Genomic DNA, 45916 nt, shown 5'->3' with positions numbered 1-45916 from the left:
GCTTCGCCGTCTTCCTGCCGAAATCCGTTGGCGGAGCGGTCGAGATTGCGACCATCACGAAGCATGAGGGCTTCCGCTGGGTGCAGCGGAAGAGCTTCCACCTGCCCGATGAGCCGCGGGAGCGCTGACGCCGCTTCAGGGACCTTGATCCGCCGGCGCCGGTCGGCGTTGTTGTCTCAAGCCATATCCGCCGCTTCCCTTGATTGCGTCTGCTCAAGCTGCGGCCCGAACCATCGCCCCCAGATGTGCCCTGCCCGCGATGTCTGCGGGAGACCGTGCAATCTGACCAGCCCATCGCCATATCTGAAGATCAGGCTGCCGGCCTTGCCCCCACGTCTCTTCCAGCGACAGGTCGATCGCCATGCCTCGCCGGCGGCCTCGATGGCCGTCGTCAACCCGCGCCTCCTCGGCGCCAATGACAACAACCTCGGAGACATCGGTCATGGACAAGGACAGGATCATCGGATCGGCGAAGCAGGTCGAGGGCTCCGTCAAGGAAGCCGTCGGCAAGGCCATCGGCGACGCTAAACTGCAGGTGGACGGCAGGGCGGAGAAGGCGGAGGGCAAGGCCCAGAACCTTCTGGGGGCCCTTAAGGACACCCTGAAGCCGTAGCGCGGCGCGGCTCCGCTCATGTGACGTGGCGGAGCCAACCTCCGCCCGCAAGCGGATGAAACCAAGCCGCCCGGAAAGGAAGTGCGTGAAGCGGCTGCTGGAAGCAGCTGGCAATCGCGCCGTGGCATTCAGGATCAGCGTCCGTAACCCTCTCGCAGTCGATCGATCACGCTGAGCGGCCTGGGTCGCGGCAGCTTCGCCGCCTGGCGGCGCGCATAGACCTCGTTGAGCAGGATCTCGCCGTCGGCTGCACGCTCCAGTGTCAGCCGCCGGTTGAAGATGCCCGCCGATCCCGGGTGCCGCCCGATCAGGACGATGCCGGCCAGCGGCAGCAGGTCCACTATCAAGTGCAGCATCACATCGGCTGAGGCCGGGTCGAGCGCATCCGTCGCATCGCCCAGCACGATCCAGCGTGGACGCAACAGGATGATCCGCGCGAAGGACAGCCGCTGCACTTCCGCCGCGGTCAGCATGCGAACCCAGTCTCCCGCTTCGTCCAGCCGCGACGAGAGATGCGCGAGGCCAACGCTGGCGAGGGCGGCTTGCAGCGCCGCATCATCGTGACATTCCGCCGCCTCCGGGAAGGCAAGCGCCTGGCGCAATGAACCTTGCGGCAGGAACGGCCACGGGCCGACGGCGATCATCCCGTCATCGGCCGGCAGGTCCACGCGGCCGCGCCCCCAGGGCCAGATGCCGGCCAGCACGCGGAATAGCGCACTCGCCGCCTCGGGGTCGCCATCCACCAGCACATGCTCGCCCGGTTCCACCTTCAGGCTGAGGTCGGACAGCATGGCGGTGCCGTCGGGTGACGCGACCCACAGATCCCGGACACCGAGCTGCGACGTCGGCACGCGGTCCAGGTTGATCGCGGTCTCCCCCCTGCGCGCGGCTTCCAGGGCGACGATGCGGACCGCCTCGTCGAGCATCAGCACGCGCTCCACCGAGGCGCGCCATCCGGCGATCAGGGCCAGGTTGTCGACCGGCCAGGACAAGGCCGCCGTGACCTGCTGGAACGCCTGCCCCGACTGCATCAGGCGACCGAGGGAGAGCGCGCCCTCAAGGAAGCGCGGCGTGCCGACGAGGATGGGAAGCACGCCCGCGAGGGCCACATAGCCGGAGGAGAAGGCCAGCAGCCTCGCCAGGCCGACGGATTGGTCGCGCCAGGATTGCGCGATGGTCTCGAAGACGGTCTCGAGCCGTTCGCGCTCCAGGGGTTCGCCGCGTGCGACGGCGATGGGCTCGCCGCTCTCATGCGCGCGCACCAGGCTGAAGCGGAACTCCGCCTCCCTCGTCTGCCGCGTATCGGTGGCGCGCACGAGCGGGCGGCCGAGCAGGAAGGCGATGACCGCACCCATGCCGGCGTAGCCGAAGGCGAGCGCGACGAGATGCCCGGGCACATCCAGCCCCGCCACACGGATCCAGCCCGACAGCGACCACAGGATGCCGACGAAGGTCACCAGCAGAAGCATGCAGTAGAACAGGCTGCTGGCCAGATCGATGGCGACCTCCGTGGCGATGCGGATGTCCTCGGCGATGCGCCCGTCCGGATTGGCGTGGTCGCCGGGGATGAGGTCGGCCTGGTAGTGCCGCGCATCCTCCATCCAGTCGCCAATGACCCGCGCCGTCAGCCAGCGTCGCCAATCGAATTGCAGCCGCCGGCGAACCACCAGGTGCGCCGTGTTGGTCGCCATGGTTCCGAGCAGGATGAGGACAAAGATGCCGATCTGGTCCATGGCGCGGTCGGTCGAGTGCCGTTCCAGCGCATCGAACAGATCGGCGCTCCAGATGTTGAGCCGGATCGCGAGCAGGACCTGCGCGACGACGAGCAACGCGAGCGCGGCCGTCAGCAGGCGCGGGCGCCAGCGCATCGGCCCTGTCCAGTAGGGGCCGGCGATCCTGGTGAAGTCGCGGAAGAACCGCTGCGGGTGGCTCGGTTCGGCGCTGCTGCTCATCGAACCCCCTTCCTGGCGTCGACGATCCGGGGCAGGCAGGACCCAGGGCGGATCATATGGGATGGGTGGAGCGCGCGAGCCCGCACCTGCATCCCGTGGTGGACCAGGCGCGTCAGATGGTGGCGCCGAAACGCCGCCCGATGCCCACCAGGGGCGCCATCGCCCGCGACGCCGGGGAGAACACGCGAGACCGACGCGCTGGCCGGTGCCGCCGCCATGCGCACGGGCATCGCCAGGTACAGGCGAAGGCGCTTCATCCGGCATCTCGCGAGGCGCTGCTGGCCGGGCAGGATCGACGAGCCAGGAACCTATCTCTCCTGGATGGTGACCCCGCGTGGGCCGATGCTGATGTCGACGCCGGACCGGTGCTGCTCCTGGTAGTACCAGTAGCCGAGGACACCGGCGCCAATGCCGAGCACGCCGATCACGATGACGAGTAGATTGCGATTCATTGTCGTTTGTCGCCTTCAGGCTCGAAGATCGGGCCGCGCGGGGCGTTCCCGATCATTCCGTGAAGGGCCTATGGGCACAGCAACAGTGCCCGCAGCCCGGAACACCACGCTCGACGAGGCCGAACTCCGCGCATCAGCGAAGATACCCCGTCCGATGCCCGGCCAGGGCCAGCTCAGATCCGGCCGAGCAGCACGAGAATGAGGACGACGATCAGGACCGCGCCGAGGACGCCGACGCCACCATGGCCGTAGCCATACCCGTAGCCGCCGACCACGCCGGTGAAGCCCCCGAGCAAGGCGATGACGAGGATGATAAGCAGGATCATTCCGAGCGACATGGTGTCTTCTCCTTCTCCTGATTGAATGCACGGCTACCGATGATGGTCTTCCGCGTGCGCCGCGACGCGCGACGGTCAGCTGCTGGCTAATAGTTCCGGTTGTCGCGATATCCGCTGCTGTTCCCGGAGTAATAGGGCTGCCGCGACTGTTGCGACTGGCCGTAGAGGTAGCCGCCGCCGGCGCCGACACCCGCGCCGAGCAGGGCGCCGAGCCCGGCATTGCCGCTAAAGGAACCGACGACGCCGCCGAGGGCCGCCCCGCCCAGGGCGCCGATGCCCATGCTCTGCTGCGTGGGCGTCATGTTGGCGCAGGACGCCAGGCCGAGACTGCCGAGCAGAAGGAGGACGTGTCGCGATGATGGACGCATGATCGTCTCCTGTGTCTCAGCGCGTGCGTCGCGAGGCAGGTGCCCGCGCCACCGGTGCAGGCGGGCAAGGAAAATTCTGCTGAGCCCAGCGCAGGAGACCGTCGAGCGCCGGCTCATTCCCGAAGCGCGGGTTCTCGCGTGCCCAGGCGGCGAAGGCGATGCCCGACTGGGCCACAGTCGGCCCCGGCACCGGCACGCAGAACAGAGGCCGCGCCGGCCCGCCCTGCGGATACAGCAGCGCGTGGTACTGACCGAAGCTGGTGAGGAAGCCCTGGCAGTAGGCGATTGCCTCCAGGCGCGGCACACTGCCCCAGGCGGGATCGCAGACGGCGGCGAGTTCGCTCGCGGTCTGGACATGGGTGACGATGGCCGGGGTGGGCGCTCCTTGTGCCATCGCATCCGGGGCCGGGACCACGGAACAACCGAGCGTCATGGCCAGTGCAACTGCGGTGACGGTTCGCATGACTATCTTCTCCAATGTTGTGGGCGTCGTCGGTTCAGCCGGGCCAGTGCCTTCTCCGCCGGACGCCCTTGCCGAGGTGCGCGTTCCCGCCGGGGTGAGCCCATCACGGGCATCCCTGCTGGGCGGCTGTCAGTCATTGTCGCGTCCGTAACCGCGGCCTGGCGGGTTGTGGTGGCCCGGCGGGCTGTTGCGGTTGGGATTGTTGCTGCGGCTTTGCCCGTAGTCGGGTCTCGGCCTGTAATTGGGAGGCGATCTGTAGTTCGCGGGTGGCCTGTAGTTGGGGCCGGGTCTGAAGGTATTGCCCTGCCACGACCGATGGGACTGGTCGTACAGATACCCGCTCGAGGGGTTGGGGTAGCGGTAAGGTGTCACGAAGCCCGTACCGCCGCTGAAGGTGCTGCCGTATGGCTGGCCGTAATATCCGTCGTTCACGCCGACGCAGCCGGTGAGCCCGAGACCCGCGATCAGCAGCAGGGCAGGACGTAGCGAGCGCATGGTGGTCTCCTCCGGCTCAACATGTGTTGGCGACGCGGGTGCCCGCGCTAACGCGAGCCAGTTGTCCCGAGCGCACGATTGACCGCGCGCCCTGCCGCCGTGCCAGGCGGGTTTCCCGGCATGCCGTCGGACTGCATCGGGTAGGCGCCGGAGACATTGGTGCCGGCCGCGCGATCCAGGCTGCGCTCGGCCGCCGTGCCGGGCGGGTTTGCGGGGCTAGCCTGCTGATGGTCGCAGCCTGCCGTGCCGAGGGCGAGCACGCCGACTGCAAGAATTCGGATGGATGCCATGAAGACTCCTCCTTTTCCATTTCATGTTTATATAGACAGCAGCGCCGGACACTAGATGAGCGGAATTGCCCGACCGCATTAATCAAATCTATTGGAAGTTCTCTCGGCACATATTTTGTTTCCTTTTTATAGCAGAATAATTCAGTCGGATTGATCTGAATCAATTTCCTGCAAACTCTTGACGGCGCCCAAGGCGGCCAGTCGTCAGCATAGTCCCTGCAGCAGGAGCAGATCGGTGGGTCGATTGCTTCGGGCTGCCAGGCTGCCCGAGCCATTGCCTAGTGGGCCGGCGCCAGGCTCATAACGAGGTCGAGGATTCGCTTGCGCAGCGTCGGATCGGGAACGGTGTGGTACGCCCGCACCAGTTTCAGCGTCTCGCGCCGGTGCAGCGTATCGTTCTCGATCTCGTTCCAGGCCTCGGCGGGGAGCAAGCCGCGCGGCGGCGTCGCTCGACCGTCCAACGCGGTCGGCAAGGCGTCAAAGAAGTAGGAAATCGGCACATCGAGGGCGCGCGCGGCGCCATGCAGTCGGCCGGCTGCAATCCGATTCATGCCGCGCTCGAACTTCTGGATCTGCTGGAAGGTGATGCCGAGCTCCTCCGCCAACGCCTTCTGGCTCATGCCGAGAAGCTGGCGCCTTAGCCGTATCCGGGCACCGACATGGATGTCGATGGGATGCGGAACGCGTCCGCGCGCGGCTTGGGCGACTGGAATCGTCAGGTGGGGTATCGTCGTGGCGGCACCATTGGGCCCCCGCTCCAGTGATCCGGTGACATCCGGTGCATTGGGTGTGGCAAGCCCTGCCAGTCGCGCGGCCAGCCTGCTGCGAAGGCCGGCACGATCGACAAGATCGAGCGCGGGCTTTCCCATGTCGGTGATACGTTCTTCAGCCTGTCCGGCCAGAGACTTCATCGTCGCGCCTCGCCAATCGCTATCTATGTCTCCTGTTGAAACTGCAGACAGCCGTGACGGTTCCCAACGCATCGATTTTTTTTGCACGGCTAAGGCCTACCGCTTGTCGTCTTTGATGCGGGCGAAGCCGCGATCCTTGTCGTCCATGGACGTCCGGCATTGCGAGGTGAGGCGGCACTTCCGCGCCGCAGAGAAGCTTGGGTGGCCGTGCAGACGCGATGCTCTCATCGGGTCCGACATCGTCTGCTTGGCGACCGGCGTCACCGCGCAGACCAGCGCCGCGATCGAGGAGGCCCCCGGCTCCTAGGCTTGCTGCGCGAGCACCAAGCGATAGACCGCGACGAAGTGGCACCCCGCGGCGACAAGCACGAACAGGTGCCAGAGGGCATTGTGGTACCGAAGCCGCGTCGACAGGTGCATGAGAACGCCGGAGCTGTAGAGCAGGCCGCCCGCCGCGAGCAGAACCATGTCGGGCGTCCGCAATGCATCGAGCAGTGGTCCGATGGCCGCCATGCCGACCCAGCCGAGCGCGAGATAGGCGAGCACCGACAGGCGCTCGAAGCGGCCCGGCGCCAGGAACTTTACCGCGGCGCCCGCAACAGCGCCCGCCCACACGACGGACAGAAGGCTCCAGCCCCATGGGCCGGGCATGGCGAGCACGATCACAGGCGTGTAGGTCCCGGCGATCATCACGAAGATCGCCGCATGGTCGAGCCGCCGAAACCGGCCCTTCCAGCGACCCTCCTTCACGAGATGGTAGACTGCCGAGCTGCCGAGCATGGCGAGCAGCCCGATGCCGTAGAGACCCACCGCCACGCTGACCAGGATGCTGCGCGACTGATGCCCGGCCACCGCCAGCGCAGAGCAGGCGATGAGCGCGGCGGACATTCCGAGGAGGTGGATGCCGCTATCGGCCAGCCGCTCCCCGCGGGTGTAAACACAGGCCCCGTTCATGGGACCGCGATCCGCGACGCTGAACGTCGCGAAACCATCACAGGAAGCGCGGAAGCACGTTCCGCGCGAGCAGGATCGTGCGATCGAGCGCAGCCTCGGAGAATTCGTCCTGTCGAGCCGCGTTCGGGTGGCATCCATGCACGAGGAGATTGCCGGAGGCCTTGTCGTGGAACCACCAGAGGCTGCTTGCCTTGTCGTGCTCGCCGAGCCAAGCCGGTGCGCCATCGAGTGCCTCGCCAAGGATCCCGAAGTCGTCGAGCGCACCCACATAGACGAGGCTGTCCCGGAGATGTCCGAGTTCCTCTCGCAGCGCCGCGGCGCAGGCATGCTGCTGGCGCTCGACCAGTTCGGCGGGCCAGGTCTCCGGGCTGCCTGTGCTCCAGCCGATCTTGAGGAGATTCGACCACCCCCATCGGTCCGAGGTTGTGTCGTAGGATCCGCCGAGCAGCGCTCGCGTCAGCCGGTCCAGGAACAGCCACACCGGCGTATGCGCCAGAGCGTGCGGCCCACGATCGCAAAGCCGGGCAGCCCTCTCGTGGCAGGCCTCGTATGTCTGCTCGCGGTCCGCGCCGTAGGAACCGTCGGTGCCGGCGCCGACCCAATAGATGCCGTGCCTCGCGGCGAGCTGGTGGCCGGACCACGGGAGAAAGAGTCCTGCGACGCCTGCCTGATCTGAAGTCGCCGACGCAAATCCCTGATCGACGAGCTGCCGGCGGAGTTGTGTGAGGCGCTCGAAGGTCGGGCGCGCCATAAAGGTTGTCATCGGTCGCACCTCGACGAGGGAATTCTCATGCGGTGGCCCATCGGTGAGATCGAGAGCCGTGCATCTCTCGGCCGCGCGCGATTGGATGTCTGCCGATGGGGCTTATCTCCGCGCATGCGGCGCAAACGCCACCATCGTTCTAGATGGTGACGCCGAGACGCTGGAGAAGCCCGGATCGATGCAACTGGCTGTCTGGATGTGGCGACCTGCGCGTTTGGTCAGGCCAGGCTGCCGGCACCTCGACGGAGGAAGGGCTACGGGTCATAGCGCAGTCGCTGTCACCGGCCCGGCCAGGGCCGAGACGTTGCCCTCGGCCGAGATGGCGCGCAGCCAGTACCAGCGGGTGTCGCCGGTGGTCAGGCCGGTCCGGTCCCAGCAGAGGCTGGTCGGCTCGCTGGGCAGCTTCGTCGCCGCGGCGAGGCTGCTTGAGCTGGCCTCGAACACCTGCAGCCGCACGGCATCGGGCGGGACGCCGCCGGAGAGGCGGATGCCGCCGGCGATGGCACTTGCGGTGGGCGTCGTCACCGCGGCCGTACGAGGGCCTGCCGCCAGCCGGACACCGCGCCACTGCGGGCCATGGCGCGCACCCGGAACTCGTGCGCCTCGCGGCCGGAGATATAAGTCCATGGACGAGTTCCGCACCCATGAGCAGCGCATACGCAGAAAGCTCCGGCGGATGGAGCACGACGACAAGCATGAAGCCGCCAAAAGCACTCTTGAGGAGGCCATCCGTGCCGCCCGAACCCGTCTCAACGAGACGCATCCGGATCTCCCGCCGGAGGAAGTCGAGCGGCGCGTTCAGGCCATGCGTGAACGTGGCCTGAGGCCAACGACCGCGACCCTGAAGCCGTCGCCGGGAATCCCCGCCGACGTCCTTGCGGCACGAAAGGCCGCGAGGAAAGCCGAGGTCGCCAAACGGCGATCCGCGCGTCGAGGATGATCAGGGCTGGGGCTGTGCATCAGCCCCAGCCCTCCTCGATGCGTCGAGGGACAGCGTCGGATGACCTCATGATCGCAAGGGTGGGTGCCGGGGACGTGGCGCCGGATCGGTGTTCGACCCGTCGGCGGCCAGCGTGGTCAGGGCCGTCATGCGTGGCGTCCGGTCCTCATCGAGGAACCATCATGCGGCCGTCGCGCGAACGCCCCGGACTGCCCAGATGGTGCCCAACCGAACGCCCGAAAACACCGCGCGCCCGATGGAGCCCATCGGGTGCAAACTGGCGGAAATCTGCGGAAAAAATGGAGCAGCGGTGGGAACCCGGGAACGAAATTCTCTGGGACGTATCGCCCGGCGGACAGCGTGCACCCGGGCTTGTTGAGCGTCCCGCAATTCGCCTGGGGTCGGCCGTCCAGGCGCTTGTCGCGGTTCAATCTTTGAGAAGCACGGAGTAGGGCGTGGTGGACGTCGAGAGCGCGCCTGCGGAAGATGTTCCCTCGGCACGGCGTCTGCCCCAAAATGGAACGGATGAGAATGTGCGGCGATGGCGCCAACGACACGATCTGATCAGGATCAACGGCGCCGCCGAAGTGCGCTCCGCTCGCTGGGCATCGCTTCCGGTGCTGCCTTTGCCGGGGGCGTCGCGGTCGTCGGGGTGCAATATGCGCTGGGCCTGGTCAGCGCCGGCTACCCGCCAGTCGTGCAAGCGCTCCTTTGCGAGGCCGAAGGCGGGCATGGGGCCGCCGCCGTCGCTCTGGCTTCCGACCTCGGCTCTGTCGTGCCCGTCATTGAGTTTGCCGCTGGCAGCACCGTTGCATGCCGCATAGATGCGCCGGGCGCCGACTATGCGACCTGGAGCGTGGTCGGCCCGGCGGGCGGCACCCGCTCCGGCCCGATCGACTCGACGCTACCATGCCAATCACCAGAGGATTTTGCCAACCAGGACACATCGACGTTGCGGCTGTCCGCCTGCCAACGGATGCGCGTCGAGCGGCCTGGCCTCCATCTTCTCTCGGTCACGGTGATGCTCCGCGGGCAGCATGCAACAGATCGCGCCCGGATGGTGATCCGGGTGATGTCGGAGGCCGTCCCGGCGCCAGCGACGCCCGGCCCGCGACGAGAGCGCCTGCAGGTCACGCTGCGTTTGCCGCCAATGGAAACGGAGGACGTGCGCGAGGCAGACCTCTCCGCCTCCTTCGGTGAGCACGGGCTAGTACCGCAGGGCAGGGCTTTCGAGCGCACGGTCTACAGGCTGGCGTCCGCAGAGGAATTCGTCTCCGCGACCTTCCGCGTACGCAGCGCCGCCAATGCGTCCGCAGTGCGGGTTGCATACGTGCCACAGACCCGCACGGTAACAGCCACCTTCACCCTGCGCAGCGGCTCCATCATTGATCGCTGGCGTGGATGGGTCTCCGGCACCGTCGCGATCACGGTCCGGAGACAAGAGCAGGCACGCGAGGTCGAACTGCCGGAGGCCGACCTCGCCGTTCCAGGCCGAGCGGACGTGCCTCTGCCCGAAGGCTTGGACGCCAATCGGGCGCGAATCCTGCTGCGGCGACCGGAGACAGCGACCGCCATCGAGGTAGGGCCGGGCGGTACTGCGCAACTCGATCGCGCGCGCATCTCGGCGCGGATCAGCAACGGTACACTCGTGCTCGAGGCCGGGTCGGAGTGAGTACTCTTCAATGCCGGTCGTTCATCCTGCGCCGGTAAAGCAGCCAGTAGACGCCCGCCACCAGGACCGCGCCGCCCACGATATTGCCGAGCGTCACGGCCATGAGGTTCCGGGCAGCGCCGAATATGTCCAGCGCGGCGAAGAGTGCGGGGTCGACCCGTATGGCCTGCCAGAAGCCCTCCGCTGCGGTTGCCTTGATCAGGAGGCCGAAGGGGATGAAGTACATGTTCGCGACCGCGTGCTCGAAGCCTGCGGCGACGAAAGCCGCGATCGGCAGGACGACGACGAGCAGGCGATGCGCCGGCAGGCGGCTCGATAGCGAGAGCCATACCGCCATGCAGACCAGCGTGTTGCAGAGCACTCCGAGGAGGAAGGCGCGGCCGAAGGGCAGTGCCGCCTTGGTCTCTGCCGTGCGCAGCGCCGTGAGGCCGACCTGGCCGCCGCCGAACAGGTGGTGCTCCGCCAAGATGACGAGCACGGCGGTGCCGACCGCACCCGCCAGATTGCCCAGCCAGACCAGCGCCCAGGCGCGCAGCACGCGCAGCAGCCCGAGCCGTCCGCTCGCCCAGGCCATCACCATCAGCACGTCACCGGTGAAGATCTGCGCCCCGCCCAGGAGTACCAGCGCCAGGCCGAGCGCGAAGACGAGGCCCGCCACGACGCGTGCCAAACCGAAGGGCAACGCACCCTCCGCTCCCGTGAGGGCGATGTTCGAAAAGATCGCTCCGAACGCGATGAACGCGCCGCCGAGGACGCCCAGCGTCAGCAGCGTGATGCTGTCCTGCCCCGCCTTGGCGGCGCCGTCGGCTTCCGCCTTGGCGGCGATCTCCGGCGGCAGGCGGCCCTCGATCCCCGCCAGCGCTGCCGGGCGTGTGTCCGGCACGCGCGTTCAGCCGCCCAGCGCGATCAGTCCGATGATCTGCACCGCAATGACCTTCACGATGGTCGCCGAGGGGAAGATCATCGCGTAGCCAATGTCCGGCCGCTCGGTCGGCGCCATGCGCGTTGCGTAGACGAGGATCGCGGGATTGCCGGTGGCGCCGGAGGCGACCCCGAGCAGGTCGTCGTAGGGCAGCTTCAACACGTAGAGACCCACCCCCAGCACAATGGCCACGGTGGTCAGCAGCACCAGCCCGCCGATGATCAGCAGCAACGGCCCCTGCGAGGCGACGGTGGTGACGAAGGCCTGGCCCGAATTGATACCGACCGCCGCCAGGAACAGCGTCAGGCCGAAGTTGCGCAGCACGATGTTGGCCGGCAGCGGCATGACCCAGGAGATCGGCCCGGTGCGCCGCAGCCGCCCGAGGATGAGCGCCACGATGAGCGGACCGCCGCCGATGCCCAGCGTGACCGTGCCGACCCCTGGCACGGGGATCGGCACCAGGCCCAGGAGGACACCGAGCACCATGCCGAAGCCGACCGAGACGTAAGAGAACTCTGCGGCTGACTTCTCCGTGTCACCGAAATGCGTGCGCGCCTTGGCAATCTGGTCCGTCGGAACCAGCACGCCGACGCGATCGCCGATCTCGAGCATCAGGTCCGGCGACGGGACCAGATCCACATCGTAGCGACGGACATGGAGGATGCGGATCTCGGTGCCCGCGGGCATCTGAATCTCGTCCAGCTTGCGCCCCGTCAGCGCCGCCTTGGAGACGAAGAAACGCTGGTATGACAGGTCCGCCCGGTCCTTGGCGATCCGCCCTGGGTCGAGCCGGCCCAGCAGTGTGGCGGTCTCTTGAATGGCCTCCGCGCGGTCCGTGGCAATCATCAGCGCGTCGCCGACGTGCAATTCAAGGGCCGCGTCCGGCAGGCGGTTGTGGTGTTCCTGCCGCACAGTCGCGACCTGAACGCCCTCGGGCAGCAGCGCCATCAGCTTGCCGAGCGTGCCGCCGTCCTCGGGCAGGCGTTCGATCGTGATCTCGCCCATGTGGAAGCGGGCTGGCTTGGGCGGGAAAGTAGGCTTCACCTTCCGGGTCAGGAAGTAGAAGCAGAGGATCGGTCCGATGACGCCGAATGGATAGGCGACCGAGTAGCCGATGGAGGGTTCGTTGTTCTTCATCGCGTCGAGCGCGGCCTGCAGCGTCGCCGTGCTGGTCATTGAGCCGGCGAAGAGGCCGAGCGTGTGGCCGAGCCTCACGCCGAAGACCCAGCCGAAGAACAGCGCGACCAGTAGCCCGGCCACGACGGCGACGAGGGCGAGCAGGTTGTAGATGCGTCCCGGCCCTGTCAGGCCCTCGAAGAACTGACGCCCATAGAGGATGCCGATACCGTAGAGGAACATGATCAGCCCAATGAGACCAATCGGCCCGGCGACCTGTGCCTTGGGCGCGATGGCGCCAAGGAACAGACCGACAAACAGCACCGCCCCAATGCCGAGCGAGAAGCCGAGGATGTTGATCTGCCCGACGGCATAGCCGAGCCCGACCGCCAGGAAGATTGCAAGGATCGGCTGCGTGCCGATGAGGTCGCTGACGAAGGTCATCATTCCGGTCGTTCCCCCTGGGTCAGCGTGCTTTGCAGCCGGCGGCGCGGAAGATCTCGAGCGCCGCCTGCACCTGTTCATGGGTCGGTGTCGGTGTGTCGTTGAGCTTGTAGTCGAGCCCGAGCGCCTTCCACTTGAATGCGCCCATCTGGTGGAAGGGCAGCACCTCCACCCATTCGACGTTTTTCATGGGCGCGACGAACTCCGCCACCTTGCGGATGTTGTCCGGCGCGTCCGTCAGGCCCGGCACCAGCACGAAGCGCACCCAGACGGCCTTGTTCATTGCAGCCAGGCGCTCGGCGAAGCGCAGCGTGGGCGCCAGCTCAACCCCGGTCACCTTGCGGTAGGTGTCCGCATCGCCGCTCTTGATGTCGAGAATCACCAGGTCGACGTTCTGCAGGTAGTCGTCATCGGCGCGATGGCCGAGGAAGCCCGAGGTGTCGAGCGCCGTGTGCAGCCCCATCGACTTCGCCGCGGCGAAAAGGCCGTGGGTGAAGCCGATCTGCACCAGTGGCTCCCCGCCCGAGATGGTCAGCCCGCCGCCCATTGCCCGGAGCGCCGGCGCGAAGTCGTGCAGGCGCCGGATGGCGTGGGACAGCTCGATCAGCGTGCCGTCCTTCAGCTTCCAGGTGTCGGGGTTGTGGCAGTACTGGCAGCGCAGGAAGCAGCCCGACATGAACAGCATGAGGCGCACGCCCGGCCCGTCCACGGTGGAGCCGGTCTCGTAGGAATGCACCCAGCCATGGGATTCTTTCGGGCCCTCGAAGCCCTCGGTTTCGGGGGCATCGGGGGCCTGGTTGGTGCGAAGGTCGTAGCGGCTGCCTACCTTCACCATCCCTTCGACTTCGCGCATGACCGCGCCCTCAGTAGGAGGCGTGGAAGGTGCGGCGGATGACGTCGAGCTGCTGTTCGCGCGTCAGCCGCACGAAGTTCACCGCGTAGCCGGACACCCGGATGGTCAACTGCGGATACTTCTCCGGGTGCTCCATCGCGTCCTCCAGCGTCTCCTTCGAGAGGACGTTGAGGTTCATGTGGAAGCCGCCCTGGCCGAAATACATGTCGAAGGCGTTGACGGCGTTGTCCAGCGCCGCCGCCTCGTCGCGCCGCGCCATGGTCGGCGCGACCGAGACGGTGTAGCTGATGCCGTCCTGCGCATCGGCATAGGGCAGGCGTGCGACCGAGATGCAGGACGCGAGCCAGCCATGGTCGTCCCGGCCGTGCATCGGGTTGGCGCCGGGCGCGAAGGGTTCGCCCTTGCGCCGGCCGTCCGGCGTATTGCCGGTGGCCTTTCCGTAGACGACGTTGGAAGTGATGGTCAGCACCGACTGGGTATGGACCGCATCGCGATAGGTCGGGTGCTTGCGGATCTTCGCCATGAAGCGGGACACCAGATCCACCGCGATGTCATCCACCCGGCTGTCGGCATTGCCGTATTTCGGGAACTCGCCTTCGATCCGGTAGTCCACGGCGAGGCCGGTGTCGTCGCGGATGACATGCACCTTCGCGTGCCTGATGGCGGAAAGGCTGTCCGCCACGACCGAAAGGCCAGCGATGCCGAAGGCCATCGTGCGCAGGATGTCGCGATCGTGCAGCGCCATCTCCAGCCGCTCATAGAAGTACTTGTCGTGCATGTAGTGGATGCAGTTCATCGCGTGCACATAGGTGCGAGCGAGCCACTCCATGGATGCGTCGAATTTCGCGAAGACCTCGTCATAGTCGAGTACCTCGGCTGTGATCGGCGCCGAGGTCGGGGCAATCTGTTCTCCGCTTACCTCGTCCCGCCCGCCATTGATGGCGTAGAGCATGCATTTGGCGAGGTTCACCCGCGCGCCGAAGAACTGCATCTGCTTGCCGAGCCGCATGGCCGAGACGCAGCAGGCGATGCCGTAATCGTCGCCCCAATAGGGCCGCATCAGGTCGTCGTTCTCGTACTGCAGGGAGGAGGTGTCGCGGCTGATCTTGATGCAATAACGCTTGAAGGGGGCGGGCAGGTGCTTCGACCAAAGCACCGTGATGTTCGGCTCCGGCGCGGGGCCGAGATTGGTCAGCGTGTGCAGCAGCCGATAGCTGGTGCGGGTGACCATCGTCCGCCCGTTCATGTCCATGCCGCCGACGCATTCTGTCGCCCAATACGGGTCGCCGCTGAACAGCGCGTCGTATTCCGGCGTCCGCAGGAAGCGCACGATGCGCAGCTTCTGCACGAGCTGGTCGATCAGTTCCTGCGCACCGGCCTCGTCCAACGTTCCTTCGCGTAGGTCGCGCTCGATGAAGACGTCAAGGAAGGTGGAGATGCGGCCGACCGACATCGCCGCGCCGTTGGCTTCCTTGATGGCGCCGAGGTAGGCGAAGTAGGTCCACTGCACGGCCTCCTGTCCCGTCTCGGCGGGGCGGGTGATATCGCAGCCATAGCGCTTGGCCATCTCGGCAAGGTCGGCGAGGGCGCGCATCTGCTCCGCCAGTTCCTCGCGCTGCCGGATGATCTCGTCGGTCGGCCACATGTCGTCGAGCTGGGCGCGCTCCTGGCGCTTCACCTCCAGCAGGCGGTCCGTGCCGTAGAGCGCGACGCGCGGGTAGTCGCCGATGATGCGCCCGCGGCCATAGGCATCCGGCAGGCCGGTGATGATGCCGGACGTCCGGCATCGCATGATCTCCGGCGTATACGCATCGAAGACGCCGTCGTTGTGGGTCTTTCGGTACTTGGTGAAGATCTCGTGGACGGTCGGGTCCGCCGCGAACCCCGCCGCCTCGAGGCCCGCCTCGACCATCCGCAGCCCCCCGGCCGGGAAGATCGCGCGCTTGAAGGGCTTGTCGGTCTGCAGGCCGACGATCACCTCGCTGTCGCGGTCGATCCACCCGGGCGCGTGCGCGAGCATGCTGGAGGGAGCCGTGGCGTCGACATCCAGGACGCCCTTTTGCTGTTCCTCCTGGAAGTAGGGTTGCAGCTTTGCCCAGACGGCCTGTGTGCGTGCGCTCGGCGCGACCAGGAAGCCTTCGTCTCCCTCGTAGGGCGTGAGGTTCCTGACGATGAAGTCACGGACATCGATCGTCCGCTGCCAGGGGCCACTTTCGAAGCCGCGCCAGCACCGCGCTTCGCCAGATCCGGAGGGCTGGACACCGAGGTCGTTCATGATCGTTTCCTCCACCATTCTTCTTGTCTGTCTCGGATGCCGGCCCCACGACCGGCAGCCGGCGCGACTCACGATTTGCGGTCTTCATTCCCCGTGCTGACCTGGGCCAAAGCGATCGACGCGAGGCGTGACTCCACGCTGTCGGCGCGACTGGTGAGGATGATCGGGACGCGCGCGCCGAGCACGATGCCGGCGCTGTCGGCATTCGCGAGGTAGCTCAGCTGCTTCGCGATCATGTTCCCCGCCTCGAGGTCGGGTGCCAGCAGGATGTCCGCATCGCCGGCAACGGCGGATGCGATCTTCTTCACCGCCGCGGCGGCCTTGCTGATCGCGTTGTCGAAGGCGAGCGGGCCATCCAGCGTCGCGCCCGTGATCTGCCCACGGTCGGCCATTTTGCAAAGGGCCGCGGCATCCAGGGTGCTCGGGATCTGCGGGTTCACCGTCTCGACGGCGGAGAGGATGGCGACCTTCGGGTTCTCCACCCCGAGCGCGTGGAGCAGATCCACCGCATTCTGCACGATGTCGACCTTGGTCTTGAGGTCGGGCGCGATGTTGATGGCCGCATCGGTGATGAAGAGCGGCTTCGGGTAGCTCGGCACATCCATGGCGAAGACGTGGCTGAGACGGCGGCTCGTCCGGAGCCCGCCTTCGCGTGCCACGGCGGCGGACATCAGCTCATCCGTGTGCAGGCTGCCCTTCATGAGGCTAGCCGCGCGCCCCTCGCGGCACAGCCGCACCGCGATCGCGGCAGCCTCCTGTGGCGTCGCGGCTTCGACGATCTCGCAACCGGTCAGCGTCTCGCCCGCCTTGGTCGCGGTCTCCTCGATCAAAGCGCGTGGCCCAACCAGAATCGGCTGTAGCGCGCCCCGCCGGGCCGCCTGGATGGGGCCGAGGAGGCTGTCGCGGTCGCAGGGCCAGGCGACGGCGGCCGTCAGGGCCGGCAGTTCGGCGCTGCGCGCCATCAGCGCGGTGAGGTGCCGGTGCGTGTGCAGTTGGATGTCGGGACGCGCCCCGGGCTGGCGCGTAACCGGCGCTTCGGGCAGACGCACGGTGACCTTCGCCTCGGCCAGCGGTCCGCGAGGCACGGTCAGCAGGATGGCGATGAGCGCCGTCTCGCTGTCCGGTCGCGCCACGATGGTGCCGGTTGCCTCGATGCGTTCGCCGGGCACCGGCGGCGCGATGATCACGAAATCTTGCCCCAGTATGTCGGCGCCCGGTCCGGGAAGCCCCCTTGCCGTGAAATCAAGGATCAGGCCGTGCAGCAGCAGGGCGGCGGCCTGACTCGACAATTCGCCAGGTCTTGCGTCCGAGAAGCCGAACAACGCCGTGGCCAGATCGAACCCCTGGGGTCTGATCTCGTGTTCAAGGGTCACGCTCTGACCAACGAAGGCGGTTTGCCGCGTCGCGCCGGCGATCGGCTCGGAGATGCTGCCGGGCCCTGTCATGCAGTTGCTCCCAATGCAGAGAGTCCATCCCGATCGATGCCGCAGGCGCCGCGCGCGCAACGCTAGTAGCTATCCTTGCAGGAAGGCCTGCCCCTCGAGCGCGCAGACACCGAGCGGGCCCGTTCCACGCGGACGTTCAACCTCCCTGATCTACCCCACCACTGGCCGTTCATTGCGCGTGTGTATCGTGGCCTGACGTTCCTACTCAGCCGGCCTCACGCGCAAGGGAAATCAGCGGGATGGGCCAAGCATCGTTGTCTGGCGTAGCGGGCACATTCGAAGTCTCGATCCGGGAAGCCGATCGCACAGGGTTCCGGAGCAAGGCCGCGCTTCACCCGTTGAGCCGTGGACGCCCTCCGGTAGAGCGCTGCATGCGCTTCCGTCAGATTGGACCCAACGTGACCCGCCGACGGCAGTCTGCGACCCGCCCGGCGCCAAACTACAGGTTTCCTACTGGACGGAACTGCACCTCCCACCTCGCATCATGGCCTCGTGCGCGCACTAGGCGCGCTGTACAACGCCGATCCCGGACACGCCGTGCGCCAAGCCGAGAACAGAGCGCGATCGGTGGCAATTGCGATTGCGCCACGACGGCACTTGTTCTCCTCTTGGTGGGTGGGAGGGGTTGGGAGGAAGCGCAGTTGGCCGACGAGCCGGTACTCGATGTGTCCTTCGATCCCGCGGGCCGCAGACGGCGTACCCGCAGGCGGTTGGTGCGCATCGCAGTGCCCGCGGCCGGCGTCCTTCTCATCGCGGGCGCCATCCTCGGCATCGCGTTCTACGCCCACGACGCTAACCGGCGCGGCGCACTCGACCTCTCGTCCGACCTTTTCGAGACCCTCGAACAGCGCGTGGAGGAGGAGGTGAACGCCTTCCTCGGCCCGGTCGATCGCGCCGCCCGCATCGCGCGCGACGTCTCGGCGCTTCCCATCTCCAGCGAGCAGGGCCGGCTCGTCTTCGAACGCAGCGCCGCCTCCGTCCTGCGGGTGCTGCCGCAGGTTGCTCTGGCCGGCGCCGGGGACGCACAGGGCAACTACCTCTTCGTTCGTCGCCTGCCGGATGGCGGCGCCGAGACCAAGACCATCGTCAACACACCCGGCGCGCGGCGCGTGACCTTCCTGCGCCGGGACGCCGACGGCTTGGTGACGGGCACGGCCGAAGATCCCGCCGACACCTTCGACCCGCGCACGCGCCCCTGGTATCGCGGCGCGATCGCGGCGAATGGCCTGTCCTGGACCGACGCCTACGTCTTCTTCACCGCGCGTACGCCCGGGCTCACTGCCTCGCTGCCCGCCACCTGGCAGGGATCGCCCGGGGCAATCGGCCTCGACATCGAACTCGCCGCGCTGTCGCACTTCCTCTCCGGCCTGCGCGTCGGACGCTCGGGTCGGGCCATGATCCTCGACCAACAAGGGTACCTCGTCGCGCATCCCGACCCGTCGCGCGTGCTGCGGGAGCAGGATGGTAGCCTAGTCCCGGTGCGCCTCGACGAACTCGGGGATCCGCTCCTCACCCGCGCCTTCGACCATTTGCGCCTCGCCTCGGAGGTGCGCCGGGTGGAAGATGTCAACGGCACGCGTTACATCCTGCTAGCCAGCGAACTGGCTTCAGCCGGGCGTGGCTGGCGCGTGCTGATCACCGCACCGGAGTCCGACTTCACTGGCTTCGTTACCGCGAGCAACCAGAATGTGCTCGTCATGTCGCTCGGTGTCGTGGCGCTCGCCGGTCTGCTCGGCGTCCTGTTGGCACGACAGGGGCTGCGTGCGGACAGAGCGGCGCGGCAGGTGCTGCACCGATCCCGCGCGGTCGAGGCGCAGAGCCGCGCCTTCGCGACGCTCGCCGCGAACGCCAGCCTCTTCGATCCTGATAGCGAGACAGCCCCGCGCTCCCTGACGGAAGCCCTCGCCCATGCCACCGGAGCCCGGCGCGCGAGCATCTGGCGGCTGCTGCCCGGCAATGTCGCCCTGCACTGCGTGGACGTGTTCGAACGCGAGGCGAACGGCCATTTGGCTGACATCGAGTTGCACCGGCGCGAGATGCCTGCCCTGTTCCGACGCCTTGGTACGCGCGACGTGATTGAGGTGGCGGATGCGGCATTCGAACCCGCGACGGCGGAACTGCACCGCTCCTGGATGCATGGCTTCGGCAGCCGGGCACTGATCGCCGTGCCCGTGGAGATTGGCGAGACAGTCCTTGGCACCGTTCTGCTCGAGGACGTGCCGGAGGAGACTCCGGCCGCCACCGACTTCGCCCGAGCGGTCGCGAACATGGTGGCGTTACGGCTGCGCGGCCGTGTGGCCACCCCGGCGCCGGTCTCTGCTCCCGAGACTCCCGGCACTGCCCCCGAACCCGCCCGCGCCGGCCTGTCCGATGGCGCGCTGCTGCACTTCGGAGCCGAGGAGGTCGCCGCCGAGGTGCTGCCCGGCGTCGCGGTGATGGCGCTGCGCTTCACCGACCCCGTGGCGCTCGGCCGCGCCGGCCCGCCCGGCACGCCCATCGCCGACATCATCGCTGGGCTCTTGCAGGAGGTCGCGACGGCGCACGGCCTGCCCTACGCGCGGCTGACAGGCGAGGAGGTCTTCGCTGCCGCGGGCTTCACGCGCGAGGAAGCTGGTGTGCCGGCCGCGCGCCGCATTGCCGCCGCTGCGCTTGATCTGCGCGACCGCTGCGAGGCCCTTTTCGAGGAGGCGCGACAGCCGCCCGCATTCCGCATCGGCCTTGACCTCGGCGTCGCGATCGGCAGCAGCGTCGGACGGGGCCCGCGCTTCTTTAACCTCTGGGGCGATGCGGTGCGCACGGCGGACCACCTTGCCGAGACAGCCCCCGCCGGGGGGATCCAGGCAAGCGAACCGCTCTACGAGGCGCTGCGCCGGGACTTCATGTTCCGCCCGCGCGGCTCCTTCTACCTGCCGCGCGTCGGCGAGATGCGTTTCTTCATCCTGGCGGGGCAGGCATGACCGACGTTGCCGAGGCTCCCTCCTGGCTTGCCCGCATCGGTCGCCCGGTGCGCGTCCGCTTCGGCTACGCGCTGACAATGGCCGCCCTCGCAGCCGGCATCCTGCGGGAGACACTCCAGGTGCATACCTGGCGGCGAACGGTCCGCGCTGAGTTCCGGTGGATCTTGGTGCGGACCACGGGCGGTGGCCTGCCCACCATCCTCGTGACCGGCGTGCTGGTCGGCTTCGCCCTCGTCTACCAGGCGATCTACTGGCTGGGTCAAGCCGGGCAGGAGGGGCTGGTCGGGCGGGTGATCGTCACCGTCCTCGTGCGGGAGGTCGCGCCGGTGCTGGTCGGCTTCCTGCTGCTGGGGCGCAGCGGCATGGTCGCGATAGTCGAGCTCGGCACCATGCAGACTGCCGGGCAGGTCCACGCGCTGCGCGGCATGGGGCTCGATCCCTTCCGCGTGCTGGTGTTGCCCCGGGTGCTCGCCTTCGCCGTAGGGTGCTTCACGCTCGGCGTCGTCTTCGTGCTGGTCGCTCTGCTGACCGGCTTCGTCAGCGGCAGCCTGCTCGGCGTTGTGCGACTCTCCCTGCCCGGCTTCCTCGATGCCGTGCTGCACGCGATGGGACCACGCGACTTCCTGCTCTTCCCGGGCAAGCTGCTGGCAATCGGGGCGCTGGTCGGGCTCTCCGCCGTGCTGACAGGACTTTCGGCGGAACGCGGCGACAGCCTCACCACGCTGCTGCCGCGCGGCTTCCTGCGCGGCGTCCTCGCCGTGCTGCTCACCTCCGGCCTGCTGAGCCTGGCGGCGTGAGCGGCACGTCGGGACGCCCCCCCGTGCTGGCGATGGAGGCCGCACGCGACCTCGGGATGACCGAGGACGGGATCGTCCTCGACCTACGCCTCGAAGCCGGAGAACTCGCCCTCGTCCTCGCGCCTGAACCTAGCCGCGCGGCCCGCTGCGCCGACCTCGCGAGCGGCCTTGATCTGGCCGCGGAAGGGCAGGTCACCTTTCTCGGCTACGACTGGTCGCGCCAGCCCGATGACATCGCCGATGCACTGCGGGGACGCATCGGGCGCGTCTTCCACAACGGCGGATGGATCCCGTATCTCTCGCTCGCGGAGAACATCCTGCTGCCCCTGCTGCATCACACCCGCACCCCGGAGCCCGAGCTGCGCGATCGGGCGGCGGCCCTTGCGCATGCGTTCGGGCTGCCCGGACTGCCGCTCGAGCGACCAACCTCGGCGCCGGTCGCAGACCTCGCGCGGGCGGCCTGCGTGCGGGCCTTCCTCGGCGAGCCAATGCTGGTCCTGCTTGAGGATCCGCTGCAGCAGGGGCGCGTTCCCGACCTGGCCGCGCCGTTGCGCGACGCCGTTGCCGCCGCGCGCGCGCGCGGCGCAGCGTGCCTCTGGATGACCTCGAACGCCATGTTCTGGGGCGATTCCAGCCCGCCAAGCAGCCAGCGCCTAGTGCTGAGCGACCGTGGCTTCCGTCGCGGACGGGCGCGCCCATGACGGCGCCGCGCCCATCCTCGCGCCGCTTCGGCCTGCGCAACGCCGACGAATGGGTAGGGCTGCTCGTCCTGCTGGCGGTGGCGGCCTTTGTCGCCGGGGTGCTGCATGTCGGCGTGCTGCGCGATTGGATGCGCACGACGGCGACGCTGCGTGTCCTGCTTCCGGCCCAGGGTGTCTCGGGCCTGTCGGTCGGCTCGGAGATGGAAGTGCTGGGCACCAGGGCCGGCACGGTTCGCCGCATCACCTTCGAGCCGAACCAGCGCATCATGGCGGAGGTCGACGTGGAGGAGCAGGCACGCCCCTTCATCCGCCGCGATTCCGCGGCTGTCATCCGGCGCCGCTTCGGCGTCGCCGGCGCGGCCTATCTCGACGTACTGCAGGGCACCGGGCCGCCGCTTGACTGGTCCTTCGCATTGATCGAGGCAACCAGCGAACGCGCACCGACGGAGACGGTCGGCGCCATGCTGGACGAGGTGCAGCGGCGGGTCTTCCCGCTCCTGGACGACCTGCAGCGCGCAGCGCATTCCGTCGCGGAACTGTTCGACCGCGTCGAACGGGGCGAGGGTTCCATCGGCAGGCTGGTCACGAGCGACGCGCTGGCGCGCACGGTGGAGGGGGCGGCAACGGATGTCGCCACGATCATCCAGGCCATGGCCCGCCTGGTCGAACGCTTGGACGGCGTGGCGGAACAGGCGAGCCGCTTGGTCGGCGAGGCAGGCTCGGGAAGTTCCGGCATTCCGGCACTGATCCGCCGCGTGGACCAGACGGTCGCGAGCCTGCAGCAGGCGACGCGCGATATTGCCCGCGCGACGCCGCGACTGCCGCAGACTCTGCGTAACGTGGAGGAAGGCGCCGCCAACCTGCCGGCGCTGCTGACGCAGACGCAGCAGACGACGCGCGAACTCGAGCTGCTGTTGACCCAGTTGCGGGGGCTTTGGCTGCTGGGGGGTGGCGGACCGCCCCCGCCCGAACCGCGGCGGCCGCCGTCGGAGCGGTTGCGACCGTGAGGCTGGCCGGCATCCTTGCGGTGCTCGCGGTTGCCGCCTGTGGCGGCTCCGCCGTGCCACCTGCGCCGTCGCAGGACGAGACGTTGGCGCGCAATGCGCGGGCAGGGCGCCTCGCGCTGGAACTCGACCGACCGATCGAGGCGGCGCGGCTCTATGGACAGGCGCTTGCACGCGCGCGCGAGCGGGACGATGCGGAGGCGATCGCTGACGCAGCCACCGGGCTGGCGGCCGCGGAGCTCGACCGCGGTCGCCCGCGCGAGGCTCTCGAGGTGGCACGCGCGACACGCGTCGAACTCGGGCGCCGGGCCGTGCCCGCACCGGCCGCGCTGAGCTTGGCGGAGGCTGTGGCCCTCTACCGCCTGGGCGACAATGCCGGCGCGAGTGCCGCAGCCGGTAGGGCTGCCGATACCGCTGGCGACGATGTCGACGCGCTCCGGCGGGCGATCTTCCTGCGGGGGCTCGTGGCCGCGGCACGAGGGGACCGGGACGGCCTGGCTTCGGCACGGCAGTCGCTCGGCACCTCGCCGGAAGGAGCATTTCAGGCAGACGCGAGGGAGCTGGAAGCACTGACCGCGCTGGCAGCCGGCGACGTGACGGGCGCCCGGGACGCGGCGGCGGCGGCGGCCGAGGCGCGGCGCGACGCGATGGACTACCGGGGTCTGAGCCGGGCGCTCGCGATCCAGGCCGAGGCGGCGCACCGGGCCGGGGATGGCGCCGCGGCTGCAGATCTGTGGCTGCGCGCGGGCCGCGGTGCTTCCCGGCGCGGTGAGGACGCAGAGGCGCGGCGTTGGCTCATGGCAGCGCAGACCGAGGGGCGTCGGTCGGGGCAGCCCGAGATCGTTGACGCCGCGCGCGCGGAGCTGCGTGACCTGGAGGCGGGCGGCGATCGTAGATAGTTGGTGCGAGTGGGAACGTCACGGAAGGCGTCGTTTTTTTGTCGTCACCGACAGCGTCGCCGCGCCGAGATCGAATGTCGCCGTCGGCGAGATGTTGCGGGCCATGACGCGCACGGTGTTGTTCGACCAGGCGAAAGCGTCGAGCTCGATGAAGCGCGTCGGCGAGGCGAGCGCCGCATGGGCGATGTCCCCCTGCCGCGCGCTGGGCACCGTGACGTCGAGCAGGCTGGTCGCACTAGGTGCGAGGCTCGGCATATCCCAGGACATCTCCGCCGCAAACTCCCGCTGCTCTGCGGCAACGCGGGCGTGCCGCAGAGCAGCGCCGGTGCCGCCTCCGGCAGCCCATAGAGCCTTAATGCCTCGAACTCGATCTGCCCGTCGAACCCCACGATGCCGATCTGCGTGCAGGCCACAGAAAGCAACAAGATGATCCCGACCTTCGCTTGGCTTCGCACTGCTTCAGAGCGAATGGTCGGGAGCGCGGAGAGCACCGCGACGCCCCGCCGAGGATGAGATCGCGGGGCTCGGGCTAATAGCACCCGGATCATCGGGTGCGGAACCGGAGCCCGACGATGACGAAGCTATCCGACACCCAGCGCAGCATCCTTAGCCAGGCCAGCCAGCGCGCTGACCGGCTGGCCATCCCGCCCGAGCGCCTACCCGCCGCGGCCCGGCAGACGGTGGCGAAGTCGCTGCTCAAGCAGGGGTTCGTCAGCGATGAACACGCCAGTGCCTACAACGCACGGGATGCCTGGCAGATCGACGGCCAGACCGGGCTGCTGCGCATCACCGACGCGGGGCTGCGCGCCATCGATGTCGAGCTGGAGATGGCCACGGCGGTGGACGAAGTGGAACTCGGCGGGATGAGCGTGGCCGAGCATGATGCGGCGCAGGCGCTCGCCCAGGCCGCGCTCGACGCCGGCGTGGGGCTCGGCGCCGACGCCGCGGGTGGGGAGGAGCCGATGACGGCATCGGTCTGCGGCGCCCGACCCGACGTGGCCCTCTTCCCCATGGCGGGTCAGGGAGACTCACTGGCGGCGTTTCCGCCTCCGCCGCCATCCAGCAGCGACGAAGCCGCCCAGGCACCTCAGCGCCCACCTGTGCCTCGGCACGGCGCCAACGGCCGCGCGGCTGCCCTGCGGATGGCTGCGGCAAGTCTTGCGGCCACGTGGGACGGGCCCGAGCGCGAGGGCATGGACGCGGCCATCGCCGCCCTGCGGGAAGCGCTCGCCGCCCCGCCTGCGCGTTCAGCGCGTCCAGCCCGTGACACTGGGGCGCCGCGCCCGCCCCGCACCGGCACCAAGCGGGCGACGGTCCTCGCCCTGCTGTGCCGGGACGAGGGCGCCTCGATCGCCCAGGTTATCGACACCACCGGCTGGCAGCAGCACACGGTCCGCGGCTTCCTCGCCGGCCTCAAGCGCGAGGGGATCGCGGTGTATGTGCTGGAGCGCGTCCGCGAGGTCGGCCCAAACAAGCAGGGTGCCAAGGGGTCCTACTCAATCTATCGCATCGCCACAGCCACCACCCCGGCAGAAGCCGGCTGATGCGCCTCGGCGCACGGGCTGCGCGTCTCGCGGTCGGGCTCATCCGGGTCTCGACCGCCGAGCAGGGCAACATCGGGCTGGGGCTTGAGGCCCAGCAGGCGAGCATCCGGTCCTTCGTCGCCGCGCAGGGCTGGACGCTGGTGGCGGAGTACTCCGACATCGCCTCCGGCAAGGACGACAGGCGGTCGGGGTTCCAGGCCGCCCTCGCCCGCTGCCGGCGATTGGACGCCGTGCTGGTGGCGGCGCGGCTCGACCGCATCACCCGCCGCGCGCACACGTTGTCGCAGTTGCTGGAGGACGGGTTCTCGATCCGCGCGGCGGACATGCCCGGGGCGGACGACCTGATGCTGCGGATCTACGCGGCGATGGCGCAAAAGGAGCGGGAACTGATCAGCGAGCGGACCCGGGCGGCGCTGGCGGCGGCCAAAGCTCGGGGGAGAATCCTCGGCGGGGACAGGGGTTATCGGCCGACGTCGGGCCCGGACCCCGCTGCCGCAACTGCCACACGGCGCGAGGTAGCAGAGCGGGCGGCTCACCGGTTGGGGTTGGAGGTCGCACGGCTCCGAGCTATCGGCGTGGACGGATATGCCTCATTGGCGCGCGCACTGAACGAGCGGGGCGTGCCGACACCGCGCGGTTGTGGTGCCTGGACGCACACGACCGTGGCACGGGTATTGGCGCGCACGGCGGCTGCATGAGCACCTATCCTCCACCAGGACGTACCTGCACCGCGGCCAGGTGATCGCCGCCCCACCCTTCAGGTGCTGGATGCCGCTCCAGCTGCGCCGGCAGGTCGCGCAGCCAGGACGGGCGTTCATCCGATGGCCCGCCTTGCAGGTGCGGCATGATGCTCCGCGGGGGCATGGCAGAGCAGGCCGCCACCAAGCAGGCTGCACCGGCCAGGTAAATGATTCGCAGGTGCGAGTGCTGCAATCCGCGTCCCTCTCAGCGGAGGCTTGTAGCAGAAGCGCCGAGGCACATCGCCTGTTCACCACCCACCAACGGTCGTTGGTCGGTGGTGAACAGATGCGATCAAGGTGCGCTGCGGTCGGCAGACGGATCGACGTCCAGCGTCGGTCGCGGCCTGGCCGGATCGGAGAGCCTGACGATCTCGACCTGGATTGCCCGGGCGCCGTCCCCGCCCGACGCGTCCGGATCCGGCCGCTCGCGCCAGCCGCCTCGCGCCTTCATCCAGAAGATCGCCGCGGCCACATTGTTGCCCTGCGTCGCCATGCGGAACAGCGCCTTCGCCACCTTGCTGTTGGCCTCCACCTCCGCCAGTTCCAGTTCCTCGCCCAACTGGGCGATCAGCGCCGCCGCCTCGATCCGCAGGTGCATCGCGATGTGCCGCCGCGAGACCCCGAGCCCCGCCATCGCGCGCGCCACCCGGCACTGCTCCTCCGTCAGGGTGGGCCGGCCTTCCGGCGCGGCAGCGTTCGACGCGGGACCGTTCATCAGCCCTCCTCCTTTGTCTCGTCGCTGATCCTCACCTCGATCTGCGGCCGCGAGATGCGCCCGCTGCGTATGATCGCCTCCAGCTGCGCATCCGTCAGCTGCTCCAGATCGTCGAACACCGGCTTGATCTCGACCTTCTCGCGCCAGCCGGCCCGGGCCTTCATCCAAAAGATCGCCGCGGCGACGTTCTTACCCTGCGTCGCCATCTGGAACAGCGACTGCGCCACCTTCGCATTCGCCTCCACCGTCCCGCGGTCCATCTCCTCCCGGAAGTGCTTGCGCAGGGTCTTGGCATCGATGCCGAGGAAGGCCGCGATGTCGGTGTGCGGCACCCCGAACCCCGCCATGGTCTTCACCGTGCGGCGCTGGTCCGGCGTCGGGTCATACCGGCGCATGGTTGCTCTCCGCCGCCGTAGGGGCCGCCGTGCGGCCGGCAGGGGCGACGGCAGGAGCCAGGCGGCCGAACAGGGCACCATCCGCCTCGCGGACCGCCGCCTGCCCGGTGAAGGCCCCCCAGCGCGCCACCGCGACGTCGACATAGGCCGGCGACAGCTCGATCGCGTGGCAGGCCCGCCCCGTCATCTCCGCGGCAATGATGGTAGTGCCGCTGCCGCTGAACGGCTCGTAGAGCGCCTGGCCGGGCGAGGAATTGTTCTCGATCGGCCGGCGCATGCATTCGACGGGCTTCTGGGTGCCGTGGACGGTCTCGGCGTCCTCGCTGCGTCCGGCGATCTGCCACAGCGTCGTCTGCTTGCGGTCGCCGGTCCAATGCCCTTGGCCACGCACGGCGTACCAGGCGGGCTCGTGTTGCCAGTGGTAGTGGCCGCGGCCGAGCACCAGGCGGTCCTTGGCCCAGATGATGTGGGCGCGGATCTCGAAACCGCAGGCGGTCAGGCTGTCGGCGACCGTGGTGGCGTGCAGGGCGCCGTGCCAGACATAGGCGACCTCGCCGGGGAACAGCGCCCAGGCCTCGCGCCAGTCGGCGCGGTGGTCGTTCTCGACGCGGCCGGTGCGGGTGGTGGTGCTGAGCCCGGCGCGGTTGCGCCAGGCCGGGTCGTAGGCGACGCCGTAGGGCGGGTCGGTGACCATGAGGTGGGGGCGGGCGTCGCCAAGTGCAGCGGCGACAACGGCCTCATCCGTGCAATCCCCGCATGCCAGGCGGTGGCGGCCCAACAGCCAGACATCGCCCGGCTGGGTGACCGGCGTTTCGGGCAGGGGCGGGATGTCGTCCGGGTCGGTGAGGCCCGCAGTCGGCTCGGCGAGGAAGCCGGCGATCTCGTCGGCGTCGAAGCCGGTCAGGCCGAGGTCGAAGCCGACCTCCTGCAAGTCGAGCAGTTCCAGGCGCAGCAGATCCTCGTCCCAGCCGGCTGAGAGGGCGAGACGGTTGTCCGCGAGGACGTAGGCGCGGCGCTGCGCTGGGGTGAGGTGGGCGAGCTCGATCACCGGCACCTCCTCCAGCCCCAGCTTGCGCGCGGCGAGCACGCGGCCATGGCCGGCGATGATGCCGTTGGCGCCATCGGTTAGCACCGGGTTGGTGAAGCCGAACTCGCGGATCGAGGCTGCGATCTGCGCGACCTGCTCATCGGAGTGGGTTCGCGCATTGCGGGCGTAGGGAATCAAGTCGGCAACGCTCGCCTTTTTGTAGGCGGGGAAGTCTGCGTGCGTGGAGTCAGGCGGCGGCATGGAGGCCTCCAGGGAGAATGCGATGGTGGCGAAGGAGGAAAAGGTCCGCTTGCAGCGCGCTGGTGGCGCACGCGTGAGATTGCGCTTCGAGCCCTGACGATGCCGTAGGGGGTTTAGGGGGTTTCGGGGCTCTCCCGAGGTCCTCCCTATGAAACTGTCATGCGCATACGGATGAGAGGATTCTGTCTCTGACAGTTTCCCCGCGTTGACTGGACGAAATCCCCCAAACCCCCGAAACCCCCTAACCGGAGTATCCTTCTCGGGGCAGGTCGTCGGGAGATCAGGCCGCTTCACGGCCCACCTCCCTGATCTCCCTCAGGGTCCAGGTAGCCGCTCCGCCGATCTCACCTCCGCGCTCGAACCGCCAGCGCCCGACGATCCGCCCCTCATTGGCGGCAAGCCAGCGCCCGAGGCGTCTGCTATTCACAGCCCCGCCCTCGCCGGCCACAGCGAGTAAAGCTTCCCGAAAGTCCGGTTGGACGAACTCCTGCTTCGAGTGGATTGACCCCATCAGCGTCCGCTGCGCCGTAGCAGCATCGATGACCGCACGTACGGCGACGCGCCTGTCGCCGAGCGCGCTCCACCACTGCGTCATCACCGCGGTGATGGCCTCGAGCTTGGGATCCTCCGCGCGAATGGTCTCCATGCTGACGACGGGGTCGGCTTCGCCGAGCCAGATCAGCGCGCCGCGCACCCAGTCGCTCCAATCCTCGAATGAGCCGAGCGGATCGGCCTGGCGAGGACGCCCTGCCACGTGGAAGGCGCGCAGCACCGTCAGCGCGGCGACGAGGTATCTCGAGCGCTCAGCCCGCAAGGTCGTGATGGGATCAGAAGCGAACCGCCTCAGCTCCGGCCGCTCACATTGTGGATCGAGCCGGCAGAGGATGGCACGCCGCGTCATGTCCCCCATGAGGGTCAGGTTGTTGCCCGTTGCCGTGACCAGCGCAGTCGTCGGCAGCTCCGGCACCTCCGATCGACCGAGGATCCGCATCCGCACCGTCGTCTGCGTCAGCATCTGGCACAGGAAGTCGCCACCGAGGGGGCCTTCGCAGTTGTCGATGGCGACGCCTGCCTCACCGGCGAGCAGCTGCGCAGCCAGGCGCTTTTCGAGTTCCTCCTCGGTCCGCCCCTGGGCGATCACGGCTGCCAGCTGGCCACTGGCAGTCAGGGTGGCGATATCCACCAGCTTGGATTTTCCGGACCCGGCCACCGGCGCGTCGAAGCCGTGCAACGGCGCCGTGCGCAGGCTGCGCCGGACTACTCCGGTCAGGACCGCCGAGACGGCCACTGATCGATCCACTGGCCCGACGAAGGGGAACTCGGCGATCAGCGTGATCAGCACGTCGAGAGCGGCGCGGGCTTGCGTCCAGGTCGGCTGGGCGGGGATGGATGGGTACCGCCCGGCCGCCACCTCCAATAGCAACCCAGTAGCCTCGTCGTACCCTGGGGCAGAGAGAATCGATCCGTCGGCGCGCAGCGTCGGCGCGTTGAGCAGGCCAGTGAGCACGCGTAGGTCCCAGCGGCCGATACGCTGCAGGTAGGTGTTCGCGACGGATATCGGCGCGTCAATGCTGACCCAGGCCTCGGAGCGCCGATCGAACTTCTCCCAGTTTGCAGCCTCGGTCATCGCCTCGACGATGGCGCGATCACCCTGATGGATGATGCGGCGCCGCTCGCCCTCGCCGGTCGCCGCTGGACTGGTCCGCACCGTGCCGACACGCACGATGAAGGTACCGCGCTGGTAGAGGCCGAGATTGGCAGTGATGAGGGCTTGTTCGGCCTGGTCGACGATCTCGTGCAGCTTGCCCGGCGTGTACTGGATCGTTGGCGGTGGCGGCTTGCCCCCGACTAAGAAGTCGGGGTTGATGAGATCGCTAACCGACAGCCATCCTTGCTCGATCATCTGCTTGAGGAAGGCGAGGTGGTCGTGCTCGGCGCAGTGGTTGTGCATGCAGTGCAGCACGAAGCGCCCGGACTCCGACTCCGAGGCGTTGATCGCGATAGTAGCGAAGTCGTCCGTGGCGGAAGTGTGGGTGGCGGCATTGACGCAGCGGAGGTGGTGTTTGCGCTCGACCACCCTGCCCAAGAGCACGTCGGGGCGGCGGGCCCGGAGCGCGGTGACGATCTCAAAGCGCCGAGCATGGCTTCGCTCCCAGAGGCTCAGGTCGAACACCTCCCCGGTCATGGCGTCTGTGACCTCGGGCGGATCTAAGGGGGAGGCCTTGCGCTTGCGGGGACGCTCGGTGCGTGCGGCGCGCGTGACGGTCGGCAGCGAGAAAATGTCGCAGGGGGCGCCTTCGAGGATCGCGATCTCAGGAGGCAGGCCATCCGCAGGTCGGCGAGGCAGGTAGAACAGCCGTGACGTGTCGGTGCAGGACTGGTCGTGCCGAAGGCGCAGAGCAGCGGCGACGGCCTCGACGCGCTCCCTCCACGCCTCGTTCGCAAGCTTCTGGGAGCCATGGTCGGCCGCCCGCCACGGACGCGCCAGCGGGAGTACGATGCGGAATTTCGGGCAGGGTTGGTGGCGGAAGGTAACGTCGTCCCCGACCTCGCAAACTACGGCGGCGCCCGCCGCCACCGCCGGCAGGTAGCCCTTGTCCTGGACGAGGTAGCCAGCGGCATCAGCGCCGTGCTGGGCTCGGTACCTGTCCCAGTTGCTGCGCTTGCAGGAGGTGGTGGTCGTCAGGTGGCTATGGGTGGAGGCGGTGATAGCCTGCCAACCGCGTGCCGCAATTGCGGAACGGATCTCGTCCAGGGGCACGCCGCTATCGCTGTCGAGGACGGCGAGGTCGATCTGCTCGGCATCGGACTTGTGGCGACGCGCGCCACGAAACACCGCGGGAGTGAAGCAGGCGCCCTCTTTCGAACCTACTTCATGCGTTGTTAGTAAGGTGACGAGATCAGGCCAAGCCAACAGGCGGCGGTCGGTCCATGGCGCCGTCTGCATGAAGTGTCCGAAGGTAAGCCGATAGCGTCGACGGGAGACATATCCGTCGGGCCCGTCTTGTGACGTGTCGCGGTAGTTTGGTCGCTTGAACCCTGTCTCGTCGTCCAGCACGCCCACCTCTCAGCCAGCATGGTGTCGCCGGTTGGTGTGGGTGTTCCGACTCCCTCGATCCAACGCCGGGATTCACTTGCGGTCGCGTTGGATCGCGCCGCTGGATCGCGCTCGCAGCGCTGCGTACTTCTTCCCCAGCACTTTCGCGATCGTGGAGGCAGTAGGCGTCTGATGGAGCGTTACCTTCGAGGCAATCCAAGCAGCAAGAGCAGCCGCCTCTTGCGACAGGCTGGGCATCAGCTCGCCCTGTTCGGCCCGATGCACCATCTTGCCTTTCACAATAGGCAGCAAACTGATCTTGCCCGGAGGGATGAGCGTGGCGTCCGGCGAGGCGATAACGCGACGGGCGTGCTCCTCGAGCAGGTAGAGGATCTCCTCACCACTCAACCTCGCGACGGATCCTGCATCGAAGCGGAGTGGCGGATCCGCGTCTCCATTCTGCGCTCGACCGAGCGCGGTCCAAGGCGATGGCCGCTTCGAGACAGATATCGCGAGATACCGCCTCTTTGCGCGGGTCGCGACGTTGGCGGTCAGGTCAAAGTGGAGTTCAGAAGCCCAGAAATTCGGGATCGCCTCGGGCTGCGCGTCCGGATCTTCGCCGGACAGGACGCCCTCCAGGTAAAGTTCACCCCGCTCGACCCGACGTCGAAAATCCGCTGCAAGATCCTCCCACGCAGCGATCAGGAGCGTCAGATCTCCGGCAAACGCCCACGTCTGAGCCGTCGGCTGCAACCATTCAGACTCGTCCAAGAGCTTCGGCATCGAAAAGGACCGAAGGTGGTAGGCGAGGTTCTTCCGTTCCTCAGCGCCGATTCGATCCACGATGTCGCCGTCACACCAGCGGATCATCGCCTCAAGCAAGGTCAGATGTTCTGTCGTATCAGCTGTGGTCATCTCGCGGTCCAACTCCCTGGCGACGGCATCAATTCTCAACCTCCACGATCATGCCAACGCAAGGGCGGTCGCGCGCGACCCGACGGTGAATCCTACTAATGGCCCGCCAGTCCCGCGCAGCGTTGACGCACCTCCCGCCCCACTTGCACGAGGTCTGCGACATCCTCGCCCGTGGCCTTGTGCGGCTGCGAAGCCGCACCGCCGAGGAGTTCGATCGCGACCCCGGAACCGGCCCGGAGAGTTCGCTACACTTCACCGCCCACCAGAGCGTGCATGCGGCTCCCTCGGAGAGGAGTTGCGCATGACCGCCCGCACCTATGCCGGCGATGCCATCGAGCCCGTCGCACGCACTATTTCTGCCATTCCAAAGGATCAGGTCCTGGGCCGGCTGGCCTGGATCCAGACCGCACCCATCGGCGAGCTGAAGGCCGAATGGCGCGTGCTGTTCGGCAAGGAACCGCCACCGTTCAGCCGCAGCTACATCACCAGCCGGCTGGCCTACCGCATCCAGGAACTGGCCTATGGCGGCCTGAAGCCGGAGACACGGGCGCGCCTCGAGGCGCTGGGCGAGCAACTGGATGGCGGCAATGTCGTGCTCCGGCGCATCCGCGCTGACAGCCGGCCGCTGCCGGGCACGCGGCTGATCCGGGAGTATGACGGCGTGCAGCACGTCGTCACCGTCCGCGCCGATGACTTCGAGTATGAGGGGCGGCCCTACCGATCCCTCTCCGCCACCGCGCGGCACATCACCGGCACGCGGTGGAATGGCTGGGCGTTCTTCGGGCTCCGGCAGCCGGGAGGCGGGGCATGAAGCGGAAGGCACCTGCCGGTGAGGCGATGCCGTCGACCACGAAGAAGCTGCGCTGCGCGGTCTACACGCGCAAATCCACGGACGAAGGGCTTGAGAAGGAGTTCAACACCCTCGACGCGCAGCGCGAGGCCTGCGAAGCCTATGTCGCGAGCCAGCGTGCCGAGGGGTGGACCCTGGTGCGGGACCGCTACGACGATGGCGGATTCTCCGGTGGAACCCTGGAACGCCCCGCCCTGAAGCGACTGCTGGCCGATATCGAGCAGGACCTCGTCGACGTCATCGTCGTCTACAAGATCGACGGCCTATCACGCTCACTAATTGACTTCGCCAAGTTGGTCGAGACCATGGAGGCGCATGGCGTCACCTTCGTCTCGGTGACGCAGTCCTTCAACACCACCACCAGCATGGGGCGGCTGACGCTCAACATCCTGCTCTCCTTTGCGCAGTTCGAGCGCGAGGTCATCGGGGAGCGGATCCGGGACAAGGTTGCGGCGTCGAAGGCCCGCGGCATGTGGATGGGCGGGAAGGTGCCGCTCGGCTACGACGTTGCCAACCGGAAGCTGGTGGTCAACGAGCCGGAGGCCGCGCGCGTGCACCGCGTGTTCGAGTTGTTCGTGGAGACCGGGTCGGGCGTGGAGACGGTGCATCGCCTGCAGGCGGAGGGTGTCACCAGCAAGTCCGGGAAGCTGCTGGACAAGGGCGACGTCTACAAGGCGCTGAACCTGCGGACCTACATCGGCGAGGTCACGCACAAGGCGAACATCTATCGCGGCGAGCACCAAGCCATCGTGCCGCGGGATCTCTGGGACCGGGCGCACGCCATCCTGCAGGTGAGCCCGCGCAGCCGCGCGGCGCAGAATCGGCAGCATGCCCCGGCCCTGCTCAAGGGGCTGATCTTTGGCATCGACGGTCGTGCGATGTCGCCGACGCACGCGGTGAAGAATGGCCGGCGCTATTGCTACTACGTCGCCCAGCGGGTGCTGAAGGCCGACACGGTCGTGGACGACACCATCGTACGGCGCGTGTCGGCTGCGCAGATTGAGGGCGCCGTGATCAGCCAGGTGCGAGCCCTGCTCCGGCAGCCGGAGATCGTGGTTGGCACCTGGCTTGCGGCGCGTCGGGAGGCGCCGGGCCTGACGGAGCGCGAGGTCCGGGACGCGCTACATCGGCTCGACCCGTTGTGGGAGGAACTGTTTCCGGCAGAGCAGGCGCGGGTCGTGCGGGCGCTGGTGGAGCGGGTGGTCGTCGGGCCCGCCGGCGCCGACATTCGGCTCCGCGTCGAGGGGCTGGCCGGATTGGTCAGGGATCTCGGCACCATCGCGCCTGAAGCCTTGAGGACGGCTGCATGACCGGCGCCACTAGCATAACGGTCCGGGTGCCGCTGAAGATCCGGCGGCGGCCGGGGCGGAAGACCGTGGTGACGCCGGTGCAGGAAGGCGACGAGGCCGCCATCCCGACGCGAGCCGACCCGGCGCTGGTGAAGGCGCTCGCACGGGCATTCCGGTACCAGAAGCTGCTCGACGACGGGCGGTACGCGTCGATCACCGAGATGGCGGCGGCGGAGCAGGTCGAGCGGGGATACCTGGGCTCGCTGCTGCGGCTGACGCTCCTGGCGCCAGACCTCGTCGAGATGGTGCTGGATGGTCGGGCAATAGATCGCGTTGCGCTTCCGGCTCTGCTGGAGCCAGTTCCTCTGGTCTGGGGACATCAGTGGGAACACCTGATGTCGGGCAAGCCGACGCGGCGCGCTGAACCGGGGCGCGCCGCGGGTCCCAAATCGTAGGTCGACGTCAAATCCTACCGCTTCGGGAGCCAGCGTTTTGCGATGCGGCAGGCAACGGTGAAGGCGGGGTTGAAGACATTGCCGACATCGTAGCAGACGACCTGGCCCATCAGGTGGCTGGCGGCGCGGGCATCCAGGCCGTAGTCCTCGCCCAGCCAGCGCGACATCTCCGTCGTGGCGTGCTGCAGCGCCTGGTCCAGCGGCCGGGCGTTGCCGACGGTGAAGATGTGGTCGGCCGTCTCGCCGCGCGGCCAGGTGATCGTCCGCTTCAGGACGTGGAACGTTACCTCTATCTCGAAGGATGTCTCGATGCCGGTGCCGGTGATCTCCTCGTCGCCTTGGCAGGCATGCCCGTCGCCGAGATAGAAGAGCGCGCCCGGCACTGCGACGGGAAACCAAGCAGTCGTGCCCGGCGCGAACAGGCGGTAGTCCATGTTGCCGCCATTCTGTGCGCTGGTCGCGGTGGACAGTGCTTGCCCGCCCGCCGGCGCGACCCCGAAGCAGCCCATCATGGGCTGGATCGGCGGTGCGAACTCCTCCAGCCCCTTCACCGTCTCCTGCAGGCGCACCGTCCCGGCCGCGCGGTCGATATCCCAGACGGCGCGCTGCTGCGGCGGCCGGTCGATGATGGCGGCCGGATCCAACACGGTCAGGGCGAGCGGCGAGTAGGTCCAGCCCGTTGCACCGCTTGGTGTCAGGCGATCGATCCGCACGGCCAGCGTGTCGCCAGGTTCGGCGCCGTCGATGAAGAACGGGCCGGTCATCGGGTTCGGGCGCTTGGCGACGGCGACCTCCCGCGCGTCGAGGCCGGAAGCGTCGACGGTGTCGGTCACCACCGTGTCGCCATCAGCAACGCGCAGGCAGGGTTCGGCGACGCCGATCGCGTTGAAGTAGCGCGTGGGACGAAAGCGATGCGTGGCCATGGGCCCCTCGTCGACATCTTGTTTGCATCGGCTGACGGATCCGCGCCAAAGCTGCTCCAGCCACGCTAGGAAGGCGGTCGCGTGCCGGTCAACTGGAGGCTGGGCGGCGGCGGGCCCCTCCGCTAAGGCCCGCGAACGGGATCGGATCAGAGGAAGCTCGAGTTCGTTACGACGCGCCACGGAAAGACTTGTCGGACTCGCATCTTGGTTTCAGAGTGGTAAGCCACAATAAACCGCAGCCGATGACAAAATGACCGCCCACGCGAGCGTCATACTCCAGGCGCAGCCGAGAGAGAAAGCCGGCGCCCGCACCGGCGCGCGGTTCGCCTTTCAGGTTCATGCGTCCCTAGAGAAGCTCCTCGAGCTTCACGAGGCGGGCCATGACTACCGGGCCCTGTTCGACCACTTCGACGATCTCACCATTATGGTGGGCTCTGGCGAGCCAACCGGCCTGAGGCTTTACCAGATCAAGGGTCGGGAGCCCGGGCCGTGGAAGCCGGGGAACCTCTGCGTCGCTTCGGGCGACGCGCCGCGCACCACGATCGGGAAGATGTACCATCACACCGTCGCGTTCGGCGGCCAGGTCGAGGCCGCCATCTTCCTCACCAACGCGCCCTTCGAGTTCAACCTTGCCGCCGGCGGGTTGTCCACGCCGGACCACATGGCGATCGCGTATCCGGAGCTCGCGGCGAAGGCCAAGGCAACCTTCGCCAAGGCGCTCGAGCCCGACTTCCCCTCGCCGCGCACGCCGGATGAGGGCAACATCATCCACTTCGAGCGCACGCGCGTGCCACTGCACAGCTACGACACGTACATGAGGGGTCGCCTGATCGAGCTGTTCAGCGACCTGCCTGGCCCGGCAATCGCCCCGCTATACCGCACGCTGGTCGCCGACGTCACGGCGAAGTCGAATGACACCACGGTTTGCGCCACGATCGATGAGCTCTACGGGCGCAAGGGCCTTTGCCGCGGCGACGTGGACAACGTCCTTGCCGCGGCGCAGAAGCATCGCAACATCCTCGACCACTGGGGCAGCGTCGAGCAGGAGCTGACGGCGGCGGGCCAAGCGCTACCGGCGCGGCTGCGCCTGCAGAACACCATCGCCACGTACCTGCGCAATAGGTCGAAGCGCACTCCCGCGACTACCAAGCTCCACGCCGCGCTGAAGCACGCCGCGGCGACCGCCAGCTGCAGCCTGTTGTCGGCCGCAACCCTGATCGACGCGGCGGCCCTGCTCGCCGGCCAAGTGGATCCCGACCTCAAGGCGGCTTACGATGATCTGACGTGGGAGGCGGCGCTTCTCGTCGAAGCGTTCGATGCAGTGAATGGCCAGTGACCGCGATTATGGCCTGCGGCGGTTGTTGCTAAGCCTCGGGGGACGGCGTCGTGCGCACGATGAAGTTTCAAAAGGTCTTTCTTCTCTCACGCGAGAGACGCCGGGCCCTGACGATGGAGTTCAATCCGGGCGCGACGGTGATCCAAGCCCCGAACGGGTTCGGCAAGTCCGCGCTCCTGAAAAGCCTGTATGACACCTTCGGCGCGGAGCCGCATCGCATCGACGACAACTGGAAGTCGGAGCGGGTGGTCTCGGCGGTCGAGTTCGCCATCGATGGCGTGGTGCGGACCATCGTGAAGTCCGCCGGCACGTACGCGATCTTCGACGGGGCGGGCCCCGGACATTTCCAGACCAGCTCGGTCTCATCGGAGCTGGCGCCACACCTGGCCGAGCTGCTCGATTTCCGCCTGCTAATGACCGACAAGCGCGACGACGTTGTCGTGCCCCCTCCGGCTTATGCCTTCGCGCCGTACTACGTCGACCAGGACAAGAGCTGGAACTCCGCCTGGACGCCGTTCAAAGGCATGTACCTCTCGGATTCGGCGCGGGTCCTGGCGGATTACCACTCCGGCCTCAAGCCAAACGAATACTACGTGGCCCTGGCCGAGCGCGAGAAGACGAAGCGGGAACTCGGCGAAGTGCAGCAGCGCCGGCGCGGCCTAGTTGACGCCGTGTCCCACCTTGAGCAGGCGAGTCCCGATGCGGGGCTACACCTGACGCTGGACGACTTTGCAGATGAGACGGCACGCTTGGTGGCCGAGAGCCAACGCCTGCACGAGCGCGAGGTCGAGCATCGGGAGAAGCTGGCCGAGCTTGCCGATGTGCGCTCGCTCTGGTCGGCGCAGCTCGCCGTCGCCAAGGCGGCGCTAGCCGAGCTGGACGAGGTGTTCGCCAGCGCGACGCATCAGCCGGTCGACGTGGAATGCCCGAGCTGCGGCGAGCACTACTCCAACGACATCGCAGCGCGCTTCAAGATCGCGTCCGATGGCGACACTCTAACGGCGGTGGCGCAGAAGGCGCAGGAGGAGATCCGCAAGACGAGCACCGAGATCGAAAAGGTGCAGTCGAACGTCGCCGCGGTCGCCGAGGCGATCACGCGCGTGCAGGCCGTGCTCTCGGTGAGGCGCCGCGACATCAGCCTGGGCGACGTCGTCGCGGCCGAGGGCCGGAACTCGGCGACCCGCATCCTTCGCCGGCGGATCGAGGAGGCTGAGACCCAGATCGGGCAGCTCACGGCGCGGATCGACGAGATGGTCGCCGAGATGAACCGGGCGCTGGACCGGAAGCGCTCCCGGTCGATCGAGGCCTGCTTCGCCAGCCACCTCAGTCGCGCGGCACAGCGGCTCGACGTCGGGCTGCACAGTGGCAGTTCGATCACCTTGCCGCCCCGGGCGCGCGGCAGCGAGGGGCCTCGCGGCCTGGCGGCCTACTACTACGCGTTCCTCCACACCGCGCGCGAGTACGGCTCGGCGACGTTCTGCCCCATCGTGGTCGATGCGCCCAACCAGCAGGGCCAGGACCGAGAGCACCTCCCGGCGATGATCCAGTTCCTGGTCAGGGACCGTCCGAACGACAGCCAGCTCATCCTGGCCGTGGAAGAGGCGGTCGGTGTGTCCGGTGAGGAGGCGACCATCGTCCGCGTCGGGCAGGGGAGGAACCGCCTACTAAGCGAGGAGGCCTACGACGACGTAGCGGCCCACATCATGCCGTTTCTGACCCGGATGGTGCTCTAGACATCATGCCAATCACCCCGGTCACATGATCTGCAAGTCACCCGCGGTTCGGCTAACCGATGCAGGCGCTCCGTCGCGACACCCAGGCCCGCACGCGCTGCGCAGCATATCTGCTTCCCATCGCTCGCTATGCTCGGGAAGTGCTGCGTCCGACGCAGGCTGGCCCTAACCGCAGTCCGCGCACGTCATCAGCCCGCGACGTTCGCGCGCAGGCTCGATCGCATAGCCGCACCGCATGCAGTTTGCGCCACCATCTGATGCGTTGAACGGGTCGGCGACGCGCCTTGTCGGCGCGCTGGTCGGCCGTTTGCGAGGTCGCCCTCGGCCACGACGTGGCGCAGCGACAAGCTCCTCAGCAGGGGCCGCATCAGCCTCCGTCGCCGCTGGCTCCCAGGCTGGCATGACGTGGGTGACCGGCTCTGCGGCTTCAGGGGTCGCATGCTCGATCGGCATAGACGTGCGGGGCGTTTGCTTCGTCGGGAAGCCGCCGTCCCACGAAGCCGCACGAACATGTTGATCCTGGCGCTGTTGCCTGTCCCTCACGGCGCCACCCGATCGCACATGCACCACTTCGACCGACCTGCTTCCCGGCACTCCGGCGCGTCGGGGGATGGTCAGCGTCTCGCGTCGATCGGCCGACGCCGGCTTGTCGTCCTTGAAGCGGGCGAAGACGTGGTCTTTATCGTCCATGTCGATCCGGTCTCTGAAATACCTGCGGCGATGCTGCAATTCGTTGATCGTATGATTGGGGCGGATCAACAGTTTGCATTAACCAAGCGTTGCGGAGCGATCGGGTTACTGAAAGCTCTCGGTCACGCCGAGAAAAATCCACCTAATATCAATGGGTTAACCTTGAGGGTAGAATTGGCCTACCCTCAAGGTTCGGAGACTCTCCGCCCTCTCCGGCCCAAATTTGGTGGTGGTTGCGCCCTCGAACCATCAAGGTCCGCGCACAAACCTCGTCCAAACCTGCGCCTCAGCGCGGTGCCCTGACCAGGAGAGACGAGTTGTGAGAGAGAAGACTGGAGCAGCGGTAGGAACCGGGGAATGAAATTCTCTGGGGAGGAAAAAGCGCGTCGGCTTGGTCGGGATAGCGAACGTGACGGCTCGCCTGCGAAGTGAAGGCGATCGCCTTCCTGCTTCCGATGCTGCCTATCTATGCCCTGTCCCTCATGAAAGAACTCCTCGTACCGTCGATGGCTCGCGGGGCTTCCGGAGACAAACAGGCGGCCCCGCGGACCATATGGCGCCCAGGTCTTTCCGTGGCGGCACCTACTGCCTCTCGGTCGGCCTCATCGCGCCGGCGACCTCGGCAGGGTGGACTCGCCCAGCGTCACCACGATCCGCTCCAGCCGGCCCGTGAACGCGAAGGGTGTCCGATAGTCCCGGTCGTAGACGGACGACCCCGTGTCGAGGCCGACATCGAAGGTCTCGTCGCTCTGCACGGCGAAGGGCAGCGTCCGCGCCATCGTCCGTCGCGCCACCACCTGCCCGTTGACCGACAGGATCCCCGTTCCACCGCGCCCCACCGGCGCGCCGGCGGCATCCGGCTGGAACTCGAAGGCGATGCTGTGCCGGCCGGGCGGCAGGGCGGCCGGCGCCTCCCACTTCACCCGCTCCATGTCGAGCAGGTTCCAGGTGAAGACCGGCCGGCCGGCAAGCAGGTAGAAGCCCCAGCCCGCGAAGCGCCCGCCATGCGTCGCGATGACGCCGCTCGCGCCACCGGCCGGCACCTCGATCTCGGCCACCAGGCGATAGGCGCGGTTCAGCAGCGATGGCGCCACGCTGGCCTGCAGGCTGGTCCCCGCCCCGCGATAGATGAATTCCTGCCGCCCGGCCGACGGGCCCGGCCGCGGCGCAATCAGCCGCGGCAGGCTGGAATTGTCGAGCGGCAGGACGCGGTAGCGCGCCGCCTCGACCAGGAAGAGCTGCTGCAGGTCGCGCAGCCGGTCGGGGTATTGCGCGGCGAGGTTCCGGCTCTGCGTCGGATCCTCGGCGAGGTTGTACAGTTCCCAGGCATAGCCGTTGACGACATCCTCCGGCGCGTGGCCGGAACTCTGCCAGGGCAGCGTCGGTGGCGTCGTGTTGGCGTACCAGCCATCGTGGTAGATGCCGCGATGGGCGAGCATCTCGAAATGCTGCGTGCGACGGCGCGACGGCGCGACGGCATTCGCGGCGCCGAAGGTGTAGAGCATGCTGATGCCCTCGATCGGCCGCTGCGCCACGCCGTTGACCGAACGCGGCTCGGGGATGCCGATCGCTTCCAGGATCGTCGGCGCGATGTCGAGCACGTGGTGGAACTGGTGGCGAATGCTGCCGCGGTCCGCGATGCGCCGCGGCCAGGAGATGGCCATGCCGTTGCGCGTGCCGCCGAAATGGGAGGCGACCTGCTTCGTCCACTGGTACGGCGTGCCGAAGGCCCAGGTCCAGCCGACCGCGAGGTTCGGATAGGTCCTCTCCCCGCCCCATTCGTCGATGAAGGGTAGCTGCTGCTCGACCGGGATCTCGACGCCGTTGAAGAAGGCGAATTCGTTCGGCGTGCCGTGCACCTGGCCTTCGGCGCTGCCGCCGTTGTCGCCGCTGATGTAGATGACCAGCGTGTTGTCGATCTGCCCGGCGTCGCGCACCGCCTGGATGACGCGGCCGATTTCATGGTCTGTATAGGCTAGGTAGGCCGCGAAGACTTCCGCCTGCCGCGCATAGAGTCGCCGCTGATCGGCCGAGAGGCTCGACCAGCGCGGCAGCGTGTCCGGCCAGGGCGGCAGCACCGCGTTCGGCGGCAGCACGCCGAGGCGCTGCTGGTTGGCGAAGATGCGCTCGCGGATCACCTCCCACCCCTCGTCGAACTGGCCGCGGAAGCGGGCGATCCATTCGGGCGTCGGATGATGCGGGGCATGCGCGCCGCCCGGCGCGTAGTGGATGAACCAGGGGCGGCCCGGCGCGACCTCGTTCAGTTCGCGGATGCGCTCGACGGCCTCGTCGGCCATGGCGGTCGTGAGGTTCCAGCCCGGGCGGCCTTCGAAGGGCAGGATGCGCGTCGTGTTGCGGTAGAGGTTGCCCGGCTCCCACTGGTTCGTCTCGCCGCCCATGAAGCCGTAGAAGAGGTCGAAGCCGAGGCCGGTGGGCCAGCGGTCGAAGGGGCCGGCGGGGCTGATCTCCCAGGGCGGCGTGTTGTGGTTCTTGCCGAACCAGGCGGTCGAATAGCCGTTCCGGCGCAGCGTCTCGGCGATCGTCGCCGTGTCGGCGCCGATGATCGCGTTGTAGCCGGGGAAGCCGGTCGAGAGCTCCGCAACAGCGCCGAAGCCGACCGAATGGGGATTGCGCCCTGTCAGCAGGGAGGCGCGCGTCGGCGAGCAGAGCGCGGTGGTGTGGAACTGCGTGTAGCGCAGCCCGGCCTGGGCCACGCGTTCCAGCGCCGGCGTCTCGATGATGCCGCCGAAGGTGGAGGGCGCGCCGTAGCCGACATCGTCGGTGATGATCAGCAGGACGTTCGGTGCGTTCTCGGGCGCGCCGAGCGTAGGCGGCCAAGCCGGCGTGCTCTCCCGCGCGGAAGGATTGATGGTGCCCGCGAAGGGAGCGGGCGGCTGCGGCAGGATCCGGGAGTTCGGGAACTCGATAGCGGTGGCGGAGCCCGGCGTGCCGCGGAGGTCCTGCGCCGGCGCCTCGCGCGCGACGAAGGCAAGCGTCAGGAGAAGCAGTGCCGCGCCGATCGCCGCGGGCGCGCCGCGGCCGCGCAGCGTCGGCACAAGGACGACCGACGATGCGCGATGGCCCGGTCTGAAGATCATGGCGCGATCCTTCATTTCACATACGGTCGGGAGGCGACGGAGCCGATGATATCGGCGTGCCAGAATGAACCGTAAGCGTCGACGCTCATCCTCTATCCAAAATCGGCAGACCGTCCGGCAAGCATCGACATCGAGATGCGGGGCAACGTATCCTATTGATCTGCATGCCAAGGCAAAAGTGAGAGAGCAAAGCATGGGTTGTCCCGCAGGTCGGATGAAGGCGAATACGCTGCTCTGCGCGCTCGTTGCTCTCGCGCTCCCGGCCGCGCCTGCGCGGGCGCAGCAGCCCGCCGCGGCGCCGGACGAATGGACCTTCACCCTGTCGCCCTATGTCTGGTTCTCGGGCCTTGGCGGCGAGGTCACGACGGCGGCGGGATCGGAGAGTTTCGCGGCTGATTTCGGCGACATCTTCGGCACCATGAAGTTCTCTGCGATGGGCCTGTTCGAGGCGCGGCGCGGGAATTTCAGCCTCGTCGTCGATACGCTCTACCTCAACCTGCAGCAGGGTGTGCCCGTCCCGGGGCACGGGGCCTTCAGCGGCGCCAGCGCGCGGACCCAATCGGCGGAGGTATCCGCGATCGGCCTCTATACCGTCGCGCAGGGACAGGGCGGGCGGTTCGAGCTCGGCGGCGGCGTGCGCGCCTGGTGGTTCGACACCGAGCTTACGCTCGATGCCGGGCGCCTGCCCGGGCGCAGCGTGGACAACTCGGTGAGCTGGGTCGATCCGGTCATCGCCGCGCGCGGCGTGGTCCGCCTGAACGACAGCCTCGCCATCACCGGCTATGGGGATATCGGCGGCTTCGGTGCCGGATCGCAACTGACCTACCAACTGATGGCTACGCTGGACTGGCAGATCACCGCGAACATCAGCGCGTCGGTCGGCTATCGCTGGATCCACATCGACTACGACAAGGGCCGCTCGGACATCTCGCTCGACATGGCCGGGCCGATCATCGGCGCAAGCCTGCGCTTCTGAGCGCGGCGCAGCTCCGCTTCCGTTGCGAGGCACGAGGAACGAATCCGAGCGCATGGAGGACGACATGGCAGACCGCGCCGCGAAGGACGATCGTCCGGTGCATCGACGGACATGCGCGCGCCTCGCCGCGTCAGGCGGGCTCGCTCTGCTCGCGCTCTTCGCGCCGCGCCGCGCGGCTGCCCAGGCACCTCGGCATCGCTTGCCCGCCAACCCGCGCGGTGCGGCGGATCCGCGTGGATTGGCCGATCCCCGGGGACCGCTCGACCCACGCGGGCCTCTCGATCCGCGCGGCGCCGCCGATCCGCGTGGCCTGGCCGATCCCCGAGGTCCGCTGGACCCGCGAGGCCCCCTCGATCCACGCGGCCCGCTGGACCCGCGGGGCCCGCTCGATCCGCGTGGACCGTTCGATCCGCGATCCGCACGCTGAGGAGACCACCCGCCTTGCCGGCGCGGCCGTGTCGCGACGCAAGCGGCTCACGCCCGCCACCCGCGAACTGCCCGGACACGCGAAGGCGTAGACGCAATCGCCGGCCGAGGAAGCCGCCCCTTCCCGCACGGAAGACCCCGACATGCCGACCCGCCACCATACCCGCCGCGCCGCCGGCCGGCTTGGCTTCGCCACCTTCCTCGCCGCGGGCTTCGCGGCGCGGACGGAAGGCGCCGAGCCCGCCCGACCGGTGGGGCAAGTCACCATCACCCAGACCCAGGTCAGCCTGCTCGGCAGCGTGTCCTGGGGAAGCGGCACCCTGACCTTCCAGGGGCACGCGCATCGGTTCCGCGTCCGGGGTCTCGGCGTCGGCGGGGTCGGCATCTCCGAACTCCGGGCCAATGGCGACGTCTACGGGCTGTCGCGGCTCGCCGACTTCCCGGGCCTCTACGGCACGGCGCGCGCGGGCGCGGTCGCGGGCTCCACCGCGATGCGCGGTGGCGTGTGGCTGCAGAATCCGGCGGGCGTCACCATCCAGCTCCGTCCGCAGCGCACAGGCGTTGCGCTGCAGATCGGTGCGGACGGGCTCCTGATCGAACTCGACTGACGGCGCGCCGCGCACGCCTATCGGATGCCCGGAAGCCGCTGGCGCAGCCCCCGCAACTGCGCGAGCAGCGCGGCGGCCTCGCGATCCGACGCATCCAGCGCCACGGCCGCGGCGGCGAGCCTCTCTGCTTCGCTGAAATTCGAACGGTCGCGCTCGATCGTCGCGAGCGCCATCAGGCTGTCGCGGTGGCGCGGGTGGCGTTCCAGGTTCGCGCGCAGCACGGCGACGGCGTCCTCGGTCCGACGCAATTGGTTCAGCGCGATCGCCTGGACGTAGCCGTAGCGCGGTTCCTCGGGCCGTAGCCTGGCGGCCTCGGCAAGCGGGGCCAGCGCATCGGCCGTCCGCCCTTGGCGGGCCAGCGCCAGCGCCAGCGCGTGATGCGCCTCTGCCTCGCCCGGATGCGCGGCGACGGCGCGGCGCAGCGCAGCCTCGGCCGCCTCGTGCCGCCCCCGCTGCGCCTCGAAATCCGCGAGGTTCACCAGCGCGCCGAGATGCGTCGCGTCGCGCGCCAGCGCGTCGCGATAGGCGGCCTCGGCGCCGACCATGTCGCCGCGCGCGGCGAGCAGGGCAGCGATGTTCACATGCGCCTCCGGCCGCTCGGCGGCGACGCGCTCGCTCGCCAGCAACTCCTCCCAGGCGCGGGCGAAGGCGGAGCGCGCCGCCTCGGGCAGGGCGGCGACCGGCACAGGCGCCAGGGCGCGTGCCGCCTCGATGCGCACGAGCCGCGTCTCGTCGGTCAGGAAGCGCGCCGCGTGCAGGCGGTTGCGCGGGTGCAGGACTTCGAGCATGCGCAGCGCCGCGGCGCGCACCAGCGGATCGGGGTCGAGCAGCGTCGCGCCGATCGCCTGCGCCGTGGCCGGAGAGGGCGGCATGGGCAGCAGCGAGACAGCGGTCGCGCGCAGGATCGGCGCCTGCGCGCGATCGGTCGCCACGGCGGCAAGCAGGGCGTCCGCGCCGGGCCGCCCTTCGCGTCCGGCGGCGATGGCGAGCGCGGGGTACGGATCGTCGCGCCGCCGCGGCCCGAACCATTCCACGATCTGCCGTGCCGCCCAGGATTGCGGGCGGTCCGTGTGGCAGGACGTGCAGGTGTCGGGCGCCCCGACCTGCGCCGCGACATCGGGGCGCGGGATGCTGAAGGCGTGATCGCGTCGCCGGTCCACGCCCATGTAGGTCACCGCGGGCATGTGGCAGGACACGCATTGCGCGCCCGGCGTGCCCGGCGCGTGACGGTGGTGCTCGGCCGTGTCGAAGCGCGCGGGCAGGTGGCATTGCGC

The 45916-nt window shown here is 68.3% G+C and carries 44 protein-coding genes (1 of these 44 only partly in view); 19 read left to right on the top strand and 25 right to left on the bottom strand.

Annotated elements, in window-relative coordinates; genetic code table 11:
* Positions 1-442 precede the first annotated feature (442 nt).
* Positions 443-613, top strand: coding sequence for a CsbD family protein (locus GXW76_RS05375; RefSeq protein WP_211860960.1), 171 nt, complete (start codon positions 443-445; stop codon positions 611-613).
* A 134-nt stretch (positions 614-747) separates the two neighbouring features.
* Here GXW76_RS05375 and GXW76_RS05370 read toward each other — a convergent pair whose 3' ends face one another.
* From GXW76_RS05370 to GXW76_RS05320, 11 genes are all read right to left on the bottom strand, one after another.
* Entirely contained in the window at positions 748-2565 is a 1818-nt protein-coding gene (locus GXW76_RS05370; protein WP_211860959.1) for an ABC transporter ATP-binding protein/permease, read from the bottom strand.
* 308 nt (positions 2566-2873) lie between these two features.
* Positions 2874-3017 carry a hypothetical protein gene (locus GXW76_RS05365; RefSeq protein ID WP_211860958.1) on the bottom strand — a complete coding sequence of 48 codons (144 nt, stop codon included), beginning with the start codon at positions 3015-3017 and terminating at the stop codon, positions 2874-2876.
* Between the two features lie 173 nt (positions 3018-3190).
* Positions 3191-3355, bottom strand: a complete 165-nt coding sequence (locus tag GXW76_RS05360; RefSeq protein ID WP_211860957.1) for a DUF3309 family protein — start codon at positions 3353-3355, stop codon at positions 3191-3193.
* Between the two features lie 86 nt (positions 3356-3441).
* Positions 3442-3723, bottom strand: a complete 282-nt coding sequence (locus GXW76_RS05355) for a glycine zipper domain-containing protein (RefSeq protein WP_211860956.1) — start codon at positions 3721-3723, stop codon at positions 3442-3444.
* A gap of 16 nt (positions 3724-3739) precedes the next feature.
* Complete coding sequence (locus tag GXW76_RS05350) at positions 3740-4186, bottom strand: Rap1a/Tai family immunity protein (protein ID WP_211860955.1); 447 nt, start codon at positions 4184-4186, stop codon at positions 3740-3742.
* 129 nt (positions 4187-4315) lie between these two features.
* Positions 4316-4681, bottom strand: coding sequence for a hypothetical protein (locus tag GXW76_RS05345; RefSeq protein WP_211860954.1), 366 nt, complete (start codon positions 4679-4681; stop codon positions 4316-4318).
* A gap of 47 nt (positions 4682-4728) precedes the next feature.
* Positions 4729-4971 (bottom strand): hypothetical protein, encoded by a 243-nt coding sequence (locus GXW76_RS05340; RefSeq protein WP_246513936.1) that lies wholly within the window; start codon positions 4969-4971, stop codon positions 4729-4731.
* A 278-nt stretch (positions 4972-5249) separates the two neighbouring features.
* Positions 5250-5591 (bottom strand): helix-turn-helix domain-containing protein, encoded by a 342-nt coding sequence (locus tag GXW76_RS26310; RefSeq protein ID WP_456307100.1) that lies wholly within the window; start codon positions 5589-5591, stop codon positions 5250-5252.
* A gap of 594 nt (positions 5592-6185) precedes the next feature.
* On the bottom strand, positions 6186-6836 hold the full coding sequence (trhA, locus tag GXW76_RS05330; protein WP_211860953.1) for a PAQR family membrane homeostasis protein TrhA: 651 nt from the start codon (positions 6834-6836) through the stop codon (positions 6186-6188).
* Between the two features lie 37 nt (positions 6837-6873).
* Positions 6874-7587 carry a hypothetical protein gene (locus GXW76_RS05325; protein ID WP_211860952.1) on the bottom strand — a complete coding sequence of 238 codons (714 nt, stop codon included), beginning with the start codon at positions 7585-7587 and terminating at the stop codon, positions 6874-6876.
* A 273-nt stretch (positions 7588-7860) separates the two neighbouring features.
* The gene (locus GXW76_RS05320) at positions 7861-8124 is read right to left on the bottom strand and encodes a hypothetical protein (protein WP_211860951.1); all 264 of its coding nucleotides are present in this window, start codon (positions 8122-8124) and stop codon (positions 7861-7863) included.
* Between the two features lie 100 nt (positions 8125-8224).
* Between GXW76_RS05320 and GXW76_RS05315 the strand changes: the two genes are divergently transcribed.
* Together GXW76_RS05315 and GXW76_RS05310 are read left to right on the top strand one after the other, a co-directional pair.
* Complete coding sequence (locus tag GXW76_RS05315; RefSeq protein ID WP_211860950.1) at positions 8225-8539, top strand: hypothetical protein; 315 nt, start codon at positions 8225-8227, stop codon at positions 8537-8539.
* Between the two features lie 541 nt (positions 8540-9080).
* Positions 9081-10211, top strand: coding sequence for a hypothetical protein (locus GXW76_RS05310; RefSeq protein ID WP_211860949.1), 1131 nt, complete (start codon positions 9081-9083; stop codon positions 10209-10211).
* Positions 10212-10218: 7 nt separating this feature from the next.
* Here GXW76_RS05310 and GXW76_RS05305 read toward each other — a convergent pair whose 3' ends face one another.
* From GXW76_RS05305 to GXW76_RS05285, 5 genes are all read right to left on the bottom strand, one after another.
* Positions 10219-11094, bottom strand: a complete 876-nt coding sequence (locus GXW76_RS05305; RefSeq protein WP_211860948.1) for a formate/nitrite transporter family protein — start codon at positions 11092-11094, stop codon at positions 10219-10221.
* A 6-nt stretch (positions 11095-11100) separates the two neighbouring features.
* Positions 11101-12696 carry an aspartate:alanine exchanger family transporter gene (locus tag GXW76_RS05300; protein ID WP_211860947.1) on the bottom strand — a complete coding sequence of 532 codons (1596 nt, stop codon included), beginning with the start codon at positions 12694-12696 and terminating at the stop codon, positions 11101-11103.
* Positions 12697-12715: 19 nt separating this feature from the next.
* Complete coding sequence (gene pflA, locus GXW76_RS05295; protein WP_246513935.1) at positions 12716-13546, bottom strand: pyruvate formate-lyase-activating protein; 831 nt, start codon at positions 13544-13546, stop codon at positions 12716-12718.
* A 10-nt stretch (positions 13547-13556) separates the two neighbouring features.
* On the bottom strand, positions 13557-15821 hold the full coding sequence (gene pflB, locus GXW76_RS05290; protein ID WP_211860946.1) for a formate C-acetyltransferase: 2265 nt from the start codon (positions 15819-15821) through the stop codon (positions 13557-13559).
* A gap of 68 nt (positions 15822-15889) precedes the next feature.
* On the bottom strand, positions 15890-17266 hold the full coding sequence (locus GXW76_RS05285) for a bifunctional enoyl-CoA hydratase/phosphate acetyltransferase (protein ID WP_211860945.1): 1377 nt from the start codon (positions 17264-17266) through the stop codon (positions 15890-15892).
* Between the two features lie 371 nt (positions 17267-17637).
* Here GXW76_RS05285 and GXW76_RS05280 point away from each other — a divergent pair, with 371 nt between their 5' ends.
* Genes GXW76_RS05280 through GXW76_RS05260 form a run of 5 tightly spaced genes read left to right on the top strand, consistent with a single transcriptional unit; the run spans position 17638 to position 23624 of the window.
* On the top strand, positions 17638-20223 hold the full coding sequence (locus GXW76_RS05280; RefSeq protein ID WP_211860944.1) for a cache domain-containing protein: 2586 nt from the start codon (positions 17638-17640) through the stop codon (positions 20221-20223).
* A complete protein-coding gene (locus GXW76_RS05275; protein ID WP_211860943.1) occupies positions 20220-21020 on the top strand; it encodes an MlaE family ABC transporter permease in 801 nt (266 codons plus the stop codon). The genes GXW76_RS05280 and GXW76_RS05275 overlap by 4 nt, the downstream gene beginning before the upstream one ends.
* Complete coding sequence (locus GXW76_RS05270; protein ID WP_211860942.1) at positions 21017-21721, top strand: P-loop NTPase family protein; 705 nt, start codon at positions 21017-21019, stop codon at positions 21719-21721. The genes GXW76_RS05275 and GXW76_RS05270 overlap by 4 nt, the downstream gene beginning before the upstream one ends.
* Entirely contained in the window at positions 21718-22728 is a 1011-nt protein-coding gene (locus tag GXW76_RS05265) for an MlaD family protein (protein ID WP_211860941.1), read from the top strand. The genes GXW76_RS05270 and GXW76_RS05265 overlap by 4 nt, the downstream gene beginning before the upstream one ends.
* Positions 22725-23624: a hypothetical protein gene (locus tag GXW76_RS05260; RefSeq protein WP_211860940.1), complete on the top strand. Its 900-nt coding sequence runs from the start codon at positions 22725-22727 to the stop codon at positions 23622-23624. The genes GXW76_RS05265 and GXW76_RS05260 overlap by 4 nt, the downstream gene beginning before the upstream one ends.
* A gap of 18 nt (positions 23625-23642) precedes the next feature.
* Here GXW76_RS05260 and GXW76_RS05255 read toward each other — a convergent pair whose 3' ends face one another.
* Positions 23643-23891, bottom strand: a complete 249-nt coding sequence (locus GXW76_RS05255; protein ID WP_211860939.1) for a hypothetical protein — start codon at positions 23889-23891, stop codon at positions 23643-23645.
* Positions 23892-24196: 305 nt separating this feature from the next.
* Between GXW76_RS05255 and GXW76_RS05250 the strand changes: the two genes are divergently transcribed.
* Positions 24197-25168, top strand: coding sequence for a DUF3489 domain-containing protein (locus GXW76_RS05250; protein ID WP_211860938.1), 972 nt, complete (start codon positions 24197-24199; stop codon positions 25166-25168).
* The gene (locus GXW76_RS05245) at positions 25168-25866 is read left to right on the top strand and encodes a recombinase family protein (protein ID WP_211860937.1); all 699 of its coding nucleotides are present in this window, start codon (positions 25168-25170) and stop codon (positions 25864-25866) included. Before GXW76_RS05250 ends, GXW76_RS05245 begins: the two co-directional genes overlap by 1 nt.
* 334 nt (positions 25867-26200) lie before the next feature.
* Here GXW76_RS05245 and GXW76_RS05240 read toward each other — a convergent pair whose 3' ends face one another.
* From GXW76_RS05240 to GXW76_RS05220, 5 genes are all read right to left on the bottom strand, one after another.
* Positions 26201-26623 carry a hypothetical protein gene (locus GXW76_RS05240; protein ID WP_211860936.1) on the bottom strand — a complete coding sequence of 141 codons (423 nt, stop codon included), beginning with the start codon at positions 26621-26623 and terminating at the stop codon, positions 26201-26203.
* Positions 26623-27018: an SAM domain-containing protein gene (locus GXW76_RS05235; RefSeq protein WP_211860935.1), complete on the bottom strand. Its 396-nt coding sequence runs from the start codon at positions 27016-27018 to the stop codon at positions 26623-26625. The genes GXW76_RS05240 and GXW76_RS05235 overlap by 1 nt, the downstream gene beginning before the upstream one ends.
* The gene (locus GXW76_RS05230; RefSeq protein ID WP_211860934.1) at positions 27005-28306 is read right to left on the bottom strand and encodes a site-specific DNA-methyltransferase; all 1302 of its coding nucleotides are present in this window, start codon (positions 28304-28306) and stop codon (positions 27005-27007) included. The genes GXW76_RS05235 and GXW76_RS05230 overlap by 14 nt, the downstream gene beginning before the upstream one ends.
* A 280-nt stretch (positions 28307-28586) precedes the next feature.
* Positions 28587-31364, bottom strand: a complete 2778-nt coding sequence (locus tag GXW76_RS05225) for a hypothetical protein (RefSeq protein WP_211860933.1) — start codon at positions 31362-31364, stop codon at positions 28587-28589.
* 72 nt (positions 31365-31436) lie between these two features.
* Positions 31437-32258, bottom strand: coding sequence for a hypothetical protein (locus GXW76_RS05220; RefSeq protein WP_211860932.1), 822 nt, complete (start codon positions 32256-32258; stop codon positions 31437-31439).
* A gap of 301 nt (positions 32259-32559) precedes the next feature.
* Here GXW76_RS05220 and GXW76_RS05215 point away from each other — a divergent pair, with 301 nt between their 5' ends.
* The 3 genes from GXW76_RS05215 to GXW76_RS05205 are packed head-to-tail and all read left to right on the top strand — an operon-like array spanning position 32560 to position 34852.
* Positions 32560-33069 (top strand): DUF2924 domain-containing protein, encoded by a 510-nt coding sequence (locus tag GXW76_RS05215; RefSeq protein WP_211860931.1) that lies wholly within the window; start codon positions 32560-32562, stop codon positions 33067-33069.
* Positions 33066-34418, top strand: a complete 1353-nt coding sequence (locus GXW76_RS05210; protein ID WP_211860930.1) for a recombinase family protein — start codon at positions 33066-33068, stop codon at positions 34416-34418. The genes GXW76_RS05215 and GXW76_RS05210 overlap by 4 nt, the downstream gene beginning before the upstream one ends.
* Positions 34415-34852: a hypothetical protein gene (locus GXW76_RS05205; RefSeq protein WP_246513934.1), complete on the top strand. Its 438-nt coding sequence runs from the start codon at positions 34415-34417 to the stop codon at positions 34850-34852. The genes GXW76_RS05210 and GXW76_RS05205 overlap by 4 nt, the downstream gene beginning before the upstream one ends.
* A gap of 14 nt (positions 34853-34866) precedes the next feature.
* Here GXW76_RS05205 and GXW76_RS05200 read toward each other — a convergent pair whose 3' ends face one another.
* On the bottom strand, positions 34867-35775 hold the full coding sequence (locus GXW76_RS05200) for an acetamidase/formamidase family protein (RefSeq protein WP_211860929.1): 909 nt from the start codon (positions 35773-35775) through the stop codon (positions 34867-34869).
* A gap of 250 nt (positions 35776-36025) precedes the next feature.
* Between GXW76_RS05200 and GXW76_RS05195 the strand changes: the two genes are divergently transcribed.
* The 3 genes from GXW76_RS05195 to GXW76_RS05185 all read left to right on the top strand — a co-directional run bounded on the left by GXW76_RS05195 (position 36026) and on the right by GXW76_RS05185 (position 39837).
* Complete coding sequence (locus GXW76_RS05195) at positions 36026-37111, top strand: dsDNA nuclease domain-containing protein (protein ID WP_211860928.1); 1086 nt, start codon at positions 36026-36028, stop codon at positions 37109-37111.
* Positions 37112-37161: 50 nt separating this feature from the next.
* Positions 37162-38844: an ATP-binding protein gene (locus GXW76_RS05190; protein ID WP_211860927.1), complete on the top strand. Its 1683-nt coding sequence runs from the start codon at positions 37162-37164 to the stop codon at positions 38842-38844.
* Between the two features lie 510 nt (positions 38845-39354).
* Entirely contained in the window at positions 39355-39837 is a 483-nt protein-coding gene (locus GXW76_RS05185) for a hypothetical protein (RefSeq protein ID WP_211860926.1), read from the top strand.
* Positions 39838-40136: 299 nt separating this feature from the next.
* On the opposite strand, the gene GXW76_RS05180 is transcribed toward GXW76_RS05185, so the two are convergent.
* Complete coding sequence (locus GXW76_RS05180) at positions 40137-42632, bottom strand: arylsulfatase (protein WP_211860925.1); 2496 nt, start codon at positions 42630-42632, stop codon at positions 40137-40139.
* 214 nt (positions 42633-42846) lie between these two features.
* Between GXW76_RS05180 and GXW76_RS05175 the strand changes: the two genes are divergently transcribed.
* From GXW76_RS05175 to GXW76_RS05165, 3 genes are all read left to right on the top strand, one after another.
* Positions 42847-43608 (top strand): porin family protein, encoded by a 762-nt coding sequence (locus GXW76_RS05175; RefSeq protein ID WP_211860924.1) that lies wholly within the window; start codon positions 42847-42849, stop codon positions 43606-43608.
* Positions 43609-43841: 233 nt separating this feature from the next.
* On the top strand, positions 43842-44126 hold the full coding sequence (locus tag GXW76_RS05170; RefSeq protein WP_211860923.1) for a hypothetical protein: 285 nt from the start codon (positions 43842-43844) through the stop codon (positions 44124-44126).
* Between the two features lie 51 nt (positions 44127-44177).
* Positions 44178-44642 (top strand): hypothetical protein, encoded by a 465-nt coding sequence (locus GXW76_RS05165; RefSeq protein ID WP_211860922.1) that lies wholly within the window; start codon positions 44178-44180, stop codon positions 44640-44642.
* A 17-nt stretch (positions 44643-44659) separates the two neighbouring features.
* Here GXW76_RS05165 and GXW76_RS05160 read toward each other — a convergent pair whose 3' ends face one another.
* Positions 44660-45916, bottom strand: partial view of a cytochrome c3 family protein gene (locus tag GXW76_RS05160; protein ID WP_211860921.1) — the 3' portion only. 1077 nt of this gene lie beyond the right edge of the window; only the last 1257 of its 2334 coding nucleotides appear in the window; its start codon lies off the right edge, out of view — the gene reads right to left on this strand; the stop codon is at positions 44660-44662.

Origin of the sequence: Neoroseomonas soli, assembly GCF_018129065.1 — a bacterium.
GTDB classification, from domain to species: Bacteria; Pseudomonadota; Alphaproteobacteria; order Acetobacterales; family Acetobacteraceae; genus Neoroseomonas; species Neoroseomonas soli.
This window is presented reverse-complemented; position numbering and strand designations above follow the sequence as displayed.

What these genes read in the sequence shown, in the direction of transcription:
- GXW76_RS05375 (WP_211860960.1), top strand. Translation starts at nt 443, where the DNA reads ATGGACAAGGACAGGATCATCGGATCGGCGAAGCAGGTCGAGGGCTCC.
- GXW76_RS05370 (WP_211860959.1), bottom strand. Translation starts at nt 2,565, where the DNA reads ATGAGCAGCAGCGCCGAACCGAGCCACCCGCAGCGGTTCTTCCGCGAC.
- GXW76_RS05365 (WP_211860958.1), bottom strand. Translation starts at nt 3,017, where the DNA reads ATGAATCGCAATCTACTCGTCATCGTGATCGGCGTGCTCGGCATTGGC.
- GXW76_RS05360 (WP_211860957.1), bottom strand. Translation starts at nt 3,355, where the DNA reads ATGTCGCTCGGAATGATCCTGCTTATCATCCTCGTCATCGCCTTGCTC.
- GXW76_RS05355 (WP_211860956.1), bottom strand. Translation starts at nt 3,723, where the DNA reads ATGCGTCCATCATCGCGACACGTCCTCCTTCTGCTCGGCAGTCTCGGC.
- GXW76_RS05350 (WP_211860955.1), bottom strand. Translation starts at nt 4,186, where the DNA reads ATGCGAACCGTCACCGCAGTTGCACTGGCCATGACGCTCGGTTGTTCC.
- GXW76_RS05345 (WP_211860954.1), bottom strand. Translation starts at nt 4,681, where the DNA reads ATGCGCTCGCTACGTCCTGCCCTGCTGCTGATCGCGGGTCTCGGGCTC.
- GXW76_RS05340 (WP_246513936.1), bottom strand. Translation starts at nt 4,971, where the DNA reads ATGGCATCCATCCGAATTCTTGCAGTCGGCGTGCTCGCCCTCGGCACG.
- GXW76_RS26310 (WP_456307100.1), bottom strand. Translation starts at nt 5,591, where the DNA reads ATGAGCCAGAAGGCGTTGGCGGAGGAGCTCGGCATCACCTTCCAGCAG.
- trhA (WP_211860953.1), bottom strand. Translation starts at nt 6,836, where the DNA reads ATGAACGGGGCCTGTGTTTACACCCGCGGGGAGCGGCTGGCCGATAGC.
- GXW76_RS05325 (WP_211860952.1), bottom strand. Translation starts at nt 7,587, where the DNA reads ATGGCGCGCCCGACCTTCGAGCGCCTCACACAACTCCGCCGGCAGCTC.
- GXW76_RS05315 (WP_211860950.1), top strand. Translation starts at nt 8,225, where the DNA reads ATGGACGAGTTCCGCACCCATGAGCAGCGCATACGCAGAAAGCTCCGG.
- GXW76_RS05310 (WP_211860949.1), top strand. Translation starts at nt 9,081, where the DNA reads ATGGCGCCAACGACACGATCTGATCAGGATCAACGGCGCCGCCGAAGT.
- GXW76_RS05300 (WP_211860947.1), bottom strand. Translation starts at nt 12,696, where the DNA reads ATGATGACCTTCGTCAGCGACCTCATCGGCACGCAGCCGATCCTTGCA.
- pflA (WP_246513935.1), bottom strand. Translation starts at nt 13,546, where the DNA reads ATGCGCGAAGTCGAAGGGATGGTGAAGGTAGGCAGCCGCTACGACCTT.
- pflB (WP_211860946.1), bottom strand. Translation starts at nt 15,821, where the DNA reads ATGAACGACCTCGGTGTCCAGCCCTCCGGATCTGGCGAAGCGCGGTGC.
- GXW76_RS05285 (WP_211860945.1), bottom strand. Translation starts at nt 17,266, where the DNA reads ATGACAGGGCCCGGCAGCATCTCCGAGCCGATCGCCGGCGCGACGCGG.
- GXW76_RS05280 (WP_211860944.1), top strand. Translation starts at nt 17,638, where the DNA reads ATGCGCTTCCGTCAGATTGGACCCAACGTGACCCGCCGACGGCAGTCT.
- GXW76_RS05275 (WP_211860943.1), top strand. Translation starts at nt 20,220, where the DNA reads ATGACCGACGTTGCCGAGGCTCCCTCCTGGCTTGCCCGCATCGGTCGC.
- GXW76_RS05265 (WP_211860941.1), top strand. Translation starts at nt 21,718, where the DNA reads ATGACGGCGCCGCGCCCATCCTCGCGCCGCTTCGGCCTGCGCAACGCC.
- GXW76_RS05255 (WP_211860939.1), bottom strand. Translation starts at nt 23,891, where the DNA reads ATGTCCTGGGATATGCCGAGCCTCGCACCTAGTGCGACCAGCCTGCTC.
- GXW76_RS05250 (WP_211860938.1), top strand. Translation starts at nt 24,197, where the DNA reads ATGACGAAGCTATCCGACACCCAGCGCAGCATCCTTAGCCAGGCCAGC.
- GXW76_RS05245 (WP_211860937.1), top strand. Translation starts at nt 25,168, where the DNA reads ATGCGCCTCGGCGCACGGGCTGCGCGTCTCGCGGTCGGGCTCATCCGG.
- GXW76_RS05240 (WP_211860936.1), bottom strand. Translation starts at nt 26,623, where the DNA reads ATGAACGGTCCCGCGTCGAACGCTGCCGCGCCGGAAGGCCGGCCCACC.
- GXW76_RS05235 (WP_211860935.1), bottom strand. Translation starts at nt 27,018, where the DNA reads ATGCGCCGGTATGACCCGACGCCGGACCAGCGCCGCACGGTGAAGACC.
- GXW76_RS05230 (WP_211860934.1), bottom strand. Translation starts at nt 28,306, where the DNA reads ATGCCGCCGCCTGACTCCACGCACGCAGACTTCCCCGCCTACAAAAAG.
- GXW76_RS05220 (WP_211860932.1), bottom strand. Translation starts at nt 32,258, where the DNA reads ATGACCACAGCTGATACGACAGAACATCTGACCTTGCTTGAGGCGATG.
- GXW76_RS05215 (WP_211860931.1), top strand. Translation starts at nt 32,560, where the DNA reads ATGACCGCCCGCACCTATGCCGGCGATGCCATCGAGCCCGTCGCACGC.
- GXW76_RS05210 (WP_211860930.1), top strand. Translation starts at nt 33,066, where the DNA reads ATGAAGCGGAAGGCACCTGCCGGTGAGGCGATGCCGTCGACCACGAAG.
- GXW76_RS05205 (WP_246513934.1), top strand. Translation starts at nt 34,415, where the DNA reads ATGACCGGCGCCACTAGCATAACGGTCCGGGTGCCGCTGAAGATCCGG.
- GXW76_RS05200 (WP_211860929.1), bottom strand. Translation starts at nt 35,775, where the DNA reads ATGGCCACGCATCGCTTTCGTCCCACGCGCTACTTCAACGCGATCGGC.
- GXW76_RS05195 (WP_211860928.1), top strand. Translation starts at nt 36,026, where the DNA reads ATGACCGCCCACGCGAGCGTCATACTCCAGGCGCAGCCGAGAGAGAAA.
- GXW76_RS05185 (WP_211860926.1), top strand. Translation starts at nt 39,355, where the DNA reads ATGTTGATCCTGGCGCTGTTGCCTGTCCCTCACGGCGCCACCCGATCG.
- GXW76_RS05180 (WP_211860925.1), bottom strand. Translation starts at nt 42,632, where the DNA reads ATGATCTTCAGACCGGGCCATCGCGCATCGTCGGTCGTCCTTGTGCCG.
- GXW76_RS05175 (WP_211860924.1), top strand. Translation starts at nt 42,847, where the DNA reads ATGAAGGCGAATACGCTGCTCTGCGCGCTCGTTGCTCTCGCGCTCCCG.
- GXW76_RS05165 (WP_211860922.1), top strand. Translation starts at nt 44,178, where the DNA reads ATGCCGACCCGCCACCATACCCGCCGCGCCGCCGGCCGGCTTGGCTTC.